The sequence below is a fragment of the Vibrio sp. 10N.247.310.17 genome (assembly GCF_041466605.1).
Classification (GTDB): domain Bacteria; phylum Pseudomonadota; class Gammaproteobacteria; order Enterobacterales; family Vibrionaceae; genus Vibrio; species Vibrio tasmaniensis_A.
Map to the genome: position 1 here is coordinate 1 of NZ_JBFSTC010000041.1, position 41,331 is coordinate 41,331.

Here is a 41,331-nt window from a genome sequence, read left to right on the forward strand (position 1 = left end):
TTAGTAAGACTCGCTACACTGTGCGATCTAAACACCTTAAATGATAGGTGTTGGCCTAAATGGCGGTCTTTTTCTAGCAAGAAGCTGTGGAGGGAGTCTCATCTATAGCTCTTAATTTCTTCGTATCTCGTTACCGGATCTCGAATCTGCTTTAATCCTTCATCTGCTCTTTAGCTTGCTTCTCAATCGCCTTCACCATGCCTTTAAAGATAAATAGGTGAGCTGGCATCATCGCGAACCAATACAGTAAGCCTAAAAAGCCTTTTGGATGCCACCAAGCTGAAATGTTCAGTTCACGAGAATCACCGTGGTCAGATACGGTAATTTCGAGTCTCCCCAAACCGGGACCTTTCATACCGAAAAGCAGAGATAGAAACTGGTTCTCTTCACAGCGAATAACCTTCCAAGAGTCAATCTTGTCACCGACTTTTAGGTTAGAGCCTTCTGGCATTTGTCGAACCGGTACACCACCGCCAAAGAGAAGATCTAACCATTCGCGTGTGCGCCATAGAGCATTAGCAAAGAAGTAACCTTGCTTCGGGCTTCCTATTTGCTGAGCGACCTGCCAAAGGGATTCTAAAGATGCGCTTGAGGTGATACTTGCGCCTGTTTTCTTAGGATAATAGCCGTACCCAGCTTGCCAGCGTTTGAAGGCGGTCTTATCAAAGCCCCAAACATTACTTTTCACGAAGTTTCCTTCAGCGTGAATCGCTTGCTCAACCATATTTTCGAACGAGATAAGCTTCTGAGGGTACTTTTCTCTAATGATGGTCGAACTGGCAATAAAGTCATGCTTTAAGCCCGCGAGAAGCGCTCTGCCTATGTTAGACGGAACAGAAGTCACCACGCCCAACCAATAAGACGCCATTGAAGGTGTGAGGAGTGACGTCGCCCAAAGCCTGAGTGGGCGATCGGCAGTTTTTGCAATGTGAGCAAATTGATTTCGATAAGAGACAATGTCTGGCCCGCCAACTTCGAAGGTTTGGCTTTCGCTAGGCGTGTTCTGTGCGAGTTTTAGCAGATAGTAGTTCAGGTTCTGCAAGGCAATAGGGTTGGCTTTAGAGTCGACCCATTTGGGCGCAATCATGATAGGTAAGTTGTACACGAAGTCTCGCATGATCTCGAACGCTGCAGAGCCTGGACCGATGATCACGCCTGCTTGCAGTTCAGTGACGGGGACTGGCCCTTTACGAAGCAGTTTTCCGGTTTTCTTTCTTGCTTGAAGGTGTTCTGAATCACCCGTTTGCGGTTGAAGCGAACTCAGGTAGATGACGTGTTGATTCTTTGGCCCAAGAGCCGAAACAAAGTTACGTGCTAGGTTCAATTCGTAGTCAATAAAATCGTGGCCTTCAGCCATTCCATGGACGAGAAAGAAAATAAGGTCAAAGTCAGGGACGAGCGCTTGAGTCGCAGCTTGATCTGCAAGATCAAGATACACGAGCGATAGGTTATCGTGAGGCTCTGTTCGTGCTTTTAAATAGTCGATATGCCTTGCTGCAGCTGTGACTTGATAGCCTTGCTCAAGCAAGAGAGGGAGGAGCTGCGAACCAACGTATCCAGAAGCGCCTAAAACCAGTACTTTCTTCATTGTTACTCCATTTATCTCTGTGGTTAAAAACCGAACATTGATATAATAGCGTGATATTTATCTGTATTCATCAATACGTTCCGTTTAGGTATCTCTATGTTGCTCTCTTCAATTATTCATCACACTCGAGGTGATTTTGTTCGTAGGCTTATTGCGATTGCTTTGCCTATTACTTTGCAGAGCATTATGTTTTCAAGCCGAGGCTTAGTGGATGTGTTGATGTTAGGTCAGCTTGGTGAAGCGGATATTGCGGCGGTGGGTGTTGCGAGCCGTGCCATGTTTGTGACGACCATTATGCTGGTGGGTGTCACCACGGGTGGTGCACTTCTTACTGCTCAATATTGGGGCGCAGGTAACAAACAAGGTGTGCGAGAAAGTACCGCGCTTACATGGTTGGTTTCGACACTATTTGCGTTACTAACCATTGTTTTCTTCGTTTCATTTCCCGCACAAATCATGGGTGTGACGACTGACTCCCAAGAAGTGATCAACCTTGGTGTTGAATACATTGTTATCACGTCGTTTAGCATGCTAGCTGTATCGTGCGTTAGCAGTATGGCTGTAGGTTTGAGAGCGATGCACAAACCCGGGCTAAGCACCTTCTTCAGCGGTATCGGCATCCTGTCTAACGTGTTCTTAAACTGGGTGCTGATCTTCGGTAACTTAGGCTTTCCTGCGCTTGGAATCAAAGGTGCGGCGATTGCGACGGTACTGAGTGGTGCGATTGAAGTGGCAACTTTGTTTGGTTATCTCTATTTCTCTAAGCATTTATTAGCTTTTAAATTCTGCGATATAAAAGCAGCAGCTTCGATTGAAAAAGTGGTTCGCTTCTTAAAGTTATCGCTGCCGACGACGTTTAACTTTTTGGCATGGGCGGGTGGCTTGTTTGCTTACCACGCGATCATGGGGCAATCGGGTGTCCAAGGTCTGGCTGCACTTTCAGTGATGACGCCGGTTGAATCTATCTCACTGAGTTTACTGATTGGCCTTTCGAATGCGGCAGCCGTTCTGGTGGGTAATCAACTTGGCGCAAAGAATAATGAAGCGGTTTATTACCAAGCGTTAGGCTTAACGATTTTGTGTTTCTTGACCAGTATCGTGGTCGCGATTTTTCTTTACTTCGTACAAACGCCAATACTGAATGCTTTTAGTGCACTGACGGAAGAAACCAGAGCCCTCTCAGAAAAGTTCATTCTAATTTTAAGCGTGGGTATTGTTATCCGATCGGTACCGCTGACTGTCATTGTTGGTGTGTTGAGAGCGGGCGGTGATGTGAAGTTCTGCCTTTATCAAGACCTGATTGCCCAATGGGTGATCGGTATTCCGCTCGCCGCGATTGCTGCTATCTATCTGAAGTTTCCACCTGAGTGGATATATCTGCTTTTCCTCACTGAAGAAGTGCTTAAGTGGGGTGGGTCGCTCTACCGCATGAAAACAAGAAAATGGATTAAAAACTTGATAGGAAATTGAAGTAGAGCGCATCAACCCCATCACTTTATCGTTGGTGTGTGATCTATCTTTCAAAATACTTCCTCCTAACAGGGAATTAGTGTAGATTCTCATTCCAAATTCTAACTAATGTGAGCTGTTTAATGTTAAAGCTGTCAGACCTGTGTAAAGGCTATGTCGATGGGGGGGAGTTTCACCCTGTTTTGCAAGGTGCTGAATTAACATTAAACCAAGGTGATCAGCTGGCATTAATGGGAGAAAGTGGCTCTGGTAAGAGTACTTTGCTGAATCTTATCGCGGGTTTAGACCTCGCCGATTCAGGTGAAATCGCTTTCCCTCACTTCGATATGCACGACTCGACCGAGCGTGACCGCACCGCTTATCGTAGAAACAACATCGGTCATATCTTCCAGCAATTCAACTTGCTACCAACGCTTAACATTGCCGACAACATCCGTTTTTGCCGCCAGTTAAAAGGTTTACCTGAAGATAAGGGGCTCTGGAGACAGATTCTTTCTGCTTTAGACCTGATGCCTTTGCTTGGTCGTTACCCTGAAGAAGCGTCTGGTGGCCAGCAACAACGTGCTGCGATTGCTCGTGCCTTGTATATGGAACCGAAAATTTTGTTGGCCGATGAACCAACGGGAAGCCTTGATGAGCGCAATGCGGAAGCTGTGATGCGTTTGCTGACCTCTTTGGCCCGCCAATTAGAATGTACATTATTGCTGGTGACACACAGTGAGAAAGTTGCATTGCATATGGATGGCAGAATTCGCCTACAAGGAGGGCAACTGCATGTTATGGCCCGTAGTTAAAGCGCTACTTGGTCACTATCGACGTTACCCACTTCAGATTATCTTGGTATGGCTTGGTTTAACCCTAGGCGTATCACTTTTGGTTGGTGTTACCGCTATCAACCAACACGCCAAGCAAAGTTATACGCATGGCGAAAAACTCTTTTCGAATCCTCTTCCTTACCGTATTCGACCGAAACATAACGCGAATAAAATCCCGCAAGGTTTTTACATTCAGCTTCGTCGTGAAGGCTTTCAGCAGTGTTCTCCTTTTGACCACCATAGTATCACTGATGAAAATGGTGCAAACTTTATGCTTATTGGCATAGACCCTGTTTCTATGCTTCAGCTTCAGCCTGGTGCTGCCCTAAAAGAACTCACCACGTTAGATCTCATGAAACCACCATATCCGATCCTAGTGAGTGATGATCTTGCTGAACATATGGAATGGAAGGATGGGGACTACATTCCACTGATGGATGGTTCAGAGCTAGGTCCTGTGGTAGTTGACCAAAATAACCTGATTAATGGTACAAGGTTGATTGCGGATATATCTTTGCTCCGAATGCTTAAACGCAGTGCAGGGCTTTCCGTGATTGCGTGTTCAGACATGTCTCCTGAGAAGTTTGAACGTCTTAAAAACATGTTGCCCAATGGTTTGACAATCTCTCGCAGCTCTAAAGCTGAGCTTGAGTCATTGACTAGCGCTTTTCACTTAAATCTAAAAGCGATGGGCATGCTGTCGTTTGTCGTTGGCTTGTTTATTTTCTACCAAGCGATGTCGCTGTCTTTCATTCAGCGACAACCACTCGTCGGAATCTTGAGACAAACAGGTGTGTCTGGTTGGCAACTGACTAAAGCGCTTTGCTTAGAGTTATTGTTATTGGTTCTACTGAGCTGGATCTGCGGCAATGTATTCGGTGTCATGTTGGCAAACCAACTGTTACCTGCCGTTTCTTCGAGTTTAGGTGATCTTTACGATGCGAATGTGGGCTTAACCCTTAGCTGGAGTTGGCGTTGGAGTGGCTATAGCTTATTAATGGCGTTGCTTGGTGCATTCCTAGCGTGTGCATGGCCATTGGTTCGTTTGCTGAGGTCGCAACCGATTCGTTTGTCATCTCGTTTATCTTTGATGCGTTTTGCTGGCACTGAGTTTACTTGGCAAGCATTGATTGGTTGTGGTTTCTTGGTTGCAGCTGTCGCTGTGTATCAAGCCCCACAAACGCAAGAATCTGGTTTTGCGATTATTGCCCTGATGCTCGTCAGTGTGGCTTTGTTTACGCCTTTCTTGATGTGGAAGCTGTTCAACAGTTTGTCTTATTCACTGCGTTGGGTTCGTGCTCGCTGGTTCTTTGCGGATGCCGCTTCAAGCATGAGTTATCGTGGTGTGGCGACAATGGCGTTCATGCTAGCGTTAACAGCGAATATTGGTGTAGAAACCATGGTGGGTAGCTTTAGGGATACCACCGATAAATGGCTAACACAGCGTTTGGCTGCAGACCTGTACATTTACCCAACCAACAACGCCGCTGCACGTATGAGTAATTGGCTGTCAGAACAGCCTGAAGTCGATTCAGTTTGGTGGCGTTGGGAGAAAGATGTCGCTTCCCCTGTCGGAAGTACCCAGGTGGTCAGTACTGGTCCTTCTGAAGGCGAATTAGAAGCGCTGACGATCAAGTTAGGTATTCCGAATTACTGGTACCACCTGCATCATTCGAAAGGTGTGTTGATCAGTGAATCGATGTCTCTCAAGTTAGGGATTCGCCCAGGCGACTATATAGACCTTTATGACAGTCTTGGCTCTGGTTGGCAGGTTGTCGGTGTTTATTACGATTATGGCAACCCTTACCATCAAGTCATGATGTCACATCGAAACTGGCTATCTGGGTTTGCTGGACGCGGAAATGTCGGTTTAGGCGTCATACTCAAAGATGATGTCAATTCCGTAGGACTTCGAAGTCGATTGGAAAGCGTATTCAGGCTTGGATCTGAGCGTATTTTTGATAATAACAATATTCACAGTCAGGCGATGAGAGTGTTTGATAGAACATTCGCGATAGCTGATACATTGGGTAACATCACTTTGGTCATCGCGGTCTTCGGCATCTTTTTCGCGACGGTTGCGGGTGAAGTGTCTCGACAAAGGCATATTTCATTGCAACGTTGCTTAGGGGTCTCGGCAAAAGAGCTGATTTTTACAGGCAGCTTGCAGTTGTTTGTGTTCGGACTTATTTCTTCCTTGATTGCTATCCCGCTCGGATTGGCGTTAGCCAGCTTGATCGTCGATATTGTCATTAAGCAGTCTTTTGGGTGGTCACTCGAATTACAAGTGATTCCTTGGGACTATTTGCAGACATTTGCGTGGGCCATGGCAGCATTAATGTTAGCTGGTGCATTGCCAGTGATGAGAATGATTCGGAACACACCGATGAAATCACTGAGGGATGCGCTTTAATATGCTTCAACGAAATGGCTCAAAAAAACTCAGACACCGATTTGTTTCTGCTCTATTACTGATTGGTTTCTTTGGCACTATTTTAGGTGTCTGGGCTTACTATTCCTATTTTGTCGATGTTGGCGATAAGGGCGAGAATGAGGTTAATTCAGTACTTGTCAGTGAGCACTTCAATGTGTTTGAACCTGTATTGCCAGACCGAGGCGTTTCGTTGCCTCGTGATTTCCAGTTCCACCCAGAATTCCAGCATGAGTGGTGGCATTATTTTGCGTCTCTAAAAGGGGATGATGGGAAAAAGTACTCGGTACAGTGGAGCTTCTTTCGTATAGCAACTGACGAGAGAGAAACCTGGGGGTGGCAAAGCCCGCAGGTTTATATTTCAAATGTGGTAATTTCGTCTGAATCTAAGGTTTGGAAAGAGCAGCGTTTGGCGCGTGGTGGCATTGGACAGGCGGGAATGACCAGTCATCCGTTTAGAATTTGGATTGATAACTGGAACTGGCGTGCCTTGGGTAACACACCGTTTCCAGGTCGCCTTCAAGTACAAACCGATACGTTTGGCCTTGAACTCGACACTATTGCGAAAGGGCCATACGTGCTCAACGGCGATAACGGCTATCAGAAAAAGCACGACTTATTGCCTGTCGCGTCTTATAACTTCAGCGCTCCGTTTTTATCTTTGAGTGGGGTTTTGAATCTCGACGGTGTAACGAAAGAAGTCGAAGGTACTGCGTGGGTGCATAAAGAGTGGGGCAGTGGTTTACTCGGAGTCGGTCAGCAAGGCTGGGATTGGTTCGTGTTTAATCTCGATGACGGTACTGCACTGAGCATTAACCGCTATCGCCACAATCAACAACTGCCTTATGTTTTTGGAACATTAGCAACTCGTTCTGGCAAAGTGTATCAGCTAACGGACTCCGACATTTCTATCAAGCCATTACAGAATACGACGCTAATGAATGGCAGAAGAATGCCGCTCCAATGGATTATTAACGTGCCACAACACGATATCAATCTCACTACGCGTATCAAACGTAGGGATATGTGGCTGCCTTTTGTCATACCCTATTGGGAAGGGCCAATTATGGCGAGCGGAAGCCATGAAGCAACAGGCTTTATGCAGTTAACTGGCTACTAAAAAACACCTAAGGCTATCATTTGATAGCCTTTTTTTATGTTTGATATTCCGACAACCCTCGAATTATTTGTGCATACAGCCTTGGTGAACTCATCTATACTTAATTCATGGTGCATAACAACATTATGGAATATACGACGTATTGTTTAGTATTTGTAGGAAAAACCGAAGTTAAACATCCGAAGAAGTGATTATCTATCGATAGAGCTTGGATATAAACTCGTGGTTATTCTTTGTTATTCGTTTATTTAAATAATAAATATAAGGGCGAAATCATGACCGACGTCATCCGTGACTTCTTTAAATTGGAATCTGCTGGCGGCATCATACTAGTCATCGCTGCGGCGATCGCAATGTTTGTAGCAAACTCACCATTGAACGAAATGTACCAAGGGGTACTGCACAGCTATGTTCTTGGTATGTCTGTATCACACTGGATTAACGATGGCTTAATGGCTGTCTTCTTCCTTCTAATTGGCTTAGAAGTTAAGCGCGAACTGTTAGAAGGCGCATTAAAGTCTAAAGAGACAGCAATCTTCCCAGCTATCGCAGCGGTGGGGGGTATGCTAGCTCCTGCACTTATTTACGTGCTATTCAATTCAAGTAACCCTGAAGCGCTTCAAGGTTGGGCTATCCCAGCGGCAACTGATATCGCTTTCGCATTGGGCATCATGGCTCTTCTTGGTAACCGTGTACCGGTAAGCTTGAAGGTATTCCTACTAGCGTTGGCAATTATCGATGATCTAGGGGTTGTTGTTATCATTGCACTGTTCTACTCAGGCGATCTATCGACGCTTGCACTAACGGTTGGCTTCATTGCAACTGGTGTGCTGTTCATGCTAAACAACAAGCATGTAACGAAGTTGAGTGTTTACCTTATTGTTGGTGCAATTCTGTGGTTCGCAGTATTGAAGTCAGGTGTTCACGCAACATTGGCTGGTGTAGTCATTGGTTTTGCTATCCCACTGAAAGGCAATAAAGGAGAGCGTTCTCCGCTGAAACATCTAGAACATGCTCTGCACCCATACGTCGCTTTTGCAATTTTGCCAATCTTCGCATTTGCAAACGCAGGTATCTCACTAGAAGGCATCTCAATTTCAAACCTTACAGGCATGCTACCGCTTGGTATTGCTATGGGTCTATTGGTTGGTAAGCCTCTGGGTATCTTCCTATTCAGCTGGGGTGCTGTGAAAACGGGCATCGCTAAGCTTCCTGAAGGTGTGAACTTCATGAACATCTTCGCGGTATCTGTGTTGTGTGGTATTGGCTTTACGATGTCTATCTTTATTTCATCGCTAGCATTTGGTCCAACGAACGCAGATTTTGATACGCTTGCTCGATTAGGTATCCTGATGGGCTCAACGACCGCAGCTATTTTAGGTTACTTCCTGCTAAGTATTTCTCTACCGAAAACTAAGCATCAAGAAGTAAAGCTATAATTGGTAGGTAAAAGCATAATCGGTAGTAGGTTCGCTTAAGAGGGAGCCTACTCACTGAGTAACAAGTCAATTTCTGAGTAGCAAGAAGAGTCACAGAATCACCTTTACGATTCATGTGACGACAAAGAACAAAAAGCCGTGATGGGTAACCCTATCACGGCTTTATTGATCTTGAAGCTAAGCTGTATTTGTAAGCGAATTTACCTTACATCTTGCGCTTTCAGTGATGATGTCACGTTACTTTTCTAGTGTGGTAAAAATGGTCCACTCTTCAACGATCTGCTCACTTAACCCAACTACGGTCGCGGTTACCTTACGATTCAGTGCGTGTGAAGTAGGATCGTCACCATCGTTTTCTAAGCGTTCTTCACCATAGCCAACAATTCTCACGCGCTCTGGTTCTATACCATTCGAAAGTAACTCATCTTGTACATTGTTTGCTCGTTTCTTTGACAAGTCTAAGTTGTATTCGTTGGAGCCCACTTTACTGGCGTAACCTTGGATTTCAATTGAAGCGCTTTTGTAGTTTTCAAGAAACTCTGCCATGGTGCTAATTTGGCTAGAAAATATTGGGTTTACTTCAAATGAGTCATGAGCAAAGAGTATTTTCAGCTGTCGTACTTCTTCTGCTCGAATTGTTTCACCACAGCCATCATTGTCGACTTGTGATGTTTCTGGTGTACCAGGGCAGGTATCTCGCGCGTTTACTACACCATCTTTATCATCGTCTTGTAGATCGGCAATTTGTTCAGCTTCGGGCGTCTCGATGTAGGTTTCTCGCTGCTGATTGGAGCAGGCAAATAAAGTCATCGTTAATACGGGAAGTAATAAGTAAGTTATTTTCATCATTAATACTCCACGGCCGTTGTCCACTCTTCCGGTATATCAACCAGCAGAGCATTCAATAAAGAACCTGTAGCGTTCATCACTCGGTATTTAGCGTACTGCTCCGAATAATGGGCATCCAGATAATCTTTGCGTGCTTCAAACAGTTCGTTCTCAGTATTGAGCAGGTCAAGCAGAGTACGTTTACCTATTCGGTATTGTTTTTCATAGGCGATAACGGTTTCTGAAGCTGAATCAACATGGTCGGACAAAAAGTTTTTCTGTTGCAGTGTGAGATCTAAGGCGCTCCATGAGAGGCGAAGTCCTTCTTCGACTTGGCGATAAGCACGATCTCTAAGATCTTTCGCCTTATTGAGTTGGTAAGCAGAAGCTTCTGAATTGGCGCTGTCTGTACCACCATTGTACAAGTTATACCGCATTCTCAGCATTGCGAGCGTTTCTTGACTTGAACCTTCATCGCCTCCTGCATCATCACGCCATGACTGAGACGCTTCGATAGAGAATGTAGGATAGTTTACGCCTTTGGACTGTTTATATTGAAAATGTGCTGCGTCGACATCTGCCGCCGCTATTTTAATTACAGGGTGTTTATCTAAAGCGTCAACTAGGGCATCTGACAATGACAGTGGAATCCAAGATATGTCGGCCCTTGGGTAAATCAGACCTAGCGGTTCTTGTCCTACAACTCTTCTAAATTGGGTATGTGTGTCGATCAAATTATTCTGGGCGGCTAATAAGTTACCATGAGCTTTTGCAATCCTAGCTTCTACTTGCGAAACGTCTGCGGTAGAACCTATGCCTGAACTCGCTCGTTTTTTTATGTCTTTATAGATTTTCTTGTGTATCGCAAGGTTACTTTCTGACAGCGCCAGTACCTCAGTCGCTTTTACTGCGTCGAGATATATTTGTGTTACCTCCAGTGCTTTGTCTTCGGCATCTGCTATCAATTGCAAACGAACTGATTCAGCTTCTGCAGCGGTACGGTCAATATCGTTCAGAGTCGAAGAACCATCCCACAGCAATTGAGTGAGGGAAATCGTTGCTTCCTTTCTTGTTAGATCCGTGTCTGGACCGTTATTTGGTGCAGGGTTTATACCTTCATAACCAATACCGGCATCAAGGTCGATACTCGGCCTGTATGCCCCACCAGAGGCGTCATTACGCTTTTTCACGCTCACATATTCGTTAAAGATGCTTTTTATCTCTGGATTCGTTGCCAGGGTAATAGCCACAGACTGTTCCAGAGTTTGAGCGGCGAGTGGTGCTGCAGCAACTAAGCAACACATTATGGATAATTTAAACAATTTCAAAGTAGCTCTCCTTCTACTTTCAATGCCTCATCCGTTTCCCAACCTACGTTTACCGTTGAATTGAGTGAATGGTATTAAACGAAGCTTAGGACATTTGCAAAAAAATGCGAAGTTTGTTGGTTTTTTTTTGAATGTAAGTCGCTATTGCCATTGACTAATTTAAAAAGCATCGCATTTCCATGTCTTTAGTGAGTTGATTATCAATAATGCCACTACTAAATTTATTGTAGGAAATAGCCACAGCGCAGAGTGAGATTGGATCCGCGTTTGGTGTGTTCTGGGCAGAAGTGGGAATATGGATATGGGAAATATCAACCTAAGTATACTAGGTCTTGCGAACGGCGTTATAGTGATCGACGCTCAAGGCCAAGTTAGACGTTTGCCTCCGGGCGAGCAACCAGCTGCTAGCGACGTCATTGTCACTGTCGAAACAACTGAAGAGAGCGTGCCAAACGTTTCTGCACGGTTTGTCGATGACCAAGGTCAGCAAAACGTGATAGACACTGATGATGCGATCGCTCAAGTTCAACGTGCTATTGAAGAAGGGTTTGATCCAACAGAATTGGGTGAAGAGTTTGATGCCGCAGCAGGTGAGCAAGGCTCAAGTCTAATCAACAGCGGTAGGATTGAACGTACAGGGGCTGAAACTCTGGCTTCAACAAACTTTGAAACTGACGGACTTGAATCTCAAGGGCTGTCCGAAACTCAAAGTATTGCTCTTTTCGATATCATTGCTCTTGCGCTTGTTTCAGGTGAAACCAACGTTATTGAGTTTGAACAGGATGAGCCTATTGAAACCGGGGCGCTTTAACCATTGACGATCCGGACGTTACCTTTATCGCCAAAGATGCGGAAGGCGAAAATGGGTTCGGGTCTTTTGTCGTTAATGAGGATGGCTCGTGGACATTCGTGGCTAACAGTCCATTTGATGAACTTGCTGATGGCGAGCAAATTCAAGATACGACGACAGTGCAAACCTCCGACGGTGGCGAACAAGTCATCACCGTCACCATCATTGGTACTGATGATGCGGCAGTGGCTACCGATGACTCGGGCAGTGTGACTGAGGACATTGATGTAGATGAGATCACCAATCAATTAGTGACGTCTGGTCAGATCGTAATTACAGATGTAGACAGCGACACTCCTACCTATTCAGCTGACGGTGAGTTTAACCTCGTAGGTTCAACAAACGAATCACAGCTAGGCGTATTGAGCATCGACCCTGATGGTGCTTGGACTTACGTAGTTAACAACGACGATGTTCAGTACTTGGATGACGATGAATTCGTTACTGAGGTTTATACCGTGACAGCCAGTGACGGTACCACTAGCGAAGTGACTATCACTATTAACGGTGCCGATGATCCATCTGACATAACCGTTGGTGAAGGTGATTCAGACACAGGAGAAGTGACTGAGGATGTGGATGTTGATCAAGAGAGCAACAACTTAGCGACGTCAGGGACGCTAACCATCACCGATGTCGACGATAACGACGTCGCTGCTTTCGAACCAAACGGTGTGTTTAACCCAGAAGGTTCGACCAATGATACCGCTCTGGGTTTTTTGACCATTACCGATGGTGGCGAATGGACTTACGTCGTCAACAACGATGATGTGCAATACCTTGACGACGATGAGTTTGTCACCGAGGTTTACACGGTTACTGCAATAGACGGAACCACGAGCGAAGTGACCATTACTATTAACGGTGCCGATGATCCGTCCGAGATTACCGTAGGAGAAGGTGACTCAGACATGGGTGAGGTGACGGAAGATGTCGATGTTGACCCGGAGAGTAACGACTTGATGGCGACGGGAACACTGACGATTACCGATGTTGATGCTAACGATGTCGCGGCTTTTCAACCAAATGGTACGTTTAATCCAGAAGGTTCGACCAATGATACCGCGTTGGGTATGTTGACTATTACCGACGATGGCGAATGGACTTATGTGGTAGACAACGACAATGTGCAATATCTTGATGACGATGAGTTTGTCACCGAGGTTTACACGGTTACTGCGATTGATGGAACCACCAGTGAAGTAACCATCACCATCAACGGTGCTGATGATCCATCCGAAATTACTGTCGGGGAAGGTGACTCTGATATGGGTGAGGTGACGGAAGATGTCGATGTTGATCCGGAGAGTAACGACTTGATGGCGACGGGAACACTGACGATTACCGATGTTGATGCTAACGATGTCGCGGCTTTTCAACCTAACGGAACGTTTAATCCTGAAGGTTCGACCAATGATACTGCGTTGGGTATGTTGACTATTACCGACGATGGCGAATGGACTTACGTCGTCGACAACGATGATGTGCAATATCTCAATGACGATGAATTTGTCACCGAGGTTTACACGGTTACTGCGATTGACGGAACCACCAGTGAAGTGACCATCACCATCAACGGTGCCGATGATCCATCTGAGATTACGGTTGGGGAAGGTGACTCTGACGTGGGAGAAGTGACAGAGGACGTCGATGTCAATGAAGATACCAACGAACTCTCGGTGTCTGGTACTTTAACGATTACTGACGTCGACACGAGTGACATGCCTGCATTTAAACCTAATGGCGTGTTTACCCCTGTTGGATCTACTTATGCACTTGCACTAGGTATGTTAACGATTACACCTGAAGGGGCATGGAGTTATGTCGTTGATAACGATGCGGTTCAATACTTGAACGATGACGACACGGTTATTGAGCGATATGTCGTCACCGCCATCGATGGTGTAGAGCATGTTATCGAGATAACAATCAATGGTGTCAATGACGCACCTGAAGCGACCAGCTTTACGGTCGTTAATGATGAGGATGCGATTATACCTATCCTCTTCGATTCTGAAGATGGCGGCATGCCAGATTACATCTCAGATATAGAAGATGATCATGACGACATTCCACTTAATATTCGGATAGAAAGTTTGCCAACCAACGGCAGCCTTTTGTATACCGATGAAAATGGCGTCACGAGAGAAATTGTGCAGTCTGACGTCGACAACGGTGTGTTGTTTGTTCCAAACAATATCAGCTTCGTTGCCGGGCCAGGAGAAATGTTTGAAATGGGCTTCAGTGGTGACTCTGACGATATGCCAGAGCTCATTGATGGTTTCTATAATTGGGGCGTCGCGATGTCACCAACCGAGAGACTTATTACCCTAGATAACGGCAATACGATTACGGTTACGATTGAAGACAACAATAATAAACCTTTGAAACAGTATCAAGGTGAACAGTCTCATGTCGGTTTTGGTATTGGTGATACCGATGGTAGAGGTATGAACAAACAGGAGACCTTAGTCCTCGATTTTACGAATAACCCATTAGGGGTCGTTGATTTTGGTTTAGATGGTTTGGGTGGTTCATTTAACACCAATAGTAATGTTTATGTTGAAGTACTCTATACCTTTGCTGATGGTACAACGCATACAGAGCAGTATCAGAAAGACCCCGGAGACACCGGAAATAGCCAACTTCTTTATGATTTTAGTTATTCATCACCAGATAATCCGATCGTTGGAATGGAGTTGTCATCGACAGGGGGCAGTTGGGAGTTACGCTATGTCCAAGGTAACGAGGCGGTAACTGAAGACCCGCAGTTTGATTATGTCGCGGTCGACTCTAATGGCGCAGAAAGCACGGTAGAGACGGTCACCATAGATATCGAAGAACCGCAGCAATATAACGTTATTAGTGCAGCGAGTAATGAACCTTTGTATGCCGAGTCAGGCAACGATCTGCTGATTGGAGATAGCGGAGACAACATCTTCACTTGGCTAGACTCTACGCTCGACAATGGGACCGATATCATTAAAGACTTTGAGCTTTATACGGAGGGCGCCGGTGATCTGATTGACCTAAATGATCTACTTGAAGACCCACAAGATGAAACTCAAATGGCCGAGCTGCTTGGCATGATTGAAGTGTCTGTTGATGTAGACGATATCGCACTATCGATTCCAATCAATGGCGGCAGTGATACTCAAACCATAGTGGTTGAAGGTATTGCAACGGAAATGGGAGCTTCGGTTGATCTCGGCAATGATCTTTCGGTGCTAGCCGAGTTAATCAAAAATGATGCTGCCTAGTAGGATCGTGAAATGCTTTGAACTTTAATGTAATGAAAGCCTCCGGTTTCGAGGGCTTTTTTGTGTCTACTATTAACCTAAAAAAAACACCGTGATCTTAGATAAAAAAAAGCCCAAACCAACGCGGTTTGGGCGGATACAAGTATAGGAGTTAATAAGGAAAATGCAGTAATTAAGAAAACAGTGAGAAACAAGTTTGACGGCCTGTTAAACATCTAAATACTCTGTTTTCTACTTAATTTACGACCCTCGATTATCATTTCAGTTCCCCAAAAAATTCATTAATTTTCTCTTTTTAATTAAACGCGTCTCTATTCAATCGCTTAGAACGTAATGCTTATAACTGGTACGACCAATTTGTGAAAATGTGATGTTGCTTGCTTGTTAAATAAATGTTCTAAGCGTATATTTCAAACAGTTGTTTAATACGAGTGATTGAAATGGCACCAAGAAGTACAACCAAAGACAAAATCTTAGATGTGGCTGAAGGCTTATTTGCTGAGCACGGTTTTAATGACACCTCTTTACGCACGATAACGAGTAAAGCCAATGTCAATCTTGCTTCAGTGAACTACCACTTTGGCGATAAGAAGACTCTGGTTCGTGCGGTACTCAATCGTTACTTAGAAGCATTTATGCCAGCATTGCAAGATGCACTAGTGAACTTAAATTTGAACGAAACGTATTCTATGAGTGACGTGTTTGAGTCTTTAAGACAGCCACTAAGGGCACTCAATGATGTAAGGCCAAATGGTACGAGTCGATTTATGTTACTCATCGGTCGAGGCTATACAGATGTGCAAGGTCATTTGCGTTGGTTTATTACTACTCGTTATAGCGAAGTACTGACTTTGTTTACCAACTCAGTAATGAAAGCCAACCCCAACCTCACTCAAGAACAGTTATTTTGGCGATTGCACTTCACCCTTGGGACTTGTGTTTTCACCATGGCGTCTAGCCAAGCTCTAATAGAAATTGCAGAGAATGACTACGACACAAAGATAGATGCTAAGGCAGTGGTCGATATTCTCATTCCATTTTTGGCCGCTGGCATGTCAGCAAAAGAATAAAACAATAAAAAGCAAAATATTCACAAACAATATAGTGAACAAAAGGATCTGAACTATGAGCTCTCTAAGACAAAAATGGGTAAGTGACCCAGCTTTTAAACTCTTTAAAAAAGTACTACCACCACTATCTAGCACCGAGAAAGAAGCGATGGAAGCGGGTAGCGTGTGGTGGGACGGAGAGCTGTTTTCTGGTAAACCAGATTTCACTAAGCTTCACCAGTACCCAAAACCTCAGCTGACAGCAGAAGAGCAATCGTTCATGGATAATGAACTTGAAACTTTGCTCGCTATGCTAGATGACCACAAAATTGTGAAAGAAGACCGAGATCTTCCAGAGGAAGTTTGGAACTTTTTACGCAAAGAACGTTTCTTCTCGCTAATTATCGCGAAAGGGTACGGCGGCCGTGAATTTTCGGCGCACGCCAACTCTACAATCGTAACTAAGATTGCAACGCGTAGTATCAGTACCGCGGTTTCGGTAATGGTTCCAAACTCTCTTGGCCCTGGTGAGCTACTGTCTCACTACGGAACTCAAGATCAAAAAGACTACTGGCTTCCACGTCTAGCTGACGGTACAGATATCCCTTGTTTCGCACTAACAGGCCCTGAAGCAGGTTCTGATGCGGGTGGTATCCCTGATGTCGGCACTGTGTGTATGGGCATGCACGAAGGTAAAGAGACACTAGGCATCAAGCTTAACTGGAACAAGCGTTACATTACGCTAGCACCAGTGGCAACGGTACTTGGTTTGGCTTTCAAACTGCACGATCCAGAAAAGCTACTGGGTGACAAAGAAGACATTGGTATCACTTGTGCGCTTATCCCGGCAGACCACGAAGGTGTTGTGATTGGTGAGCGTCATGATCCACTTGGTCTTGCGTTTATGAATGGTCCAACACGCGGTCACGATGTATTTATTCCTATGGAATGGCTAATCGGTGGCGCAGATTACGCAGGTAAAGGCTGGCGTATGCTGGTGGAATGTCTGTCTGCAGGTCGTGGTATCTCATTACCCGCACTGGGCACGGCGATGGGCCACCTAACAGCGAAAACGACCGGCGCATACGCTTATGTTCGTAAGCAGTTCGGTATGTCGATTGGTAAATTTGAAGGTGTTGCAGAGAGCTTAGGCCGTATTGGTGGTTTAACGTATCTATTAGAAGCGACTCGTACACTGACAACCACTTCACTGGATATGAAAGAGAAGCCGGGTATCGTAACGGCTATCGCGAAGTATCACATGACAGAGATGGCTCGTACTATTCTGAATGACTCAATGGATATCCATTCAGGTCGTGCAATTCAAGATGGCCCAATGAACTACTTGGCTGCGCCTTACCTAGGTATTCCAGTTGCTATCACAGTAGAAGGTGCGAACATTCTAACTCGTAACCTGATGATCTTCGGTCAAGGTGCGACACGTTGTCACCCATACGTATTGAGCGAAATGGAAGCGGCAGCGAACCCAGATGAGAAGCAAGGTGCAAAAGACTTTGATAGCTTGTTGTTCAAGCACATCTCACACGCAACTAAAAACACGTTTGGCGCGTTTGGTGCAGCACTTACTGGCTCTAAGTTCATTAAAGCCGACATGAGTGGTCCAACGAAGCCTTACTACCAAGATTTGACTCGCTTGAGCCGTGCGCTTGCAGTGAGTGCGGATTTCGCAATGCTGACGCTAGGTGGCGAACTGAAACGTAAAGAGCTTATCTCTGCACGTTTGGGTGATGGTCTAAGTTACCTATACATGGCGTCTGCTGCACTTAAGAAGTATGAAGATGAAGGTCGCCAACAAGCTGACCTAGACTACGTACACTACGCGGTTCAACACTGTTTCCACAATGCGGCTAAGTCGTTACAAGAAGCGTACCGTAACTTCCCGAACAAGATGGTTGGTAAAGTACTTAAAGGTCTAGTTTTCCCTGTAGGTAACCACTTCGAAAAACCAAGTGATAACCTAACAGTTCAACTAGCAGAAAGCTTGATGACTCCGGGAGCACACCGTGAACGTCTGACTCACCTTTGCTACATCGGCAAGGAAGAGGATGATAGTGTTGGCCTTATGGAGAATGCTTTCAATGCGATGTACAGCATCAAGCCTCTGGAGCGTAAGATCTTCAAAGCAGTGAAAGAGGGCAAAGTGGCTCGTAAAGGCTTGTTGGCAGACAAACTGGCTCAAGCACTTGCTGCTGACGTTCTGACACAAGTAGAAGTCGACCAAATTGTTGCTGCTGATAAACTGCGTTACACAGCGATTCAAGTTGATCACTTCAGTCATGACTTTAGTGAAACTTTGACGCGAAAAGAGTTAAAACCTAAGCTAAATAGCGTTGCTTAGATAACGAAATGATAAAAGGCACCTAATAAGGTGCCTTTTTTGTTTTTGTCGTAGAAGTCGCAATAGAAGCGTTAACAAATGGTGACTTAGTCGGCAAATATCAGTTGAGTGCTCCAACCACTTGCATTTTCACCACATTTTTACAGAAATTAGATGCCATTTGCGCACGAAACTCTTATCCTTAACCTGATTTTTTAAGGAAGTTGAATATGATCATCAAACCTCGAATTCGCGGATTCATCTGTACTACAACACATCCAGTCGGTTGTGAAGCTAATGTAAAAGAACAAATTGCTTACACAAAAGCTCAAGGCCCAATCGCAAATGCACCTAAACGTGTACTCGTTGTTGGCTCTTCAAGTGGCTACGGCTTGTCTTCACGTATTGCGGCTGCATTTGGTGGCGGCGCTTCAACTATCGGTGTTTTCTTCGAGAAAGCCGGTACTGAGAAAAAGCCGGGCACAGCTGGTTTTTACAACTCAGCAGCGTTCGATAAGCTAGCTAAAGAAGAAGGCCTGTATTCAAAAAGCCTTAACGGCGATGCTTTCTCTAACGAAGCTAAACAGAAAACAATTGACCTGATCAAAGAAGATCTAGGTCAAATCGATATGGTTGTGTACTCACTGGCATCTCCAGTGCGTAAAATGCCAGAGACTGGCGAAGTGATTCGTTCATCTCTTAAACCTATCGGCGAAACGTACACATCTACAGCGGTAGATACAAACAAAGATGCGATCATCGAAGCAAGCGTTGAGCCTGCTACTGAAGAAGAGATCAAAGACACTGTTACTGTAATGGGCGGTGAAGATTGGGAACTTTGGATCAACGCACTTTCTGAAGCGGGTGTTCTAGCTGACGGTTGTAAGACTGTTGCTTACAGCTACATCGGTACTGAGCTAACGTGGCCAATCTACTGGGATGGCGCGCTAGGTAAAGCTAAGATGGATCTAGACCGTGCAGCGTCAGCGCTTAACGAGAAACTAGGCCAAACTGGTGGTACTGCGAACGTTGCTGTTCTTAAGTCAGTTGTGACTCAAGCAAGCTCTGCTATTCCTGTTATGCCTCTTTACATCGCTATGGTGTTCAAGAAGATGCGTGAAGAAGGCATTCACGAAGGTTGTATGGAACAGATCTTCCGTATGTTCAGCCAACGTTTATACAAAGCAGATGGCAGTGCAGCAGAAGTTGATGAAGTGAACCGTCTACGTCTAGACGACCTAGAACTTCGTGATGACATTCAAGAGCATTGTCGTAACCTATGGCCTCAAATCACAACTGAAAACTTAAAAGAACTGACTGACTACGTTGAGTACAAAGAAGAGTTCTTGAAGTTGTTCGGTTTCGGTGTTGACGGTGTTGATTACGAAGCTGATGTAGAGACAGCTGTTGAATTTGATGTAGCTGACATCTAATTCACAAATCAAATAAACGAAATAGGAGCTCATTGAGCGCCTATTTTTTTTGTCTATAGTTTGAGGAAAGTAGTATAGAGGTGTGGAATGAGAAAAGAGATTAAGTAATAAAAAATGCACTAACTCAACGATGAATTAGTGCATTTAAAATATCTAATCTATAACGCTGAATAAACTAGCTAATGATAATGATAAAGGTACCCGCTAAGGTCATCAATATATTGGCTATCGCGTACGTACCCGCGTACCCCAGAGCTGGGATAGTTGAACGAGCGTGGTCATTCACTATGTCCATCGCCGGAGCACAAGTTCGTGCGCCAATGATGGCTCCAAAAAGAAGAGCTCGGTTCATCTTCAGTGCGTAAGCGCCGACTAGGTAAGCGAAGAATACCGGCAGTACACTCACGATAAGTGCTATCCCGATAACTTGCGGACCCACTTGGGTCAAATGCTCAAATATCTTACCACCAGCGCTCAAGCCGATACCGACCATAAAGAACATCAAACCGAGATCTTTGACCATATTCAACGCCCCTTGAGGAACGTAACCGAAGGTAGGGTGGTTCGCTCGTAAGAAGCCAAGCATGATGCCCGATAGAAGAAGACCAACTGCATTACCTAAACCAAATGAGACTTGGCCGAATGTCATGGTGATCAAACCAAACAAAATACCCAGAATGAAGAAGCTACAGAAAGCCGTCAAATCGGCCATTTGGCTGTGAATCGAGATGAAACCAATTTTTTCTGCAAGGCCGTGAACACGGCTCTTTTCACCACTCACCTGCAGTACATCACCTTTAGAAAGTACGATGTTTAAGTCCATCGGCATTTCAATTTGAGCTCTTACTACGCGATTAAGGAAACAGCCGTATTCGGATAAGTTTAAGTCAGATAAACGCTTACCCGCGATGTTGTCGCTTTTAACGACGATCTCTTCTTCAACGATTCGTAGATCGAGAAGGTTACGGTCAAAAACCTCTTTGCCGTTTCGGAAACTTGGATCAAGACGAGCGTGGCTGTCAGGGAAGCCAACTAATGCGATTTCATCGCCTTCTTGCAGAATGGCATCGCCATCAGGGTGGGCAAGAATACCATTACGTCGAATCCGCTCGATGTAGCAACCAGTTTGGCGATAGATGCCAAGCTCACGAAGGTTCTTGCCATCAGTCCAGGTAATTAGCTCTGGTCCCACACGATAAGCTCGGATAATGGGTAAGTAAACCTTACGCTGGCCAGAGGTGCCTAGGCCGCGCTCTTGAGCTATTTGTTCTGCAGAGTCGTGTAGGTTTACTTTCTGAAGCTTTGGAATAAGGCGGGCAAACATAATCATACTGATTAAGCCGACTAAATAAGCCATCGCGTAACCTACAGAGAGGTTTTCTATAACCAGACCCAGGTCCATGTTTCTTGGCACTTCAGCTAAACCTGAATTGAGTGCATCTTGCGCACCAACTAATATTGGTGTTGCAGTTAGTGCTCCCGCCATCATGCCGGCGGAAAGTCCGAAACCAAGACCTAAATATTCGCTGCAAAAATAAGTAAGGGCAATAGCCGTAGAAAGTACAACGAGGCTAAGAATGAGGTAATGCTTACCGTCTCTGAAGAATATACCGAAGAAGTTGGGGCCAGCTTCAATACCTACACAGTAAATGAAGAGCATGAAACCAATCGTGAGAGCGTCGGCGTTAAAGGAAAAGCCAAGATGTCCCATGATAAGAGAAGTAATCAGAACACCGATTGAATTTCCTAGTTGGAGACTACCGAAACGAATTTTACCAATGGCGAGGCCAATAGATAACACAACAAAAATGAGAAGGATGGGGTTTTGTTTTAACAGCAAGACAACGTCGATATTCACAGTGATTGCTCAATAATTAGCGTGAAACACAGGATCAGTTTGAGGAATGAATTGTATCTAAATATAAATAAATTATAAGTGCTATTTTCAATTTTATTCGATATTGACCTTAATCTTACTCCGGTTGAAAAATTGTCATAAAAAAGCCCGCTGCAATGAGCGGGCTTTATATCAATCATACAGTCTAACTGTTTTATCTATCAGCTGTTTAGGCTTTAGCCTCGATTTTCGTTTGAGAAATTCCAGCTTAGTCGAAAAGACCTAGGTTTTCTTTTGCGTATGCTTCAAATTCTGTGCAGCCGCCAATGTGATCTTGGTCGATGAAGATTTGTGGAACTGTGTCTACAGGTTTACCAACAGTCTTCTCTAGGTCAGCTTTGCTGATGCCTTCAGCGTGGATGTCAACGTAACGGTAGTTGAAGTCATCGCGTTTAGCTTTAAGAGTTTCAGCATGCTCTTTTGCGCGAACACAGAATGGACAAGCAGGGCGACCAAAAATAACTACAAACATTTAATTTCTCCTAAATACGGGATGAGGCTCGTTAACTCATTTATGTTAACTATTCTTTTATGAATGCCACTCAAAATTTCTTAAAACCAACTATGCCTCAATGGCATGGGGAAATAAAGATGGAATTGCCTCTTAATACGATAGGTTTTGCCTATCAGCGCAAATATTAATCATAAAAGGCTAGAGTCTTGTTTACTGGCCACTGTCATCGTGAATTCCCTCAATATTAGTATGTGAATTACCCCTAAGATTGCAACTTTAGTCGATATTTAGTGCGACAAGTTGCACTTTGTCAAAAAAATCAAACGCAGAACGAGGCATCCTTTATCTAGGTATGGAACCATATTCTGTAAGCAGTCTGAAGTAATGATGTTTTAGTGCATTCGTATTTGGGGTGCCGAGATTGTGTTGTAAATACGAAAATCGAATTTCAAATGTGAAATCCAAGAGACCAATTTCCTAAAAACCAAGAGTTCGCAGTTTTGTTCGGTCATAGACGCAGGAGGCACCATGTTTCAATTTATGACATCTACAAAGATCATCTTTGGTGATGGAGCACTCTCCGCTTCATTGTCTCTCTTTAATCAATACGGTTACAGCGTGCTATTGGTGACTGGCAATACATTAGAGCGCACTTCAATAGTCACTGACTATCTCGATGCACAGAGTATGCGTTATCAACACATTGCCGTATCCGGTGAACCTAATATCAAAATGGTTGAGGAGGCTGCTATTTCTGCACGTCGATTTAAGCCAGATATGGTTGTCGCTATGGGGGGCGGTAGCGCCATCGATATGGGCAAAGCGTTAGCCGCGGTTTTACCTAACCAAGGTAGTTTGTATGACTATGTTGAAGTCGTTGGGCGTAATGTCCCTCTTAAAACCAAACCGCTTCCGTTCATTGCGATTCCAACCACAGCGAGTACAGGTGCAGAAGTCACTAAAAACGCGGTGCTGAAATCAGGGCAAGACCAAGTGAAAATCAGCCTTAGAAACCCAGACATGCTGGCTGACGTTGCGATTGTTGACCCAACCCTAACTCATGGTACGAATCTGTATTTATCGGGGCGAGGTGCTATGGACGCATTTACCCATCTAATGGAAGCCTATGTGTGCGGTGAACCGAACCCACTGACTGATATGATCTGTGAAGAAGGCTTACGTAAGCTGAGTGGTTCTGTCATTCAGGCGTGTATCTACGATGAACCTCAAGCGCGTTCTGATCTCGCGTTTTCCTCTATGTTAGGGGGAATAGCGATAACTAACGCCAAACTTGGCGCTGCGCATGGTTTAGCTTCTGCGCTAGGTGGCAAAATCTCGGCTCCTCATAGTGTGATAACTGCACGTTTAGCACCATTTGTGATGTTAGAGAATATAGCTGCTGCGAAGGAGCAGCAGAGGAGTGACATCCTAGCGCGTTATCAGCGAATTTCTCAGATAGTGACAGGTAACGTAGAAGCAACAGAGGAAGAGGCAATTTCTTGGTTGTCTGAAGTGTTGGATACGCTCAAGCTTCCAAGCTTACTGGAATTTGGTGTCTGTGAAGCCCAGTTTGATGAGGTGTCTGCCGACGCGCTCAAGTCGGTGGCGATTAAAGGGAACCCTTTACCGCTGAACCAAGAACGACTCGTACATATTCTGAAGAAGGTTTGCGAGAAGTGTGGTTGTGTAGAAGGGCATCATGAGGGAGCTTCAATGAATCAAATTGAGCAAGAGCCTGCCGCCGAGTCGAGCTTTACCATTATCAATTCTTATGCGTCCGAGAACAGCGTGGTTGAGAAGGGCAATAGCTGGACTATCTAACAGTCTTCAATCTGCTCTTGGCATAACCAGACACAGTATAATCAATCACAGCACAAACCCATTTAAACAGACAAATAAAAACGGAGCTCTAGGCTCCGTTTTTCAATTGAATTCTTAAGCTCACATCTTAACAGATTAGAACTGAGAGTACTTTTCGTAACGTGAATCACGAAGTGACTCTTTTACTCGTTTCAGGTTCTCTCGGAAGCCAGAACCACGACGAAGCGTAAAGCCTGTTGCTAACACATCGATAACCGTCATCTGAACAACACGACTTGCCATTGGCATGTAAACGTCAGTGTCTTCCGGTACATCCAATGAGATAGACAGAGAACTCGCTTTATCTAGCGGAGAGTCTTTTGCTGTGATAGCGATAACTGTCGCGCCGTTTTCACGAGCTAAGTTCGCAATCTCTACTTGGCTTTTAGTGCGGCCAGTGTGAGAGATCAGAACAATAACATCGTTATCACTGCAGTTAATGCAGCTCATGCGTTGCATCACGATGTCTTCGAAACAAGTGATTGGGATATTGAAACGAATGAATTTGTTTTGAGCATCTTTGGCTACAGCAGAAGAGGCACCCAGTCCGAAGAACGAAATGCGTTTTGCTTGAGTCAGTAAGTCAACCGCTCGGTTTACTTGCATCGCGTCTAAACTGTTTTTAGCAACATCTAGACAAGCCATAGTTGATTCAAAAATCTTATGCGTGTAAGCATCTGGGCCGTCATCTTCTTCAACATTACGGTTCACGTAAGGTGTACCGTTCGCCAAGCTTTGAGCTAGGTGAAGTTTAAAGTCAGGGAAGCCCTTTGTGTCTAAACGACGACAGAAGCGGTTAACTGTAGGCTCACTCACGTCAGCCATTTTAGCTAAGGTAGCAATGCTAGAATGAATTGCAGTTTGAGGGGAAGCCATGATTACTTCGGCTACCTTACGCTCAGACTTGCTGAAATTTTCCAGGTTTTTTTGTATTTTTTCTAATGTATTCATAGTGTTCACAAGGGTATAGAGAACAACTTGCTAGTTAATATCTTTTACCAGGGGGTATGGCTGAAACAAATATAAGAAAATACAAAACCAAACTTATATTCGGTATTGTAAATTCTACTGTATCAAATAGATATCAAGCTAACTAGCACCATAGAGTCAGTATAAACCCAAGATACTATTCACTAATACAAAAACACGGCATCAATGCTTAAGAATATGACAAACCTCAACAAAATTTTAGAAAACTACAGAATTGGAAGAGGATTAGAGCAAAAAGAATGCAAATTGAGTATGAACTGACAGCTAAGTTACATCAAAAAGAAAGAAATTTTCAATTTGATGCAACTAAAATTGAATGGCTAGGCGTTGATTAGCTTAACCAATTTGGTGATTTTACTCATCAAATTGGGTGCTAGTTTAGAGATTTCACGCTGTTCTTCAAGCACTGAAGAGAGAATATCGTTGCCCGTCAGTGGATTTGCTAATACTACACGGAAAACGATGATTGGCTGATGCGCCCATATTTCGGGGTTTAAGCGCGTTCGCGATACGAAAGACTTGCCCGTTTCACGTTGCTTCTTCTGAATAAACTTGGTCAGTTCATTCAGTAGCTCATTCAGTTCAACACGCTCTGGTGCTTTAGCCTTGAGTAGTGCTGCTTTGACTGATTCAGGCACATAGCGATAGGTCAGTAGGCAAAGCTCAGGCTCTGAAACCAGTTCGAAGTCGTTTTGATCTTTAATCAGGTCAGCAAAGTAGCGCGCTTTATTGATGCTCTGGTCGATTAGCAGTTCATACCCAGGGCGACTGATGATGTGCATTGAGGCGTAGACTAACATTGCCATACCTGAACGAGAGCCTTCTAACGTATGGCTACCTAAGTCTTTTGAGCCTTTGCGAAGGATGTATTGAGCGTGATGTTCGATTGCGGTCATCGCATCTGGCTTCTTAAACAAAACCATGCCAGCACCCATAGGGATATAAAGCTGTTTATGTGCATCAATCGTAACTGAATCAGCCAATTCAATACCATCAAGTAGGTGACGATGGTTGTTCGACATTAGAGTCGCACCGCCCCAAGCGGCATCAACATGGAAATGACAATCGGATTCAGCACACACTTCTGCAATGTCTCTTAGAGGGTCGATATTACCGGTTTCGGTTGTACCAGCCACACCAATGACAGCGAAAGGCTTTATCTTATTCTGCTTGAGCTGTTCAATCTTGAGTCTTAGGTCGTCCGTACAAATGCGGTTGTCGTTATCTGTTTTAACAGACACTAGACCTTCTTGACCAATACCAAGGACATCCGCTGCTTTTTTCAGAGAGTAGTGACCACGTTCAGAAACCAAGATAGCAAGGCCTTCGTAGCCGTAGTGCTTCATGGCTTTAAATAAGCCTTCTTTTTCCACACCTTTGAACGAACCTTGTGCTTTTAGCGCATTGTTACGAGCAACCCAAAGCGCAGTAATATTCGCGATGGTACCGCCAGAACAAAACGCTCCTAAAGAGTGGTTGGCACTGTGCATCCAGCGAGAATAAAACTGGTCGCTATCCTGATAAATCAGGCGATGTAACATACCCAGAACTTGACGTTCTAAGGGAGTGAAAGCTTTTGAGGTCTCGATTTTTACTAGATTCTGATTTAGCGCAATCATGATTTTAGACAGCGGCATCAGGAAATAGGGTAGCGCAGACGTCATGTGACCAATAAAACTTGGCGACGACGTATGTACAGAATGAGATACAAGAGAATCGAGGAGATGCTCGGTATGTTCTGAAACAAACTCAGGCTGCTCTGGGATATGAGCATTCGAAAAATCTTTCTCAATCTCACGTAATGGCTTTTCTTCAGCCACAATGTGTTCACGTAAGAATTGATTCAGGTTTCGTGAAAGTTTGTCTTCGATTTGAGTGAGTGTTGAGTCTGGGCCTTCTGGTACTGTAAAGATACGTAGAAGACTGTCAAAGCTAACATCTGCTGTTTTTTGTTCCGTAACCATAGCAAGCGAGTTATTTTTCTTATATTGACGCGAGCGGGATAATCTAAACGAAAACGGGAACAATGTCCCGTCTTAATTATGAAATCCAACTTCCCATAAAAGCATAGTAAATTAAGGGTTATTTACACTTGATCGCTTCTAGTTTGGCGATCGACTGGTTGTAACGCTGCAGTGCTGTATCGATTTGCTTAGGGTGACTAAGCAGCTCAGCAAAGGCGGAACGTAGCTCGTAGTTTTGAGCGTGAGGTGTTGATTGGCGGTCGTCGAACGTTGTTTTCGCAATTCTACCAAGTTCATCATCACGTGTTGATAACGTCTTAATGTCGTGTTGTTCCAGTTGCAGCCAGCCTTCTACCGGTTGCTCTGTTGCCACTTTGCTTGAATCGTTCACAAGGTAGTAGTTTACCGCAGCGCGATTAAGCTCGAAGTGGTGCTTACGACCTTCTAGGAACCACTCGCTTACTTCTGTCAATTCTGGGTATTGCTCAGAAGTTAATGTAGCGAGGTCAGCATACCAACCTAAAGAGGCGTCGATGTACGCATCATATTTTTTTGCTTGGCACTGATTTGTCTCAGACATTGAATCTGCTGCAAAAGAGAAAGTCGAAGTTGAAGCTAGCAGTAATGCGACGCAAAGGCGTTTCATAGCGGTTCCTTTTGTAAGTTTATTCTTTTTATAACGTTGTCGTTACAGATTACCGTGATCATTATTTGTTGAGCAATGACACTTAGTGTCTTTTTATTTCGGTAACTGTATCGGTGTCTTGGGCATCGGTATTCGAGTTGCATTCTAATCTAAAACAAACGCTATTCCTGCGATCTAGTTAGCAAGAGATACAAAGAACAACATCAAAATCGGGACAAGCAAGCTGAGGATAAAGCCACTGACTATGGCGACTGGCACGCACCGAACGCCACCTGTGGTTTGAATGACAGGTAATGTGAAATCCATCGCTGTTGCGCCTGCATAACCAATCGATGTGCATGGGTAGCTTCGGATCAGCACAGGAATAAGTATTAAAGCAACTAACTCTCTTAACAGCTCAAGCATGAAAGAAGCGCCACCATAAATAGGACCAAAGGCGTCACCCATCAAGATACCGGCTAAAGAATACCAGCCAAACCCTGAAGACATTGCCAAGGCTCTGAACAAAGGAATATCAAGGATATAAGCCGCAATAATACCACCAAGCATTGAGGTGGTGATGATTGCGATTGCGATTACCATACCGTGCTTGTTGAGTAAGATTTGACGAAGTGTTAGTCCGCTATTGCGTAACTGAATGCCAATAAAGAACAGTAGAACAAACAGAATCCATTCACTCGCGGTATCAACCCAATCAAGTCCAATAGGCAGAACTAAACCCGCAATAAGGCCGGAACCGACCACTAAGATGAGTTTGGCAGACTCCATCGCCATAGAAGACAGGGGGAGTTTCTTATTACAACTGTCTGTCTGGAGTGGCAGTAACTTATCAATAGCAGGTAGCGCCATTAGATTACAAACGCTTAAGCAGACGAAGAAAGTGGCCGTGTATAGAAGAATTGTCTGCAGGTTACTGCCTAGGTTATCGAGTGCGGCTAAGCTAAGTCCCATTAACGCGAGAATCACGTAGATCAACCGCGAAGTAGAGCGGTTGATAAATTCTAGCGTCTGAGCGTTCGAAATTGAAAAAAGATACCCCACGACGAGTGGCGCAAATATAAAGATCATCCCTGTAAACATGCTTTCCCCATTGCATTGACTTCATATTGCATTTACTAGCAATTTAACAGTAACTTAGAAGCCGCTAGTATTGATCACGTCACTTAGCTTTGCATTAAAATCCTGTTTGCTCAAGTTGCTTAATTTATAAAGTACTTCCGCTCCTGTCACGTTTAGTTCTACTTCGTGCTCATCAATGTTCTCATCCTTGTTTCTAAACATCAGTAGGTGGTTAGCTATTCGCGCAATATCAAGGTAAGACACCTCGCGCTCTTCGTGATTATTAATGGTGTTGCTGCACACATCGATAAAGTCGCTGTCGAAACCCCAGCGTCTAAGGACCAACTTACTGGTTGCTGAACATTGGCCTTGGAATATTTGCAGTGCGATGTCGTGATCTAAATAGTTCCCGTTGTCTAGGTAGAGGTGATATTCACTAACCAAACAGAACAAGCCAATGTCTGCAAGTAACCCAACAAGTAGTGACTTTTCATGCTCTAGATAACGGTATTCGGTAGGGGATAGTTCTTTAAATAGGTTAGTGACTAACACCATAGTTGCGGCGAGTTCTTTTGATACAGAAGCGCTCTGAACCAATAGCTCGTTGCACTCTTTATTCAAATTGACGGAATGTTTAAGTTGTTCAATAGCCTGAGCCGTGACAATGTCACGCACTCTCAATATACCAAGACGCGATACGGCCGTCATAACATCGACACAAGTAATATTGCGTCTGTTGAAGACAACTGAGTTAGCAACTCTGATCACGATTGCTGTCAGCCCTGGGTCTTCAAGTAAGCACTCGGCAACTTCGGCGACGCCTGTTGGTTCAAGAGTACAAAGCTTTTGAATTTTAAGTACAACCTCAGGAATCGGAGGAAGAGTTATTTTTCCCGCTGAGATGGAATGTCCAACAAGTTGGGCAAACTCGGATTCTAGGCCCTTAAGGAGAAGAGCTTTATTTTGTGGTAGCCAGAAAAATGATAAATGATTCATATTAAGAGTAAGAACATGTATGTCGTACCATTTTACAAGCCGCGATGCTGCGAGGCAATACTCATCGAACCACATAAGCTTTGATAACTTGAACGGGGGTATCATTAAGAATTAAATTCTTGGCGTGATTTGATAGTTTAATGTGATGTAAATCATTAAAAGCAAGGATATTCAACTGATTGATGTGAGCTGCGCCCTGACTTATTTTTCTTTTCGAAGTATCATTTATTTCAAAGGTGACAAACGAAACCATAATATTCACCTAAACATTAAATAGATTTAAAATTTTTCGCATAAAAAGCTGCTTGTCTGGCGAACAACCTAATCGGGGTAATTTGATTAAGGATCAACGGATATGACCGAGACAGCATTTATTAATTACGTGAATCAATTTGGTGAACATCAAAAGCGCTCTATGTTTGGAGGTATTGGCCTCTTTCAAAATGACGCTATGTTCGCTTTGTTGAGTGAAGATTGTGTATTCATTCGAGGTGGGAAGTTATTAGATAAAAAGCTGACGGGGCTTGATTGTGAAAAGTATCGTCACGTAAAAAAGCAGACGACAGCGACCGTGAATTACTACGACATCACGGATCTCTTTACGTCTGAGCATCCTGAATTGGATAGTATTATTCGTACTTCAATCGATAATTCAATTCAGCAGCGTAGCTTCAAAAAATCATCTGCTAGCCGTAGATTAAGGGACTTGCCTAACATGCAACTGACGTTAGAACGCATGGTTAAAAAGGCTGGAGTAGATGATGTTTCAATGTTTATGCAGTTGGGTGCATCTGAAGTGTTTAATAAGGTTCGCGAAGCGTACGGAAACGATGTTGACCTAAAATTACTTTGGAAGTTTGCGGGTGCAATTGATGGTATTCACTGGAAACTATTACAAGAGCCACGCAAGCAGCAATTATTAAAGAGCTGCCACTAAAGATATCGCCTGTATATGCATAAGATTACTTTTTATATATAAAAACCGAGGGATTTCCTCGGTTTTTTTGTTTCTATCTAGCCCGTTTTAAAGGCTAAGCCCTTATTAAGAGCTTTCTCGTTTTACTTAAAGCTTGAAACGAGTCGTGAACATTAACTGATCACCGTAGAAATCATTGATACGAACTTCTGCACCTAGAGAGAATAGTTCTGTAGAGTGGAAACGCACGTAAGCAGAACCGATCCAATCATCTTTATCATCGATAGAAACGTAACCGCCTTTGCCGCCAACTTCTAGTTGTGGGCCAAGCCATTGACGAACACCAACGTTGAATTCCATACCAACATCAGGAGAGCTTTTCGCTGCTGGTTGAACTATACGAGCTAGCATTTCACCCGTTAGATCTGCCCAGTTGTTAATTGGAGCGTGGAAACCAAGACCTACAGCAGAGTCGTAATCGCCTTCAAATTCTGAATCGATACGCGCTACTGCGTGAGCATTCGGGTGGATTGACTTACTGAACGCACCACCAAATGTAATTGGGCTCGCACCGATACGAGCGTCAAAGTAATCGTAGCTAAAGTTGCTCATTACTTGTGCTTGTTCATTTGGTTGTCCATCGACAGCTAGTGCTTGGCTAGAAGCCAATAGCATAGCGGTAGTAAGTAGAATTTTGCGCATAACGACCGTAAACCTTTATTAGTGTTGATCCCTTTGGTTTGATAAAAAATAGCCAAACCATAAACATTGAGATAGTTTAATCTAACTCGCGGAAAAGTAACCCATAAAAATGCTATTCATTTGTCATTTAGCTAAAAAACAAGCAAGTAAAGTACTGCTCTGTTACAGAGATCTCATGTTTTAGGGTTATTTAACAAAATCTAGTATCCATTCACTTGTTATTGATAACTATTAGATACACTTAATTTACTCACTGTTATGCAAAATACACTTCGTGTTAAAACTGCAATAGCGATTAAATCGCTATTCATCATCTAATCTCTATTTACCAACCTATCGCTATTCACCGAAACTAGTTCGCTTGTCTGACATTGATGTCAGTATGCGCTCAGTATCTAAAATGGAAGTCCAGTTTAACAACTGCTTGTCGTTTGCAATGACATAGTCTGTCAGTTGTTGAGTAATCGTGTCTCTAAGTTGATCGCCTTGCCAAGGTTTTGAAATATAAAAATCAAGCGCCGCGTTGTTAATTGCTGTGACGGTATCTTCTAGCCCGGCTTGCCCGGTGAGCAGCAGCTTGCGTGTTGGCTTTGTAGAATCGTGCTGGTTAAGTTCGATAAGAAAATCGATACCCGTTTTGTCCGGCATGATGTGGTCACACAAGATTAAGGCGAGTTTAATACCTTCCTGTCCCATTTCTTTAATTACTTGCTTAGCTTCATCGACCGATTCGGCTCCTTCAACAATAAAATTGTCTTCAAATGGTGCTAAATCTTGAAGGACACTGTTGAGAACCTCTGGCTCATCATCGACACATAAAATTAGGTACTTATTCATGAGGTGCTCCTTCTTGTTTGAATGGAAGCCACACTTGCATGTGTGTATGGCTGCCTACCTCAGACTCCACCAAAATAAAACCTTGATGAGCCGAAACGATTTGTTGAGAAATGGATAACCCAATCCCTAAACCGAAGTTGCCTTCTTTTTTGGTCGTGAAGTTTGGGTTGAAAATAGTGTTGATGTCTTCTTTGGCGATACCGTGTCCAGTGTCCGATATTTGCACTACAAGAAACGTGTCGTCACCTTTAGTTTCTTGAGACGTGGTGATAGAGACTTTGCCTCGCTCTGAAAGAGCATCAAGTGCATTAGAGAGAAGGTTGGTCCACACTTGTTGCAGCGAGAGCGACTGGCACAATAGAAGCGGCAAGTCGGTGTCGTAGTGTTTTTCAAGTTGGTGATGTTTGAGCCTGTTTTCAAAGATCACTAACGTATCTTCAAGCCCTTCGTGGATATCTGTGTAGTGGCGGACCTCTTCATCTTCTCGGGCATAGCTTTTTAGGCTTTTGACCATATCGGCAATACGTTTGCTGCAAACTTGAATTGAGCGGATAGAGTTTCCAACATAGTGATAATGCTCTAAGTCATTGAGCAGCTCTTTGCCTGCGACAGGGGAGTCTTTTAAGGTATCTAAAACCGCAGAGTCTTGGCTCAGGTTCAGTCTTACGGCTTTTTTGGCTAGCGCACGATCATCGATAGTAGAGGTGAGGTGCTTTACGAGTTGTCTTTCTTGAGCCGTTGATAGTGGCTTCGCCATTTTTGAATGTGCTAATACATCCGTCCCTTTATTTGATTCTGGGAGTGCCGAGTTCTCGAGTATTTGATCGAGATGTTCAGACAAGGTTTCAATACTTCTCAGTATGGCTGCAATCGGGTTATTTAACTCATGTGCGACACCTGCCACGAGTTGGCCGAGCATCGCCATCTTCTCTTTCTCGATCAATTGTTGATGTGCAGATTCCAACGATTCTAGCGTTTGCTGAAGCTGGATCTTATTGTTGATGCTTCTTTGTAAGCGTCGGTTAAAGTGACGGAGCAGTAGATTGGTAAATAGCGGTAGCAGAGTGTTGTTTGAATGCATCACCTGAGCAAAGCTATCTTTATCCAGTTTGATGACTTGGGTCTGAGTCAGAGTAATCGCAGTAGAAAACGAAGGCTCACCCGTCACGAATGACATCCCTCCGACAATATTGCCCTTAGAGTGACGCACAACTTCGCGTTGCTGCCCCAGTTCATCTTTTTTATAGAGCGCCGCTTCACCTTCAATAATTAACCAAAGAAAGCGATTATCTTCGCCCTCAACCGTCAGCAGATGCTCTGGTGAATAATCACGAATGGCCTTGGTTTTATCATCTTTTGAAAAGACATCCTGCAGAGCACTGACGACACGCTCAGCAAGGGCATTGTCAGAAAGCTGGTGGTAATCGTGAATGAAACCCGATTGGAAAGAGTGAATCTTTTGTTCAATGTGCGCTCTGAGTAAGCGCTGTTGATCCAATGCATCGCTGTAAGAGAGCAGGTTTTCTGAGTCGTATTGGATGACAAAAGACGTTAGCTCTTTTTGCGCTGATTTGAATAGAACCTGATCTTGAACTGGCTTGGTTAGACAGTGGTTGAGCCTGCCTTCATTTACAGCGGTTAGAATGGATTGAATGTCTGACGAAGCGCTGACTAATATCGTTCTTGCGGTATTACTATGGGGCAGCTGTTCGAGTTCAATCAGAAATTGCACGCCATTAAATTCAGAATGATGATGAGTGATCACCAAGGCTACGGTTTGGTTGTGATCATGAATATCTTCTAATGCGTGATGCGCGTCTTCTATGTTCTCGGCAGTATAAATATCGAATACAGAAGCCAACGGAGCCAACTCCGAACGTATTCTTTCAATGCTAACCGGATTATTGTCCAAACAGATAACAGCGTATTGATTCACAGCTCAACCTTAATAGTAGCGACGTCTCTAGCCTAGCAAGAACCGCCGAATAAGGATGAGAGCTAGCCGTTAATTTATTGAGGCAATCGAAGTATCGAGCAATAGACTGATTTAACTCAATGTTTCTTGTTTGCTACTGATGGGTTAGACTAAAAAAAACAGACACGTGTAGAAAGAGAACTCATGGAACAGTTAAGAAAAATTGGTGCAATTGGCGGCGCAATCTCATTGGCACTTTGTTGGCCACTAGCGGTTGGCCAAATTGGACAAAATGCCATTACCGATGGTGTTGCAAAGCTTAACAATTCAAGCATTCAAGCGGAGATCGTGGAGTACGATAGAGGTTACCTGTCTTCTAACGTAACTACTCGCCTAACTGTGACCGATGAAAACCTGAAAGAACAACTCGCGATTGATGGGCTGCCGAGTGAGTTTGTCATCAATAGTGCGGTTAGCCACGGTTTGGTGAGCCTGAATGCACTGTCGACGTTTGATAATACTGATATTCTGCCTCTAACTCTGACAACTAGCACTGAGCTAAACGGCAACACTGACTTTAACTTCGAGTTAAGCCAGTTCAATCATCAAGGTTCTGATGAGAATGGTACTTCGGTATCAATCACGAAATCGAATCTGTCTGGCCATGCCACTGTTTTAGGGCAAGTTGATTACGAGCTTTCAATCCCTTCAGTTCAAATTGATTTTGAAACCGGTGAAGAGGTAACACTGTCAAACCTAAAAGGTGTAGGTTCAGGTCAACAAGCGAAAGGCTACTGGTTAGGTTCTCAGAATTTTACTATCGATAGCTTCTTGGTTACAGACTCTGCAATGCAGCCTTTCATGACCATTGAAAACTCTAAGTACGATTTTGAATCACATCTAGATGAAGCGACTAAGCGTCTGCGCAGCAACCTTAAGCTGGATATCGCAAACATCGAGACCAGTGAAGGCCAGTTGAACAACCTAAACGTCGATTTCGAAATGTCGAAATTGGATAGCGAATCGTTTGAGAAAATCTTTGAGATTTACCAATCTAATCCAGTAATGACGCAAGAAGACGTTGCCGAGATCATTCCATTTATCGATATCCTGTTTGCTAAAGGCTTCGACCTTTCAATGAACAATATGTCGTTAGATCTAGGTAAGGGTCAATTCGAATCTAAGTGGTTAGTGAGCGTACCGGAAGGAACCGAAAACATCAGCAGTAATCCTTCGATGATTGTACCTGCATTAAAGGGTAACGTTCACTCTAGCTTCTCAAATGAGCTTGTTGAAGAGTACCCATTCATCCGTGAAGGTATTGATGAATTGCTTGTGATGGAAATGATCAAGGAAACAGAAAGTGGTTATGAAATCAGCGCTGACTTAGAAAATGGAAACCTAGTGTTCGAAAATGGACAAGAAATTCCATTAATCGCTCTACTTATGCCGGTTTTTGTTCAATAAACAGAACAGGCTTGAATACTGATAGGGTGATTTAGCAGGTTCAGCTTAAACATTTTATACGGTACAAAACAAAAGAGGTCTTAAGACCTCTTTTGTTGTTTTTATGTTGGGTAAAACATGGTATTACTTGCATAGTTATTATTTAGCAGGAGCAATCATCCCCATGGAACTTACATTAGATAACGTATTCAACTTCAGTGCTGGCCCAGCTGCACTGCCTAAACCGGTAATGAAACAAGCGCAGGCGGACTTTATTGATTGGAATGGTTTAGGGACTTCCGTGATGGAAATCAGCCATCGCAGCAAGGAATTTATTCAAGTTGCTGACGAGTCCGAACAGGACCTACGTGATCTTCTGAACATCCCAGACAACTACAAAGTTCTTTTCTGTCAGGGGGGCGCTCGTGCTCAATTCGCTGCTGTTCCTCTAAACCTTTTAGGTGACGCGACGAAAGCGACTTACATTGATGCGGGTTACTGGGCAGAAAGTGCAGTGACTGAAGCGAGCAAATATTGCGAAATCGATGTATTCAACGCCAAGACGTCAATTGATGGCAAAGCAGCGGTTGTTCCAGCTAAAGATTGGAAAATCGACCCGGAAGCGGCGTATGTACATTTCTGTCCAAATGAGACCATCGATGGTATTGAAATCAGTGAGCTTCCTCAAACGGATAAGCCAATCGTAGCGGATATGTCATCTAACATTCTGTCTCGTAAGATCGATGTGTCTCAGTACGGTGTTATCTACGCTGGAGCTCAAAAGAATATAGGCCCTGCTGGTATTTGCATTGCTATCGTGCGTGATGATCTGCTAGAGCTAGCAAACGACGTATTGCCGAGCATTCTTAACTACAAAGTACTTGCTGAAAAAGACTCAATGTTCAACACACCGCCAACGTATGCTTGGTACCTATCAGGCCTCGTATTCAAGTGGTTGAAAGCTCAAGGTGGTGTAGAAGCGATGGAATTAGTGAACAAAGAGAAAGCTGCGCTGCTTTATAATGCGATTGATAGCTCAGCTTTCTACAGAAACGATGTTCATACAGTAAACCGTTCAAGAATGAACGTGCCATTCCAATTAGCGAAACCAGAGCTAGATGCTAAGTTTTTAGAGTTGGCTGATGCTGCTGGTCTGAAATCACTAAAAGGCCACAGAGCGGTAGGTGGGATGCGAGCATCACTTTACAACGCGATGTCTCTGGAAGGCGTGCAAGTATTAGTCAGCTTCATGAAAGACTTTGAAGAAAAATACGCTTAATTAAGGCGTATTTCACAATAAGAGGAGCGAAAGCTCCTCTTTTTTTACTTGCTGAAAAGGAAGGGTATGAAGAAGTTAGGTACAGTAAACAGTGTTTTGGGCGGTAAGGTTGTTGCTTTTGCTCACGGTACACAGAGTGCTATCAATAAGCAGGTTTTATCTGAGCGCCAATACACCACTGAGCTTGGATTTATTAACGATGAGCAAGGCGACCCTCGCTTTCATGGTGGTATTCAGAAAGCCCTTCATATCTACCCAAGCGAGCACTACTTAATTTGGCAGGAGGAGTTGGGCGACAAAGCAATCTTCCAATCTGAAGGTGCATTTGGTGAGAACATAAGTTCAAGTGGGGTGACTGAAGCTTCCATTTGTTTAAAAGATAAGATTCGAATTGGTTCAACCTTGCTGGAAGTTTCACAAGGTCGTATGCCTTGTTGGAAGCTCAATGTACGATTCGATCAAAATGATATGGCGAAAAGGCTACAAGACACCCTTCGAACTGGCTGGTACTTCCGTGTTTTGGAAGAGGGTGATATCGGCTCCGGCGACGAGATTATCCTGTGTGAAAGACCTTACCCAGAATGGCCGTTAAGCCGGGTTATGGGGGCGGTGTTCACGGGTTGTTTAGATAAACAAGAGCTTAGAGAATTGGCGGAGCTGCCTCTAGTGGAATCTTGGGGCACGCTCGTAGAACGTCGACTTCAAACTGGCGAAGTTGAAGATTGGGAAATGAGATTGGTTGGCCCGACAGCCGAGTAGACTTTCTATTCATGCTTAAAAGACAATCATGCGCAAAACAAAACGCTCACTATCTAGAAGATGTGAGCGTTTTTAGTTCTGAGGTGAGCACTTATTAGTCAGTAACTAACAGCGACTAGTTTATCTAGCTATAACCAGAAATCTTTAACAGGCATATCAGGGCTAAAATGGTGCGCAATCTGTGCTTGTAGAAGCTCCGCTGTCGCAATCGCATCAGTTAACGCATGATGCGGAGTATAGTCAGGCAAGTGGTATCTACGACGGCTCTGACCAAGCCTTACTGACGCAGGCTTCTTACCTTTTAGCTTATTCCATAGACCGCCGGCCAGTTTGTTTTGGATTTGAGATTCAATCTCGAGCGTGTCGAGGACTGGAAACTCAATTCCTTCACCTAATCTGACCTTCAACGCGTTATCCAAGAAATCACGCTCGATGCGGCGATAATGAACGACTGGGATATGGCCGCCCATTGATTCTAAGATCTCATCTAATACTTCACTTAAGTCTGGCGCATCAATGATGTCGTTGTGAGTGATGCCATGGATAACAACCGAGTCTTCTTCCAATTTCTGCTTTGGTCTCAGGGTCCAGTGCTTGGCTTGTCTTAGGTAGATTCGATTTAGCGTAAACGGAACTAGACCAATGGTAATGATGCCATCTTTGTTTGGGTTTAAACCCGTTGTCTCAAAGTCGACAGCTAAGAAAGTCACTTCTGATAATGGCGTATCAGGTGCAGGAAGAGGCTGGCTATAAAATTGCTTTAAGCGCTCGTCTCTCGCTCGTTCCAATTTCTGAGCAAACTTAAATGGCCAATCGACTGCAGGTGATCTGAATAGTTTGTTCATGGCGCCTACTTAAACTTATTGCTAGCTTGATAACGAAACTTAAGGAAGTTCTGCGCATTACTTAATATTTGGAATGCATCCTTCAGGTTACGTCGCTCGAAGTCAGAAAGGTTCTCTGGCTCAATGTTGTTATCAGGCTCAATGTTGTTGTCGACATCGTGTGCTTGGTGGCGAATACGAACTAAAGAGATGAATTCCATCGCATCTTTCAAGTCTTGAGCTCGACCTTTTGGCAAAATACCTGCGTCGATAATGTCATCTAAACGTTCGAATGAGTTCTTAGAGCGAGATGCGACTGCTAAAGAGTGAACACGGATTAGATCGGCAAGTGGTGCGGTACCACGACGTTTAAGATTGATCGAGTTGTTATGACGACCATCTTTCTCCATTACGAAATCTTTAAAGAAACCCAGAGGCGGTGTTCGGTTGAGTGCGTTACGAGCAAGACACGCCAAGAAACGGTTGTTCTTACGCGCACGTCTTACAATAAAACTATTTAACTGTTCTGCCCATTTTAAGCGGCCATAAACACCATCTAAATCAAAGAAGATAGAGGCGTTCAGCAGTGCTTTCGGGTTTGGATCATCAATCCAATCAGCGAAGCATTCTTCCCATTGTCGACGTGTCATACGCCAAGTTGGGTTAGTGGCCATGATGTCACCGGTACAGTACACATAGCCACATTGGTCTAAGCCATCACAAATGAAGGTCGACAGCTCTTCAAAGTACTTACCGTGCTTTTTCTCATCGTAGGTATCATCAAGAATAATTGCGTTATCTTGGTCAGTAACGAGCAGCTGCTCATCACGCCCCATTGAGCCGAGCGCGAGGAAACAATAAGGGATCGGCGCTTTACCGAGTTTATCTTCGGCTAGTTCAATAATTCGTTGTTTAAAGCTACGGCCAATTACCGACATTGCGGTACCCACCATGTGGGCGTTGGCGTCTTCGTTAACCAAGCGCACAAAGCTGTCTTTTACTTGCTCAGAAAGGACTTTAAGATCTTCGATGCTTTGCTGTTGGAAGATGCTGCTTACCAATAACAGCGAGTTTTGAGATTCGTAACGTACAATATCGGTCGCTTCAATAATACCAATAGGCTTCTTATCTTTTAGTACTGGTAGGTGATGCACGTTGTAGCGAAGCATGGTCATCATGGCTTCGTAGACATAGGCATTATGATCGAGCGAGATAACCTCTGCTGTCATTACACTTGATACTTCATCCGATGGATCGAGTCCTTCTGCTAAAACTCGGGTACACAGATCACGGTCGGTAATGATGCCAATAACGGGCGTCGAATCGTCTTCATCATCTTCAACAATATCCGGGTCGATGATCAGCAAAGATGAAACATTATCTTGTGCCATCATGGTAGCAGCTTGTTGGATGGTTCGTGTTTTTTCGATCATTGGCGCTTCGCTAGTCAGCAGCGTCTTTACCTTTGACGTGGTTAGATCGTTAGCGTCGTTGCTGTCTGAGTTAGCCTGACGCAGTCGCGCATTATCTTCTACTTCGACAAAGTCAGCGAATGAATCATAGTTGTCGTAGAGTTCTTGGAAAATAGGTTCAGGGATACAGTAGAGTAGGGTGTCTTCTGTTGCTTTTACCGGGAAGCGAACTTTATTGTTGGTGAGTAGCCCCATTTGGCCAAATAAGTGTCCCTCATCCAGCCGGTTATAGAGCTCACCTTTACGACGATAGACTTCTACTTCGCCGCTTCGAACAATGTAAAGGTCGTTAATCTGATCACCAAAGTGAATGATAGGGGTATCTTGGCGGTAATAAGAAATTTCGACGCTACTGGTCACTTTCGCCAACATCTCCTCTGGGAGTTCTGTGAAAGGGGGGTATTGTGCCAGAAAGTTTTGAATCTCTAATAACTCAGCATCCATAATGATCATCCATTGGTTTGTATGATTTCATGGTACAACATTTGATAATATTTTGCCGTCACAAATCAATCTGTGAGCTAAAACCTTTTTAAAGTCTTAGGGATAGACTAATCTTTCAAATAATAGGGTGATAGTTAAAGGATGATAGGAATGCCGAAGTGGAAACTTAGTTTAGTGTCTGCAATTTTTATGTTTTCTTCAAGTTCGTGGGCCGAAACTCACCGTGTGGATATTCTGGATTATGACCATATATACGCCACCGCTCATTCGGGAAGTTTGAATGAAGATGCAGGCAGCAATAACAATGCATCATCCTATGGATTAGGTATTAGCTATGCGATAACGGATGATTGGCTATTGTTGGGTGACTACAGTGCTCGTTTCATTCACCCAGATGAATCAACAACTCGAATGGATACCCTTATGCCGGGCATTGGGTACCGTTACAGTATTAAGCGAGATCTAGATATAGTGGCTTACTACCTGCTTGGTATTACTAAGGGGGAAGTCGAAGATAATGGAACTAACATTACTCGCTCGTCAGACACGGAGTTTATCCAAGGGATAAAAGCCGAACTCAACTATGGCTTTGCGAAACGTTGGATTGCTAACGGTAGTGTGCAAGTGAACCGAAGTGACTTGTTTGATGAAGAAATTTACCACGTGGGTTTACGTTATCTCGTGACCAACAAGTTTGCGATTGGTGGCTCTTATCAACACAGAAATGGCGAAGGTAAGATTCGTAGTGAACGCACTAACGAGCTAGGTGTAGAGTTCTTCCTAGAGTATTAGTTAGCGATATATAGACTAAGCGTCTTAAAAACTGACATATAAAGGAGACAGACACAAAAAAGCCAGCTTAATAGCTTAATGCCGTTCGGATAAGCATTATTGCTTGAACCTGAACGGATATTTGGCTGGG

The 41,331-nt window shown here is 44.0% G+C and carries 29 protein-coding genes and 1 pseudogene; 15 read left to right on the forward strand and 15 right to left on the reverse strand.

Annotation, left to right across the window (positions count from 1 at the left end; all coding sequences use genetic code 11):
* Positions 1-151: 151 nt before the first annotated feature.
* Positions 152-1,588 (reverse strand): DUF2867 domain-containing protein, encoded by a 1,437-nt coding sequence (locus AB6D80_RS12795; RefSeq protein WP_372188681.1) that lies wholly within the window; start codon positions 1,586-1,588, stop codon positions 152-154.
* Positions 1,589-1,684: 96 nt separating this feature from the next.
* Here AB6D80_RS12795 and AB6D80_RS12800 point away from each other — a divergent pair, with 96 nt between their 5' ends.
* From AB6D80_RS12800 to nhaA, 5 genes are all read left to right on the forward strand, one after another.
* On the forward strand, positions 1,685-3,058 hold the full coding sequence (locus tag AB6D80_RS12800; protein ID WP_372188683.1) for an MATE family efflux transporter: 1,374 nt from the start codon (positions 1,685-1,687) through the stop codon (positions 3,056-3,058).
* Between the two features lie 122 nt (positions 3,059-3,180).
* Positions 3,181-3,852: an ABC transporter ATP-binding protein gene (locus AB6D80_RS12805; RefSeq protein ID WP_009847080.1), complete on the forward strand. Its 672-nt coding sequence runs from the start codon at positions 3,181-3,183 to the stop codon at positions 3,850-3,852.
* Entirely contained in the window at positions 3,833-6,286 is a 2,454-nt protein-coding gene (locus AB6D80_RS12810) for an ABC transporter permease (protein ID WP_009847079.1), read from the forward strand. The genes AB6D80_RS12805 and AB6D80_RS12810 overlap by 20 nt, the downstream gene beginning before the upstream one ends.
* Entirely contained in the window at positions 6,276-7,424 is a 1,149-nt protein-coding gene (locus AB6D80_RS12815; RefSeq protein ID WP_012604245.1) for a lipocalin-like domain-containing protein, read from the forward strand. The genes AB6D80_RS12810 and AB6D80_RS12815 overlap by 11 nt, the downstream gene beginning before the upstream one ends.
* A gap of 275 nt (positions 7,425-7,699) precedes the next feature.
* Entirely contained in the window at positions 7,700-8,863 is a 1,164-nt protein-coding gene (gene nhaA, locus AB6D80_RS12820) for a Na+/H+ antiporter NhaA (RefSeq protein ID WP_029222855.1), read from the forward strand.
* Between the two features lie 237 nt (positions 8,864-9,100).
* Here nhaA and AB6D80_RS12825 read toward each other — a convergent pair whose 3' ends face one another.
* Entirely contained in the window at positions 9,101-9,712 is a 612-nt protein-coding gene (locus tag AB6D80_RS12825) for an OmpA family protein (RefSeq protein WP_032499350.1), read from the reverse strand.
* The gene (locus AB6D80_RS12830; protein WP_017096715.1) at positions 9,712-11,019 is read right to left on the reverse strand and encodes a TolC family outer membrane protein; all 1,308 of its coding nucleotides are present in this window, start codon (positions 11,017-11,019) and stop codon (positions 9,712-9,714) included. Before AB6D80_RS12830 ends, AB6D80_RS12825 begins: the two co-directional genes overlap by 1 nt.
* Before the next feature lie 301 nt (positions 11,020-11,320).
* Here AB6D80_RS12830 and AB6D80_RS12835 point away from each other — a divergent pair.
* The 4 genes and pseudogenes from AB6D80_RS12835 (at position 11,321) to fabV (ending at position 19,949) form a co-directional block, all read left to right on the forward strand.
* Positions 11,321-15,129: pseudogene (locus tag AB6D80_RS12835) on the forward strand (VCBS domain-containing protein).
* Between the two features lie 440 nt (positions 15,130-15,569).
* Complete coding sequence (locus tag AB6D80_RS12840; RefSeq protein WP_041472843.1) at positions 15,570-16,199, forward strand: TetR/AcrR family transcriptional regulator; 630 nt, start codon at positions 15,570-15,572, stop codon at positions 16,197-16,199.
* A 55-nt stretch (positions 16,200-16,254) separates the two neighbouring features.
* Positions 16,255-18,537 (forward strand): acyl-CoA dehydrogenase, encoded by a 2,283-nt coding sequence (locus tag AB6D80_RS12845; RefSeq protein ID WP_017101462.1) that lies wholly within the window; start codon positions 16,255-16,257, stop codon positions 18,535-18,537.
* A 209-nt stretch (positions 18,538-18,746) separates the two neighbouring features.
* Entirely contained in the window at positions 18,747-19,949 is a 1,203-nt protein-coding gene (fabV, locus tag AB6D80_RS12850) for an enoyl-ACP reductase FabV (protein WP_009847071.1), read from the forward strand.
* 175 nt (positions 19,950-20,124) lie between these two features.
* On the opposite strand, the gene AB6D80_RS12855 is transcribed toward fabV, so the two are convergent.
* Positions 20,125-21,807, reverse strand: a complete 1,683-nt coding sequence (locus AB6D80_RS12855; protein ID WP_012604238.1) for an aspartate:alanine antiporter — start codon at positions 21,805-21,807, stop codon at positions 20,125-20,127.
* A gap of 247 nt (positions 21,808-22,054) precedes the next feature.
* A complete protein-coding gene (locus AB6D80_RS12860; RefSeq protein WP_009847069.1) occupies positions 22,055-22,318 on the reverse strand; it encodes a GrxA family glutaredoxin in 264 nt (87 codons plus the stop codon).
* 510 nt (positions 22,319-22,828) lie between these two features.
* Between AB6D80_RS12860 and AB6D80_RS12865 the strand changes: the two genes are divergently transcribed.
* Positions 22,829-24,121 (forward strand): iron-containing alcohol dehydrogenase, encoded by a 1,293-nt coding sequence (locus AB6D80_RS12865; protein ID WP_017101463.1) that lies wholly within the window; start codon positions 22,829-22,831, stop codon positions 24,119-24,121.
* A gap of 135 nt (positions 24,122-24,256) precedes the next feature.
* Here AB6D80_RS12865 and AB6D80_RS12870 read toward each other — a convergent pair whose 3' ends face one another.
* From AB6D80_RS12870 to AB6D80_RS12890, 5 genes are all read right to left on the reverse strand, one after another.
* Positions 24,257-25,111, reverse strand: coding sequence for a MurR/RpiR family transcriptional regulator (locus tag AB6D80_RS12870; protein ID WP_004734686.1), 855 nt, complete (start codon positions 25,109-25,111; stop codon positions 24,257-24,259).
* A 359-nt stretch (positions 25,112-25,470) separates the two neighbouring features.
* A complete protein-coding gene (gene panP / locus AB6D80_RS12875) occupies positions 25,471-27,114 on the reverse strand; it encodes a pyridoxal-dependent aspartate 1-decarboxylase PanP (RefSeq protein WP_017101464.1) in 1,644 nt (547 codons plus the stop codon).
* A 118-nt stretch (positions 27,115-27,232) separates the two neighbouring features.
* A complete protein-coding gene (locus AB6D80_RS12880; RefSeq protein ID WP_009847065.1) occupies positions 27,233-27,760 on the reverse strand; it encodes a hypothetical protein in 528 nt (175 codons plus the stop codon).
* Positions 27,761-27,934: 174 nt separating this feature from the next.
* Positions 27,935-28,840, reverse strand: a complete 906-nt coding sequence (locus AB6D80_RS12885; RefSeq protein ID WP_372049831.1) for a lysine exporter LysO family protein — start codon at positions 28,838-28,840, stop codon at positions 27,935-27,937.
* Between the two features lie 54 nt (positions 28,841-28,894).
* Positions 28,895-29,815 carry an HDOD domain-containing protein gene (locus AB6D80_RS12890; protein WP_012604233.1) on the reverse strand — a complete coding sequence of 307 codons (921 nt, stop codon included), beginning with the start codon at positions 29,813-29,815 and terminating at the stop codon, positions 28,895-28,897.
* A gap of 355 nt (positions 29,816-30,170) precedes the next feature.
* On the opposite strand from AB6D80_RS12890, the gene AB6D80_RS12895 reads away from it, so the two are divergent.
* Positions 30,171-30,752: a TfoX/Sxy family DNA transformation protein gene (locus AB6D80_RS12895; protein ID WP_009847061.1), complete on the forward strand. Its 582-nt coding sequence runs from the start codon at positions 30,171-30,173 to the stop codon at positions 30,750-30,752.
* A gap of 126 nt (positions 30,753-30,878) precedes the next feature.
* On the opposite strand, the gene AB6D80_RS12900 is transcribed toward AB6D80_RS12895, so the two are convergent.
* The 3 genes from AB6D80_RS12900 to AB6D80_RS12910 all read right to left on the reverse strand — a co-directional run bounded on the left by AB6D80_RS12900 (position 30,879) and on the right by AB6D80_RS12910 (position 34,206).
* A complete protein-coding gene (locus AB6D80_RS12900) occupies positions 30,879-31,433 on the reverse strand; it encodes a hypothetical protein (protein WP_009847060.1) in 555 nt (184 codons plus the stop codon).
* 339 nt (positions 31,434-31,772) lie between these two features.
* Complete coding sequence (locus AB6D80_RS12905; RefSeq protein ID WP_135442714.1) at positions 31,773-32,270, reverse strand: response regulator; 498 nt, start codon at positions 32,268-32,270, stop codon at positions 31,773-31,775.
* Entirely contained in the window at positions 32,263-34,206 is a 1,944-nt protein-coding gene (locus AB6D80_RS12910; protein WP_135383048.1) for an ATP-binding protein, read from the reverse strand. Before AB6D80_RS12910 ends, AB6D80_RS12905 begins: the two co-directional genes overlap by 8 nt.
* A gap of 183 nt (positions 34,207-34,389) precedes the next feature.
* On the opposite strand from AB6D80_RS12910, the gene AB6D80_RS12915 reads away from it, so the two are divergent.
* The 3 genes from AB6D80_RS12915 (at position 34,390) to AB6D80_RS12925 (ending at position 37,669) form a co-directional block, all read left to right on the forward strand.
* Positions 34,390-35,652, forward strand: coding sequence for a DUF945 family protein (locus AB6D80_RS12915; protein WP_102249848.1), 1,263 nt, complete (start codon positions 34,390-34,392; stop codon positions 35,650-35,652).
* A 163-nt stretch (positions 35,653-35,815) separates the two neighbouring features.
* Complete coding sequence (gene serC, locus AB6D80_RS12920; protein ID WP_009847056.1) at positions 35,816-36,910, forward strand: 3-phosphoserine/phosphohydroxythreonine transaminase; 1,095 nt, start codon at positions 35,816-35,818, stop codon at positions 36,908-36,910.
* A 66-nt stretch (positions 36,911-36,976) separates the two neighbouring features.
* Entirely contained in the window at positions 36,977-37,669 is a 693-nt protein-coding gene (locus AB6D80_RS12925; RefSeq protein ID WP_029222858.1) for an MOSC domain-containing protein, read from the forward strand.
* 128 nt (positions 37,670-37,797) lie between these two features.
* On the opposite strand, the gene AB6D80_RS12930 is transcribed toward AB6D80_RS12925, so the two are convergent.
* Positions 37,798-38,514, reverse strand: coding sequence for a 3'-5' exonuclease (locus AB6D80_RS12930; RefSeq protein WP_012604226.1), 717 nt, complete (start codon positions 38,512-38,514; stop codon positions 37,798-37,800).
* A gap of 5 nt (positions 38,515-38,519) precedes the next feature.
* The gene (locus AB6D80_RS12935; RefSeq protein WP_009847053.1) at positions 38,520-40,409 is read right to left on the reverse strand and encodes a DUF294 nucleotidyltransferase-like domain-containing protein; all 1,890 of its coding nucleotides are present in this window, start codon (positions 40,407-40,409) and stop codon (positions 38,520-38,522) included.
* 150 nt (positions 40,410-40,559) lie between these two features.
* Between AB6D80_RS12935 and AB6D80_RS12940 the strand changes: the two genes are divergently transcribed.
* Positions 40,560-41,201 carry an outer membrane beta-barrel protein gene (locus AB6D80_RS12940; protein ID WP_009847052.1) on the forward strand — a complete coding sequence of 214 codons (642 nt, stop codon included), beginning with the start codon at positions 40,560-40,562 and terminating at the stop codon, positions 41,199-41,201.
* The last annotated feature ends 130 nt before the right edge of the window (positions 41,202-41,331 follow it).

Bases quoted from the DNA above. Each gene is read 5' to 3' on its own strand.
- nhaA (WP_029222855.1), top strand. From the start codon at position 7,700: ATGACCGACGTCATCCGTGACTTCTTTAAATTGGAATCTGCTGGCGGC.
- panP (WP_017101464.1), bottom strand. From the start codon at position 27,114: ATGGTTACGGAACAAAAAACAGCAGATGTTAGCTTTGACAGTCTTCTA.
- AB6D80_RS12880 (WP_009847065.1), bottom strand. From the start codon at position 27,760: ATGAAACGCCTTTGCGTCGCATTACTGCTAGCTTCAACTTCGACTTTC.
- AB6D80_RS12845 (WP_017101462.1), top strand. From the start codon at position 16,255: ATGAGCTCTCTAAGACAAAAATGGGTAAGTGACCCAGCTTTTAAACTC.
- AB6D80_RS12805 (WP_009847080.1), top strand. From the start codon at position 3,181: ATGTTAAAGCTGTCAGACCTGTGTAAAGGCTATGTCGATGGGGGGGAG.
- AB6D80_RS12810 (WP_009847079.1), top strand. From the start codon at position 3,833: ATGTTATGGCCCGTAGTTAAAGCGCTACTTGGTCACTATCGACGTTAC.
- AB6D80_RS12860 (WP_009847069.1), bottom strand. From the start codon at position 22,318: ATGTTTGTAGTTATTTTTGGTCGCCCTGCTTGTCCATTCTGTGTTCGC.
- AB6D80_RS12870 (WP_004734686.1), bottom strand. From the start codon at position 25,111: ATGAATACATTAGAAAAAATACAAAAAAACCTGGAAAATTTCAGCAAG.
- AB6D80_RS12940 (WP_009847052.1), top strand. From the start codon at position 40,560: ATGCCGAAGTGGAAACTTAGTTTAGTGTCTGCAATTTTTATGTTTTCT.
- AB6D80_RS12900 (WP_009847060.1), bottom strand. From the start codon at position 31,433: ATGCGCAAAATTCTACTTACTACCGCTATGCTATTGGCTTCTAGCCAA.
- AB6D80_RS12825 (WP_032499350.1), bottom strand. From the start codon at position 9,712: ATGATGAAAATAACTTACTTATTACTTCCCGTATTAACGATGACTTTA.
- AB6D80_RS12800 (WP_372188683.1), top strand. From the start codon at position 1,685: ATGTTGCTCTCTTCAATTATTCATCACACTCGAGGTGATTTTGTTCGT.
- AB6D80_RS12905 (WP_135442714.1), bottom strand. From the start codon at position 32,270: ATGAATAAGTACCTAATTTTATGTGTCGATGATGAGCCAGAGGTTCTC.
- AB6D80_RS12815 (WP_012604245.1), top strand. From the start codon at position 6,276: ATGCGCTTTAATATGCTTCAACGAAATGGCTCAAAAAAACTCAGACAC.
- AB6D80_RS12915 (WP_102249848.1), top strand. From the start codon at position 34,390: ATGGAACAGTTAAGAAAAATTGGTGCAATTGGCGGCGCAATCTCATTG.
- AB6D80_RS12865 (WP_017101463.1), top strand. From the start codon at position 22,829: ATGTTTCAATTTATGACATCTACAAAGATCATCTTTGGTGATGGAGCA.
- AB6D80_RS12885 (WP_372049831.1), bottom strand. From the start codon at position 28,840: ATGTTTACAGGGATGATCTTTATATTTGCGCCACTCGTCGTGGGGTAT.
- fabV (WP_009847071.1), top strand. From the start codon at position 18,747: ATGATCATCAAACCTCGAATTCGCGGATTCATCTGTACTACAACACAT.
- AB6D80_RS12925 (WP_029222858.1), top strand. From the start codon at position 36,977: ATGAAGAAGTTAGGTACAGTAAACAGTGTTTTGGGCGGTAAGGTTGTT.
- AB6D80_RS12890 (WP_012604233.1), bottom strand. From the start codon at position 29,815: ATGAATCATTTATCATTTTTCTGGCTACCACAAAATAAAGCTCTTCTC.
- AB6D80_RS12930 (WP_012604226.1), bottom strand. From the start codon at position 38,514: ATGAACAAACTATTCAGATCACCTGCAGTCGATTGGCCATTTAAGTTT.
- AB6D80_RS12895 (WP_009847061.1), top strand. From the start codon at position 30,171: ATGACCGAGACAGCATTTATTAATTACGTGAATCAATTTGGTGAACAT.
- serC (WP_009847056.1), top strand. From the start codon at position 35,816: ATGGAACTTACATTAGATAACGTATTCAACTTCAGTGCTGGCCCAGCT.
- AB6D80_RS12935 (WP_009847053.1), bottom strand. From the start codon at position 40,409: ATGGATGCTGAGTTATTAGAGATTCAAAACTTTCTGGCACAATACCCC.
- AB6D80_RS12840 (WP_041472843.1), top strand. From the start codon at position 15,570: ATGGCACCAAGAAGTACAACCAAAGACAAAATCTTAGATGTGGCTGAA.
- AB6D80_RS12795 (WP_372188681.1), bottom strand. From the start codon at position 1,588: ATGAAGAAAGTACTGGTTTTAGGCGCTTCTGGATACGTTGGTTCGCAG.